At 39.2% G+C, this 57,671-nt stretch carries 51 protein-coding genes, 5 tRNA genes and 1 other annotated feature (1 of these 57 running past the window's edge); of the genes, 42 read left to right on the top strand and 14 right to left on the bottom strand.

What is annotated here, in order from left to right; all coding sequences use genetic code 11:
- Nucleotides 1-179, bottom strand: partial view of a LysR family transcriptional regulator gene (locus tag HMPREF0693_RS08405; RefSeq protein ID WP_004244812.1) — the start only. The gene continues 748 nt to the left of window position 1, outside the view; only the first 179 of its 927 coding nucleotides appear in the window; it begins with the start codon at nt 177-179; its stop codon lies beyond the left edge, outside the window.
- Between the two features lie 109 nt (nt 180-288).
- Between HMPREF0693_RS08405 and lysA the strand changes: the two genes are divergently transcribed.
- On the top strand, nt 289-1,533 hold the full coding sequence (gene lysA / locus HMPREF0693_RS08400) for a diaminopimelate decarboxylase (protein WP_004244810.1): 1,245 nt from the start codon (nt 289-291) through the stop codon (nt 1,531-1,533).
- A 133-nt stretch (nt 1,534-1,666) separates the two neighbouring features.
- Here the strand turns inward: lysA and fadE are convergent, their stop codons facing one another.
- A complete protein-coding gene (gene fadE, locus HMPREF0693_RS08395) occupies nt 1,667-4,114 on the bottom strand; it encodes an acyl-CoA dehydrogenase FadE (RefSeq protein WP_004244809.1) in 2,448 nt (815 codons plus the stop codon).
- Between the two features lie 238 nt (nt 4,115-4,352).
- Between fadE and lpcA the strand changes: the two genes are divergently transcribed.
- Nucleotides 4,353-4,931 carry a D-sedoheptulose 7-phosphate isomerase gene (lpcA, locus tag HMPREF0693_RS08390; protein WP_004244807.1) on the top strand — a complete coding sequence of 193 codons (579 nt, stop codon included), beginning with the start codon at nt 4,353-4,355 and terminating at the stop codon, nt 4,929-4,931.
- Between the two features lie 58 nt (nt 4,932-4,989).
- Entirely contained in the window at nt 4,990-5,757 is a 768-nt protein-coding gene (locus HMPREF0693_RS08385) for a class II glutamine amidotransferase (RefSeq protein ID WP_004244806.1), read from the top strand.
- Here HMPREF0693_RS08385 and HMPREF0693_RS08380 read toward each other — a convergent pair.
- Nucleotides 5,728-6,480, bottom strand: coding sequence for a L,D-transpeptidase family protein (locus HMPREF0693_RS08380; protein ID WP_004244805.1), 753 nt, complete (start codon nt 6,478-6,480; stop codon nt 5,728-5,730). The two genes, HMPREF0693_RS08385 and HMPREF0693_RS08380, sit on opposite strands and share 30 nt — an antisense overlap.
- Before the next feature lie 415 nt (nt 6,481-6,895).
- Here HMPREF0693_RS08380 and HMPREF0693_RS08375 point away from each other — a divergent pair, with 415 nt between their 5' ends.
- The 8 genes from HMPREF0693_RS08375 (at nt 6,896) to nqrM (ending at nt 14,078) form a co-directional block, all read left to right on the top strand.
- Entirely contained in the window at nt 6,896-8,236 is a 1,341-nt protein-coding gene (locus HMPREF0693_RS08375) for a Na(+)-translocating NADH-quinone reductase subunit A (RefSeq protein ID WP_004244804.1), read from the top strand.
- Nucleotides 8,237-8,239: 3 nt separating this feature from the next.
- On the top strand, nt 8,240-9,478 hold the full coding sequence (locus HMPREF0693_RS08370) for an NADH:ubiquinone reductase (Na(+)-transporting) subunit B (protein WP_004244803.1): 1,239 nt from the start codon (nt 8,240-8,242) through the stop codon (nt 9,476-9,478).
- A complete protein-coding gene (locus HMPREF0693_RS08365) occupies nt 9,471-10,256 on the top strand; it encodes a Na(+)-translocating NADH-quinone reductase subunit C (protein ID WP_004244802.1) in 786 nt (261 codons plus the stop codon). Before HMPREF0693_RS08370 ends, HMPREF0693_RS08365 begins: the two co-directional genes overlap by 8 nt.
- Nucleotides 10,249-10,878 carry an NADH:ubiquinone reductase (Na(+)-transporting) subunit D gene (locus tag HMPREF0693_RS08360; protein WP_004244801.1) on the top strand — a complete coding sequence of 210 codons (630 nt, stop codon included), beginning with the start codon at nt 10,249-10,251 and terminating at the stop codon, nt 10,876-10,878. The genes HMPREF0693_RS08365 and HMPREF0693_RS08360 overlap by 8 nt, the downstream gene beginning before the upstream one ends.
- A 5-nt stretch (nt 10,879-10,883) precedes the next feature.
- Nucleotides 10,884-11,480: an NADH:ubiquinone reductase (Na(+)-transporting) subunit E gene (gene nqrE / locus HMPREF0693_RS08355; protein ID WP_004244800.1), complete on the top strand. Its 597-nt coding sequence runs from the start codon at nt 10,884-10,886 to the stop codon at nt 11,478-11,480.
- Nucleotides 11,481-11,496: 16 nt separating this feature from the next.
- Nucleotides 11,497-12,723, top strand: coding sequence for an NADH:ubiquinone reductase (Na(+)-transporting) subunit F (gene nqrF / locus HMPREF0693_RS08350; protein WP_004244799.1), 1,227 nt, complete (start codon nt 11,497-11,499; stop codon nt 12,721-12,723).
- Between the two features lie 85 nt (nt 12,724-12,808).
- Nucleotides 12,809-13,831, top strand: a complete 1,023-nt coding sequence (locus HMPREF0693_RS08345) for an FAD:protein FMN transferase (RefSeq protein WP_004244798.1) — start codon at nt 12,809-12,811, stop codon at nt 13,829-13,831.
- A gap of 19 nt (nt 13,832-13,850) precedes the next feature.
- On the top strand, nt 13,851-14,078 hold the full coding sequence (nqrM, locus tag HMPREF0693_RS08340) for a (Na+)-NQR maturation NqrM (protein WP_004244797.1): 228 nt from the start codon (nt 13,851-13,853) through the stop codon (nt 14,076-14,078).
- Between the two features lie 156 nt (nt 14,079-14,234).
- On the opposite strand, the gene HMPREF0693_RS08335 is transcribed toward nqrM, so the two are convergent.
- Both HMPREF0693_RS08335 and HMPREF0693_RS08330 read right to left on the bottom strand, forming a co-directional pair.
- A complete protein-coding gene (locus HMPREF0693_RS08335) occupies nt 14,235-14,447 on the bottom strand; it encodes a CsbD family protein (RefSeq protein WP_004244796.1) in 213 nt (70 codons plus the stop codon).
- A gap of 93 nt (nt 14,448-14,540) precedes the next feature.
- Complete coding sequence (locus HMPREF0693_RS08330) at nt 14,541-15,413, bottom strand: glycerophosphodiester phosphodiesterase family protein (RefSeq protein WP_004244795.1); 873 nt, start codon at nt 15,411-15,413, stop codon at nt 14,541-14,543.
- 235 nt (nt 15,414-15,648) lie between these two features.
- Here HMPREF0693_RS08330 and dinB point away from each other — a divergent pair, with 235 nt between their 5' ends.
- On the top strand, nt 15,649-16,704 hold the full coding sequence (gene dinB / locus HMPREF0693_RS08325; protein WP_004244794.1) for a DNA polymerase IV: 1,056 nt from the start codon (nt 15,649-15,651) through the stop codon (nt 16,702-16,704).
- Nucleotides 16,705-16,780: 76 nt separating this feature from the next.
- On the opposite strand, the gene HMPREF0693_RS08320 is transcribed toward dinB, so the two are convergent.
- Both HMPREF0693_RS08320 and HMPREF0693_RS08315 read right to left on the bottom strand, forming a co-directional pair.
- Nucleotides 16,781-18,943 (bottom strand): TonB-dependent siderophore receptor, encoded by a 2,163-nt coding sequence (locus HMPREF0693_RS08320; RefSeq protein ID WP_004244793.1) that lies wholly within the window; start codon nt 18,941-18,943, stop codon nt 16,781-16,783.
- Nucleotides 18,944-19,191: 248 nt separating this feature from the next.
- A complete protein-coding gene (locus tag HMPREF0693_RS08315) occupies nt 19,192-20,649 on the bottom strand; it encodes an aminoacyl-histidine dipeptidase (RefSeq protein ID WP_004252266.1) in 1,458 nt (485 codons plus the stop codon).
- Between the two features lie 353 nt (nt 20,650-21,002).
- On the opposite strand from HMPREF0693_RS08315, the gene gpt reads away from it, so the two are divergent.
- From gpt to luxS, 19 genes are all read left to right on the top strand, one after another.
- Nucleotides 21,003-21,464, top strand: a complete 462-nt coding sequence (gene gpt / locus HMPREF0693_RS08310) for a xanthine phosphoribosyltransferase (protein WP_004244790.1) — start codon at nt 21,003-21,005, stop codon at nt 21,462-21,464.
- A gap of 232 nt (nt 21,465-21,696) precedes the next feature.
- On the top strand, nt 21,697-22,947 hold the full coding sequence (gene frsA / locus HMPREF0693_RS08305; RefSeq protein WP_004244789.1) for an esterase FrsA: 1,251 nt from the start codon (nt 21,697-21,699) through the stop codon (nt 22,945-22,947).
- Between the two features lie 71 nt (nt 22,948-23,018).
- Nucleotides 23,019-23,420: a sigma factor-binding protein Crl gene (gene crl, locus HMPREF0693_RS08300; protein WP_004244788.1), complete on the top strand. Its 402-nt coding sequence runs from the start codon at nt 23,019-23,021 to the stop codon at nt 23,418-23,420.
- A 112-nt stretch (nt 23,421-23,532) separates the two neighbouring features.
- Nucleotides 23,533-24,636 (top strand): glutamate 5-kinase, encoded by a 1,104-nt coding sequence (gene proB / locus HMPREF0693_RS08295; RefSeq protein ID WP_004247396.1) that lies wholly within the window; start codon nt 23,533-23,535, stop codon nt 24,634-24,636.
- An 11-nt stretch (nt 24,637-24,647) separates the two neighbouring features.
- Nucleotides 24,648-25,901 carry a glutamate-5-semialdehyde dehydrogenase gene (gene proA, locus HMPREF0693_RS08290; protein ID WP_004244786.1) on the top strand — a complete coding sequence of 418 codons (1,254 nt, stop codon included), beginning with the start codon at nt 24,648-24,650 and terminating at the stop codon, nt 25,899-25,901.
- Between the two features lie 144 nt (nt 25,902-26,045).
- Nucleotides 26,046-26,558, top strand: coding sequence for a shikimate kinase AroL (aroL, locus tag HMPREF0693_RS08285; protein WP_004244785.1), 513 nt, complete (start codon nt 26,046-26,048; stop codon nt 26,556-26,558).
- A gap of 103 nt (nt 26,559-26,661) precedes the next feature.
- Nucleotides 26,662-28,821, top strand: a complete 2,160-nt coding sequence (aas, locus tag HMPREF0693_RS08280; protein WP_080544257.1) for a bifunctional acyl-ACP--phospholipid O-acyltransferase/long-chain-fatty-acid--ACP ligase — start codon at nt 26,662-26,664, stop codon at nt 28,819-28,821.
- Nucleotides 28,821-30,023, top strand: a complete 1,203-nt coding sequence (lplT, locus tag HMPREF0693_RS08275; RefSeq protein WP_004244783.1) for a lysophospholipid transporter LplT — start codon at nt 28,821-28,823, stop codon at nt 30,021-30,023. The genes aas and lplT overlap by 1 nt, the downstream gene beginning before the upstream one ends.
- Nucleotides 30,024-30,055: 32 nt before the next feature.
- The gene (pncC, locus tag HMPREF0693_RS08270; RefSeq protein WP_004244782.1) at nt 30,056-30,562 is read left to right on the top strand and encodes a nicotinamide-nucleotide amidase; all 507 of its coding nucleotides are present in this window, start codon (nt 30,056-30,058) and stop codon (nt 30,560-30,562) included.
- 107 nt (nt 30,563-30,669) lie between these two features.
- Nucleotides 30,670-31,737: a recombinase RecA gene (gene recA / locus HMPREF0693_RS08265; protein ID WP_004247401.1), complete on the top strand. Its 1,068-nt coding sequence runs from the start codon at nt 30,670-30,672 to the stop codon at nt 31,735-31,737.
- A gap of 901 nt (nt 31,738-32,638) precedes the next feature.
- Complete coding sequence (alaS, locus tag HMPREF0693_RS08260) at nt 32,639-35,266, top strand: alanine--tRNA ligase (protein WP_004244779.1); 2,628 nt, start codon at nt 32,639-32,641, stop codon at nt 35,264-35,266.
- Between the two features lie 217 nt (nt 35,267-35,483).
- The gene (csrA, locus tag HMPREF0693_RS08255) at nt 35,484-35,672 is read left to right on the top strand and encodes a carbon storage regulator CsrA (protein WP_004244778.1); all 189 of its coding nucleotides are present in this window, start codon (nt 35,484-35,486) and stop codon (nt 35,670-35,672) included.
- Between the two features lie 465 nt (nt 35,673-36,137).
- Nucleotides 36,138-36,230, top strand: a tRNA-Ser gene (locus HMPREF0693_RS08250).
- A 9-nt stretch (nt 36,231-36,239) separates the two neighbouring features.
- Nucleotides 36,240-36,316, top strand: a tRNA-Arg gene (locus HMPREF0693_RS08245).
- Between the two features lie 89 nt (nt 36,317-36,405).
- Nucleotides 36,406-36,482: transfer RNA gene (locus HMPREF0693_RS08240), tRNA-Arg, on the top strand.
- Nucleotides 36,483-36,533: 51 nt separating this feature from the next.
- Nucleotides 36,534-36,610, top strand: a tRNA-Arg gene (locus HMPREF0693_RS08235).
- A 43-nt stretch (nt 36,611-36,653) separates the two neighbouring features.
- Nucleotides 36,654-36,730, top strand: a tRNA-Arg gene (locus HMPREF0693_RS08230).
- Nucleotides 36,731-36,914: 184 nt separating this feature from the next.
- A complete protein-coding gene (gene gshA / locus HMPREF0693_RS08225) occupies nt 36,915-38,495 on the top strand; it encodes a glutamate--cysteine ligase (protein ID WP_004244777.1) in 1,581 nt (526 codons plus the stop codon).
- Nucleotides 38,496-38,660: 165 nt separating this feature from the next.
- Nucleotides 38,661-39,176, top strand: a complete 516-nt coding sequence (gene luxS / locus HMPREF0693_RS08220; RefSeq protein ID WP_004244776.1) for an S-ribosylhomocysteine lyase — start codon at nt 38,661-38,663, stop codon at nt 39,174-39,176.
- 130 nt (nt 39,177-39,306) lie between these two features.
- Here luxS and HMPREF0693_RS08215 read toward each other — a convergent pair whose 3' ends face one another.
- Together HMPREF0693_RS08215 and HMPREF0693_RS08210 are read right to left on the bottom strand one after the other, a co-directional pair.
- A complete protein-coding gene (locus tag HMPREF0693_RS08215; RefSeq protein ID WP_004247404.1) occupies nt 39,307-40,581 on the bottom strand; it encodes an HlyC/CorC family transporter in 1,275 nt (424 codons plus the stop codon).
- A 35-nt stretch (nt 40,582-40,616) separates the two neighbouring features.
- A complete protein-coding gene (locus HMPREF0693_RS08210; RefSeq protein WP_004244774.1) occupies nt 40,617-41,417 on the bottom strand; it encodes a cytochrome C assembly family protein in 801 nt (266 codons plus the stop codon).
- Between the two features lie 172 nt (nt 41,418-41,589).
- On the opposite strand from HMPREF0693_RS08210, the gene ffh reads away from it, so the two are divergent.
- From ffh to tyrA, 7 genes are all read left to right on the top strand, one after another.
- Complete coding sequence (gene ffh, locus HMPREF0693_RS08205; protein ID WP_004244773.1) at nt 41,590-42,951, top strand: signal recognition particle protein; 1,362 nt, start codon at nt 41,590-41,592, stop codon at nt 42,949-42,951.
- A gap of 137 nt (nt 42,952-43,088) precedes the next feature.
- The gene (gene rpsP / locus HMPREF0693_RS08200) at nt 43,089-43,337 is read left to right on the top strand and encodes a 30S ribosomal protein S16 (RefSeq protein WP_004244772.1); all 249 of its coding nucleotides are present in this window, start codon (nt 43,089-43,091) and stop codon (nt 43,335-43,337) included.
- A gap of 18 nt (nt 43,338-43,355) precedes the next feature.
- The gene (rimM, locus tag HMPREF0693_RS08195; RefSeq protein ID WP_004244771.1) at nt 43,356-43,901 is read left to right on the top strand and encodes a ribosome maturation factor RimM; all 546 of its coding nucleotides are present in this window, start codon (nt 43,356-43,358) and stop codon (nt 43,899-43,901) included.
- 39 nt (nt 43,902-43,940) lie between these two features.
- A complete protein-coding gene (gene trmD / locus HMPREF0693_RS08190) occupies nt 43,941-44,693 on the top strand; it encodes a tRNA (guanosine(37)-N1)-methyltransferase TrmD (protein ID WP_004244770.1) in 753 nt (250 codons plus the stop codon).
- A 52-nt stretch (nt 44,694-44,745) separates the two neighbouring features.
- Nucleotides 44,746-45,099 carry a 50S ribosomal protein L19 gene (gene rplS, locus HMPREF0693_RS08185; protein ID WP_004244769.1) on the top strand — a complete coding sequence of 118 codons (354 nt, stop codon included), beginning with the start codon at nt 44,746-44,748 and terminating at the stop codon, nt 45,097-45,099.
- Between the two features lie 450 nt (nt 45,100-45,549).
- Entirely contained in the window at nt 45,550-46,644 is a 1,095-nt protein-coding gene (locus HMPREF0693_RS08180) for a 3-deoxy-7-phosphoheptulonate synthase (protein WP_036894394.1), read from the top strand.
- 35 nt (nt 46,645-46,679) lie between these two features.
- Nucleotides 46,680-47,804 (top strand): bifunctional chorismate mutase/prephenate dehydrogenase, encoded by a 1,125-nt coding sequence (gene tyrA / locus HMPREF0693_RS08175; protein WP_004244767.1) that lies wholly within the window; start codon nt 46,680-46,682, stop codon nt 47,802-47,804.
- Between the two features lie 104 nt (nt 47,805-47,908).
- Here the strand turns inward: tyrA and HMPREF0693_RS19140 are convergent, their stop codons facing one another.
- Nucleotides 47,909-48,082, bottom strand: coding sequence for a hypothetical protein (locus HMPREF0693_RS19140; protein ID WP_004244766.1), 174 nt, complete (start codon nt 48,080-48,082; stop codon nt 47,909-47,911).
- A gap of 29 nt (nt 48,083-48,111) precedes the next feature.
- Nucleotides 48,112-48,267: a hypothetical protein gene (locus HMPREF0693_RS19135; RefSeq protein WP_162837600.1), complete on the bottom strand. Its 156-nt coding sequence runs from the start codon at nt 48,265-48,267 to the stop codon at nt 48,112-48,114.
- A 388-nt stretch (nt 48,268-48,655) separates the two neighbouring features.
- Here HMPREF0693_RS19135 and HMPREF0693_RS08170 point away from each other — a divergent pair, with 388 nt between their 5' ends.
- On the top strand, nt 48,656-49,996 hold the full coding sequence (locus HMPREF0693_RS08170) for an anaerobic C4-dicarboxylate transporter (RefSeq protein WP_026090474.1): 1,341 nt from the start codon (nt 48,656-48,658) through the stop codon (nt 49,994-49,996).
- Between the two features lie 93 nt (nt 49,997-50,089).
- On the opposite strand, the gene pheA is transcribed toward HMPREF0693_RS08170, so the two are convergent.
- The 3 genes from pheA to bamD form a co-directional block, all read right to left on the bottom strand.
- Nucleotides 50,090-51,247 carry a bifunctional chorismate mutase/prephenate dehydratase gene (pheA, locus tag HMPREF0693_RS08165; protein ID WP_004244764.1) on the bottom strand — a complete coding sequence of 386 codons (1,158 nt, stop codon included), beginning with the start codon at nt 51,245-51,247 and terminating at the stop codon, nt 50,090-50,092.
- 35 nt (nt 51,248-51,282) lie between these two features.
- Nucleotides 51,283-51,401, bottom strand: a sequence feature (Phe leader region).
- A 155-nt stretch (nt 51,402-51,556) separates the two neighbouring features.
- Nucleotides 51,557-51,892 carry a ribosome-associated translation inhibitor RaiA gene (gene raiA / locus HMPREF0693_RS08160; protein WP_004244763.1) on the bottom strand — a complete coding sequence of 112 codons (336 nt, stop codon included), beginning with the start codon at nt 51,890-51,892 and terminating at the stop codon, nt 51,557-51,559.
- Between the two features lie 269 nt (nt 51,893-52,161).
- Nucleotides 52,162-52,896: an outer membrane protein assembly factor BamD gene (bamD, locus tag HMPREF0693_RS08155; RefSeq protein ID WP_012367573.1), complete on the bottom strand. Its 735-nt coding sequence runs from the start codon at nt 52,894-52,896 to the stop codon at nt 52,162-52,164.
- 130 nt (nt 52,897-53,026) lie between these two features.
- On the opposite strand from bamD, the gene rluD reads away from it, so the two are divergent.
- The 3 genes from rluD (at nt 53,027) to clpB (ending at nt 57,458) form a co-directional block, all read left to right on the top strand.
- A complete protein-coding gene (gene rluD, locus HMPREF0693_RS08150; RefSeq protein WP_004244761.1) occupies nt 53,027-54,004 on the top strand; it encodes a 23S rRNA pseudouridine(1911/1915/1917) synthase RluD in 978 nt (325 codons plus the stop codon).
- The gene (gene yfiH, locus HMPREF0693_RS08145) at nt 54,005-54,736 is read left to right on the top strand and encodes a purine nucleoside phosphorylase YfiH (protein ID WP_004244759.1); all 732 of its coding nucleotides are present in this window, start codon (nt 54,005-54,007) and stop codon (nt 54,734-54,736) included.
- 145 nt (nt 54,737-54,881) lie between these two features.
- Nucleotides 54,882-57,458: an ATP-dependent chaperone ClpB gene (clpB, locus tag HMPREF0693_RS08140; protein WP_004244758.1), complete on the top strand. Its 2,577-nt coding sequence runs from the start codon at nt 54,882-54,884 to the stop codon at nt 57,456-57,458.
- The last annotated feature ends 213 nt before the right edge of the window (nt 57,459-57,671 follow it).

The following is a 57,671-nucleotide window of genomic DNA, read 5'->3' as shown; positions in this document are numbered from 1 at the left end:
TGTAGGCGACCTTTAATTCTATCAAATAGCTTAAATGACAATAGTTGTTCAAGACGTGATAGTTCGCGACTGACTGTGGGTTGAGACGTTTTCAGTAAATCTGCCGCTTCGGTTAGGTTTTGTGTGGTCATCACTGCATGAAAAATTTCAATATGTCGCCAACTAAATGGAGTTTTCATAAATTTTATCCTATATCACAAGTGAATAGACTATAGCTAATTTGATATTTTTATTCCCGCTTTAATTGCTTAATAATATTTTTATTCACCCTACATTGCTGAGTAAAAAATGATGACAACATCCAACAATGCGATCCTATCTCAATTAGCACAAACTTATGGCACGCCATTATGGATCTATCAAGGTGAGACTATTTCTGAACATATTGAGCAATTAAAAGCCTTTGATGTGGTTCGTTTTGCACAAAAAGCCTGCTCTAACATTCATATTTTACGGTTAATGAAACAGCAGGGCGTTAAAGTTGATTCTGTCTCACTAGGTGAAATTGAGCGGGCGTTGGTTGCCGGTTTCCAAGGTGGTCGAGAGCGTAGTGAAATTGTCTTTACCGCCGATTTACTCGATGAAAAAACGATTGAACGTGTGGTTGAATTAGATATTCCGGTTAATGCAGGTTCTATTGATATGCTTCGCCAACTTGGAGAACGTCATCAAGGGCACGCGGTGTGGATAAGAATAAATCCTGGGTTTGGTCATGGACATAGCCAAAAGACCAATACAGGTGGGGAAAATAGCAAACATGGTATTTGGTATGAAGATGTGCCAGAAGCATTAGCGGTGATTAATCAATACAATTTGAGTTTGGTTGGTTTCCATATGCATATTGGCTCAGGGGTTGATTATCAGCATTTAGCGAGTGTCTGTGATGCAATGGTTGAGCAAGTACTCACCTCTAATGTTGATATTAAAGCCATCTCGGCCGGTGGGGGATTGTCAACACCTTATCAGCAAGGAGATAAAAGAGTCGATTTAAACCACTATTTCTCTTTATGGGATAGTGCTCGTCAACGTATAGCGCAACACCTTGGGCATGATATTGAACTGGAAATTGAACCAGGACGCTTTTTAGTGGCTGAGTCTGGCGTGTTAGTGTCACAAGTAAGGGCGGTTAAGTCGATGGGAAATCGTCATTATGTGCTGGTGGATGCAGGGTTTAGTGATTTAATGCGCCCAGCTATGTATGGTAGTTACCATCAAATCACATTATTAGATAAATACGGCCAATTAAAATCTAGCGAGTTTCAACAAGAAACCATAGTTGCAGGGCCTCTTTGTGAATCTGGTGATGTGTTTACCCAGCAAGAAGGAGGAATGGTTGCTCCTCGTTTATTACCTCCGGCAGAAGTTGGTGATTACTTAGTTATTCATGATACGGGGGCTTATGGTGCATCAATGTCATCTAACTATAATAGTCGTCCCCTTATTCCTGAAGTGTTAATTTCACAGGGCATACCTCAATTAATTAGACGTCGTCAAACCATTGAAGAGCTATTAGCGCTAGAAATTAACCTGTAACTTTTACTATTCCTCCCATTGTGATCATCTCCCAATAAAAAACACCTCATTATTAAATTAAAATAATGAGGTGTTGTATCCGTGTTTCAGTCGTTAAATGGCAGACTATTTATTGACGATCATAACGGCATAATTAGGCTGCTTTATCTGTTTTTATTGTATCAGTTGACGACTTTTTTGCCGGCACCGCCAAGGCATCAAAGTCAAATTCATCCACATTAATACTACGTAAACGGCTTTGCTCCGCTTTGCGTAAGATATCTGCTTCTTCGGGAGTCACTCGTTTATCAGCTAAAGCCTTATCCGCTAATTTATCTAATTGAGTGAAGCTAAATTTCTTTTCATAGAGTCGACAGATACGTTCAAACAGTGGCTCTGCGGCTAAAATATCGAGCAGAGCTTCTTCCATTAAGCCATGAGGATTGTGCTCACTGGGTGTGAGGAATTGCCCTTTACCAATACGATCACGGGTTTCAGAAGGTTGTTGGATAATTTGAGCCACTTTACTATCTAACTTATCTGAAGGCAGTTTCTGCACTTTACCCAGAGGGAAAATAATGGCGCGCAGGGCTCCTGCAATAAAACGATTTGGGAAATTGCGTAATAGCTCATCAATGGCATTTTCTGCTTGGTATAAACACTCTTTAATACTCCAGTGTACCAGTGGTAAATCAGCGGTATTACGACCTTCATCCTCATAACGTTTTAGTACCGCAGAGGCGAGGAAAATATGACTTAAAATGTCGCCAAGCCTTGCAGAAATACGTTCACGACGTTTTAAACTACCACCTAAAACCCCCATGGCAACATCAGAAAGTAACGCCATGTTGGCACTGAGCCGGTTAATTTGTTGGTAATAACGACGAGTTTCATCTTTTGTTGGCGCGGTACTTAAGCGACCATTAGTGATACCTAACCAAAGGCTACGTAATGTATTACTGGCAACATGGCCTAAGTGACCAAATAAGGCATGATCAAAGTCGTGTAAGTTGTTATCTCTAGCCGCTGCAATTTCATCTAAAACATAAGGGTGGCAACGAATAGCCCCTTGTCCATAAATGATCATGCTACGAGTGAGAATATTAGCGCCTTCCACCGTAATGGCGATGGGGGAGCCTTGATAAGAGCGAGCCACAAAGTTAGAAGGGCCAAGACAAATCCCTTTTCCACCAACAATATCCATTGCATCAATAATCCCGCGTTGCGCTCTATGGGTACAATGATATTTTACGATAGCAGAAAGTACGGCAGGCTTTTCTCCTAACATAATACCTGTGGTAATTAAGGTTGAAGCTGCATCCAAGAGATAAGCATTACCAGCAAGGCGCGCTAATGGCTCTTCAATTCCTTCCATCTTACCGATAGGAAGCTTAAACTGACGACGAATTCGAGAGTAAGCACCTGTTGCCATTGCTGCACTTTTTAAGCCTCCAGTGGAGTTAGATGGCAGTGTGATACCACGACCGACTGAAAGACATTCCACCAGCATTCTCCAACCTTGGCCTGCCATTTTTGGACCACCGATAATAAAATCGATAGGAACGAAAACATCTTTACCACGAGTGGGACCATTCATAAAAGGAACATTGAGTGGGAAATGGCGATGACCAATTTCTACCCCTTTTACGTCGGTTGGAATTAAAGCACAAGTAATACCGGGATTTTCATTATCACTCAGTAGATGGTCTGGATCGCGAAGTTTAAAAGCGAGTCCTAATACTGTGGCTATAGGTGCTAAAGTAATATAGCGTTTATTCCATGTGAGACGAATACCAAGGACTTGCTCACCTTGCCATTCCCCCATACAAACCACACCACTATCAGGGATAGCGCCAGCATCAGAGCCTGCTTCAGGGCTGGTTAATGCAAAGCATGGAATTTCATCACCTTTGGCTAAACCAGGTAAGTAACGTTTTTTCTGCTCATCAGTACCATAATGTTGCAATAACTCACCTGGACCTAATGAATTAGGTACACCTACAGTGATGGCGAGAATACCTGAAACACCCGCGAGCTTTTGCAGTACACGAGATTGTGCATAGGCAGAAAACTCTAATCCGCCATACTCTTTTTTGATAATCATCGCAAAGAAACGATGGTCTTTTAAATATTGCCAAATCTCAGGAGGTAAATCAGCTAGTTCATGTGTGATTTGGAAATCATTGGTCATGCGACAAACTTCTTCAACTGGACCATCCAGAAAAGCTTGTTCTTCAGCGGTAAGTTGTGGCTTAGGATAATTGTGAAGTTGTTTCCAATCTGGTGCTCCACGGAATAATTCACCTTCCCACCATGTTGTTCCCGCATCAATGGCCTCTTGCTCTGTCTTAGACATAGATGGCATCACTTTTTGGAAAGCCTTTAGTGCAGGGGCTGAGATATATGCTTTGCGAATAGAAGGAAGAGTGAATGGTAATAATATCAATGCAACGGGCAGTAATAGCCAGTAGCTCCAGATATTGGCTAAACCCATCACGAAAGTATAAGCAATAAGTAAGATACTGCTTACTACAAGGCTGTATTTTCGGTAACTAAGTATACCGATGAGAACTAAGAAAAGCACAATACTGAGTAGGGTCATAATAAAACTCCTGTATTTGCAAGACATCAGAGGTCAGACCTGTTGTGTGTTATTTAGATCTAATGCAGTCACCAAGTTTTAGCAATATTTTTACATTCTAATTACAATGTAGCTCACAAATTATTCGTAAATGAGAGAAGTTAGCATTTGTAGGTAAAGAGGTGCTTCTTTCGTATCATTGGATCCGTTACACTGAGAAATAGATATTTTTTGATCCCTTTTCTGGAGTAAAAATCCTATGTACCAAGATCTTATTCGTGGCGAATTAACTGAAGCGGCAGATACACTCTCTCGTTTTTTACAAGATGATGCGAATATTGAAGCCATTCAAAAAGCAGCTGTATTATTAGCAGACTCATTTAAAGCAGGCGGCAAAGTTTTATCCTGTGGTAATGGGGGATCACACTGTGATGCTATGCATTTTGCAGAAGAATTAACGGGGCGCTATCGTGAAAATAGACCCGGTTATCCTGCTATCGCAATTTCTGATGTGAGCCATATTTCTTGTGTGAGTAACGACTTTGGTTATGAATATGTTTTTTCACGTTATGTGGAAGCGGTAGGTAAAGAGGGTGACGTATTACTGGGGATCTCAACTTCCGGTAATTCAGGCAATATTATTAAAGCCATTAGTGCCGCTCGTGAAAAAGGTATGAAAGTTATTACTCTAACAGGTAAAGATGGCGGAAAAATGGCAGGGAGTGCAGATATTGAAATTCGTGTCCCTCATTTTGGTTATGCCGACCGTATTCAAGAAATCCATATCAAAGTTATTCATATTCTGATCCAGCTGATTGAAAAAGAAATGGAAAAATAACGATATAGTAATATTGCCTTATATGAATAATTAAAGCGTGAGTAAGTAGGAGCGGGCGATGTGTGAATTGTTGGGCATGAGTGCAAATGTACCCACTGATATCAATTTTAGTTTAAGTGGCCTCATTCCTCGTGGTGGTAAAACTGGCCCTCATAAAGACGGCTGGGGTATCACCTTTTATGAAGGATTAGGATGTCGTACATTTAAAGATCCACAAGCTAGTGCCGTTTCACCCGTCGCTCGTTTTGTACAAGAATACCCCATTAAATCACATGCTGTCATTGCGCATATTCGCCAAGCTAATCGAGGTAATGTCAGTTTAGAAAATACGCATCCTTTTACCCGTGAACTGTGGGGTAAAAATTGGACTTATGCTCATAATGGACAACTTAAAGGTTATCAATCACTGGATACAGGGCGTTTTAGAGCGGTAGGACAGACTGATAGTGAAAAAGCCTTTTGCTGGATATTAAATCAGCTTGAAAAGCGTTACCAGAGAACACCATCTAATTGGCCGGCGGTCTTTCGTTTCATTGCTATTTTAGCTGATCAATTGCGGCAAAAAGGTGTGTTTAATATGTTGTTATCCGATGGCCGATTTGTTATGGCATATTGTTCAACTAATTTACACTGGATAACCCGTAAAGCTCCTTTTGGTAAGGCCAAATTGCTGGATCAAGATATTGAAATTGATTTTCAGCAACACACTAAAGCGGATGATATTGTGTCGGTAATATCGACATTACCCTTAACAGGTAATGAATCTTGGCAAAAAATTCCTGTTGGTGAGTTTGTTTTATTTGATCGTGGGTTGCGAATTTTGTAACCATTTACTATCGATACTTTTAGCTAAATTTAATGTGGAAATAGCCTCACGATTATTCACCAAATAGCGACCGTTTTTTACACTAATTACTGGGATTTTTTGGTATTCTTCCACATATTGGTAAGCAGGTGCTAACTGTTGCCAAAAATCCATATTGGCAGAGTATTGGAATTTTTTCATATTTTCGGCTGTCATTTTAAAAGGGAAAATATGAATATTAATGTTCTGTTGGCCATTTTTCAGCGCAAGTTCGGCATATTGGTAGATTTCATCCATCACAGTATCGGTCATTGCATAGCAACCCACTGATTTACAAGCACCGTGGATCATCAAAAAATCACCGGTATAACCTTGCTCTTGATCGTATTGATTAGGAAATCCTAGGTTAATTGCTCGATAAAACCGACTATTTGGGTTAAGCTGAGTTTGATTAACTTGATAAAAGCCTTCGGGACTTTTTAAATCACCTTGATATTTCTTCGGACCTAATCCTCCCGAATAGCTACAAATGGGATAAGTACGTATTTTCTCTAATTGTCCATCCTGTTTTTCTATATACAGTTCTAGTAAGTTTTCTTCTTTAAATATTTGAATATAGATGGGCTCCCCTGTACTTTTTTTAACAGGTTTGATAAGAAATTTTGAACTATTTTCAGCATTAACAAATAATGAGGTTAATATTATTGTTAAAAATATGATTAATTGTTTTGCGTGACTGGTCATGGTTTTATCAAAAAAAAGGCTTAAAATTTGTTGATAAACTAGATTGTAGATTGCAATGAAGCAATCAATTTGTAAATTTAAATCTACTATGGTTTCTTTTCTATTACAAAATATTCTGTATAAAACTTAATCGTTGGTCGAGAAATGTGATATTTTAATTCGGTTTATGCGAATTGTTAACGTTTCAGTCAAAATAATATTCCCATTTGCTTGAGCTAAATCACTCGAATAGTCAGACAGGCTGAAACTGAGATGATAAAATTCAGATCGGCAGAATAAGAGAAAATAGTAACAATTATCGGAGATAAATAACTTAGGGTATCAAACTACCTTAAGGTGTTTTTATTACAGAGTCGCTACATTTTCGGGGTGAATTTGTAGCTTAGGGTTTAACTGATAAACTTGTGCAAATCTTATGATTAAAATTAAAAAAGGACTCGACCTCCCAATTGCAGGAGCGCCTGCCCAAGTGATAGAAGACGGACCCGCGATTCGACACGTAGCTTTGCTAGGTGAAGAATATGTCGGAATGCGTCCTTCTATGATGGTTTCGGAAGGTGAGCATGTTAAAAAAGGGCAGGTTCTTTTTGAAGATAAAAAGAACCCCGGTGTAATATTCACAAGCCCTGCGTGTGGTAAAGTTGTTGCCATTAACCGCGGTGAGCGCCGTGTACTTCAATCCGTTGTTATTGAAGTTGACGGCGATGAAGAAGTCACTTTCGACAGTTATGATAGCTCATCACTTTCAGAATTGACCCGTGAACAGGTAGAAACAAACCTAGTAAATTCAGGTTTATGGACAGCGTTAAGAACACGTCCATACAGTCGTTCCCCTAAATTAGGAACCACGCCAGTGGCAATTTTTGTCACTGCGATGGATACTAATCCATTAGCGGCAGATCCTACTGTGATCATTGAACAAAACGAGCAGGCTTTTAACGATGGTCTGATTGTTTTAAGTAAATTAACAGAGGGTAAGGTGCATGTTTGTCATGGTGAAAAAGCACCGGCTAAACTCAATGATGGACAAATTAGCTATAACCAATTTGTTGGCCCTCATCCTGCGGGATTAGTGGGTACTCATATCCATTTTTTAGAGCCAGTCAGCGCGAAAAAAATGGTATGGCATCTTAACTACCAAGATGTTATTGCGATGGGGTATCTCTTTACTACCGGCTCTTTATATACCGAGCGTGTTGTTGCATTAGCGGGACCTCAAGTTAAAGCCCCTCGATTATTACGTACCTGTTTAGGTGCTGATCTTTATGAATTAACGAAAGATCAATTAGTCGATGGTGATAATCGTATTATTTCTGGCTCTATTTTATGGGGTTGGAAATCGGACGAAGCGCATCACTATTTAGGCCGTTTTCATAACCAAGTCTCTGTATTACGCGAAGGTCGTGAAAAAGAGTTATTTGGTTGGGGTTATCCAGGTACTAATAAATTCTCCATTACACGTACCACAATTGGTCACTTCTTAAAGAACAAACGTTTTGCATTTACAACCACAATGAATGGTGGTGAACGTTCAATGGTGCCAATTGGTAACTATGAGCGTGTTATGCCATTAGACATTATGGCAACACATTTGTTACGTGATTTGATTGTCGGTGATACTGACAGTGCTCAAGCATTAGGTTGTTTGGAATTGGACGAAGAAGATTTGGGACTATGTACTTATGTTTGTCCAAGCAAATATGAGTATGGCCCAGCACTGCGCCAAGTATTGACCAAAATTGAGCAGGAAGGGTAACTCATGGGGTTGAAAAATTTATTTGAAAAAGTAGAGCACCATTTTGAGCCCGGTGGTAAATACGCCAAGTGGTATGTACTCTATGAAGCGGTCACAACGGTTTTTTATACGCCGGGTACGGTGACACGTAATGGTTCGCATGTACGCGATACCATCGATCTAAAACGTATGATGATCCTTGTTTGGTTATCTGTTTTCCCAGCGATGTTCTGGGGAATGTATAACGTTGGTCAACAAGCGATCCCTGCTCTTAATCAGTTGTATAGTGGTGCTGAGTTACAGCAAGTGATTGCTTCTGATTGGCACTATGCACTTGCACAGTATTTAGGTGCATCATTGACACCAGATGCTGGGTGGGGAAGTAAAATGCTCCTTGGGGCAACTTACTTTTTACCTATCTATCTTGTTGTATTTGCGGTAGGTGGTTTCTGGGAAGTGTTATTTTCCCTTATTCGCGGACATGAAATTAACGAAGGTTTCTTTGTTACTTCTATTCTGTTTGCGTTAATTGTGCCGCCCACATTACCATTATGGCAGGCTGCTTTAGGTATCACCTTTGGTGTCGTAATTGCAAAAGAGATTTTTGGTGGAACAGGACGTAACTTCTTAAACCCCGCATTAGCAGGGCGTGCTTTCCTCTTCTTTGCTTATCCGGCACAAATTTCAGGTGATCTTGTTTGGACTGCCGCTGATGGTTTCTCTGGTGCAACCCCTCTCTCTCAATGGTCTGTTTCTGGTCAAAGTGCATTGTTAAATAATGTCACTCAGCAGCCTATTTCTTGGATGGATGCATTCCTTGGAAATATCCCTGGTTCTATTGGTGAAGTCTCAACACTGATGATCCTAATTGGCGGCGCAATCATTTTATTTGCTCGTATCGCATCATGGCGCATTGTTGCCGGTGTGATGGTGGGTATGATTGCAATGTCATATCTGTTTAACTTGATTGGTTCTGACTCTAATCCATTATTCTCAATGCCTTGGCACTGGCACCTCGTATTAGGTGGCTTTGCATTTGGTATGATGTTTATGGCAACCGATCCGGTATCAGCTTCATTCACTGATAAAGGCAAATGGGCTTACGGTATTTTAATTGGCGTAATGGCTGTGCTAATCCGTGTCGTCAATCCGGCTTACCCAGAAGGAATGATGCTAGCAATCTTATTCGCCAACTTATTTGCACCGCTGTTTGACTATGTGGTTGTTCAGGCGAATATTAAGCGGAGAAAAGCTCGTGGCTAAAGAAAAAAACAAAGATAGCGTCGGAAGAACGTTCCTCGTTGTATTTATTCTATGTCTTGTTTGTTCCGTGGTAGTGGCTGGCTCTGCTGTTGGACTTAAATCTAAGCAAGAAGAGCAAAAGCTACTGGATAAACAACGTAATATTCTAGATGTTGCTGGTTTATTGGTGCCTAAGATGAGCGCCAGTGAAGTACTCAAAGTTTACGATACACGCATTAAAGCTAAGATTGTAAACTTCAAAACTGGCGAATTGACAGACAGTAAAGGCGACTTTGATTTAAATAGCGAACTACGTAGCGATGAAACCTCTATCGCACTATCACCTGAAGAAGATATTGCAAAAATTCGTCGTCGTGCCAATACCGCAGAAGTTTACTTTGTTCTTGATGATCAAGGTAAAACCCAAGAAGTGGTACTGCCCGTCTATGGTTCAGGCCTATGGTCGGTCATGTATGCCTTTGTTGCGGTAGATATTGATGGTGTAACAGCGAAGGGGATTACCTATTATTCTCATGGTGAAACGCCGGGGCTAGGTGGAGAAGTTGATAATCCGCAATGGAAGGCACAGTGGAAAGGTAAACGCTTACTGAATGAAGAAGGTGTGCCTGCTATTAAAATCGTACGTGGCGGGGCATCAGATAGTCCTTATGGTATTGATGGCCTTTCAGGTGCAACCTTAACCTCTAACGGCGTTCAACATATGTTCGATTTTTGGTTAGGTGATAAAGGTTTCGGCCCATTCCTGAAAAAAGTTCGTGAAGGAGAGATCAATGGCTGATACAAAAGAGATCAAACGCGTTTTACTCGGGCCGTTGTTAGATAATAACCCGATTGCCTTACAGGTATTAGGGGTCTGTTCTGCATTAGCAGTAACAACCAAGCTTGAGACGGCATTAGTAATGACCATTGCGGTAACATTAGTGACGGCATTCTCAAACTTCTTTATTTCACTGATCCGCAACTATATCCCCAGCAGTGTACGTATTATTGTGCAAATGGCGATCATTGCTTCATTAGTAATTGTGGTAGACCAAGTTTTACAAGCGTACGCTTATGAAATATCTAAACAGCTTTCTGTTTTCGTTGGTCTTATCATTACTAACTGTATCGTGATGGGACGCGCTGAAGCCTATGCGATGAAGTCACCACCTATCGAAAGCTTTATGGATGGTATCGGTAATGGCCTAGGATATGGGGTTATCTTGATCCTTGTTGGATTTTTACGTGAGCTATTTGGTTCAGGTAAATTATTTGGCATTACGGTGATGGAATCTATCCAAAACGGCGGTTGGTATCAACCTAATGGCTTATTCCTATTAGCGCCAAGTGCTTTCTTTATTATTGGCTTGCTAATTTGGGGATTACGTACATTAAAACCTGCACAGGTTGAAGAGGACTAATTGCCATGGAACATTATATAAGCTTATTTGTTCGTGCTGTTTTTATTGAAAATATGGCACTGGCGTTCTTCTTAGGGATGTGTACTTTCCTTGCGGTATCTAAAAATGTAAAAACAGCATTTGGATTAGGTATTGCGGTAACCGTTGTTCTGGGGCTTTCTGTACCTTTGAATAACTTGGTTTACAACTATGTACTACGCGCAAATGCATTAATGGAAGGTGTTGATTTAAGTTTCTTAAACTTTATCACTTTCATTGGTGTGATTGCGGCTCTGGTACAGATCCTCGAGATGATTTTAGATCGCTACTTCCCTTCGCTATATAACGCATTGGGGATCTTCTTGCCACTGATCACTGTTAACTGCGCTATTTTTGGTGGTGTGTCCTTTATGGCACAACGTGACTATAACTTTAGTGAATCTATTGTATATGGTTTCGGCTCTGGAATTGGCTGGATGTTAGCTATCGTATTACTGGCTTCTATTCGCGAAAAAATGAAATACGCGGATGTACCGTCAGGTATGAAGGGATTAGGAGTTACTTTTGTCACCACAGGGTTGATGGCATTAGGTTTCATGTCCTTCTCTGGTGTTCAGCTATAAAGGGTGAGAAGAACTCATGGATATAATTATTCTAGGTGTTGCGATGTTTACCCTGATTGTATTGGTGCTAACTGCATTGATTTTGTTTGCAAAATCAAAGTTAGTCAATACAGGGGATATTGAAGTTGAGGTGAATGGAGATCCTGAAAAAAGTTTCCATGCGCCAGCCGGTGATAAATTACTCAATGTATTATCAAACGAAGGTATTTTTATCTCATCTGCATGTGGTGGTGGTGGCTCTTGTGGTCAATGCCGCGTAAAAGTACTTGAAGGTGGTGGAGATATTCTTCCTACTGAGCTTTCTCATATTAATAAGCGTGAAGCTAAAGAAGGTTGCCGTTTAGCTTGTCAGGTTAACGTTAAAAATAATCTGAAATTAGAGCTACCCGAAGAGATCTTCGGGATTAAAAAATGGGAATGTGAAGTTATCTCAAATGATAACAAAGCCACGTTTATTAAAGAGTTGGTATTAAAAATTCCTGAAGGTGAAGTGGTACCTTTCCGTGCTGGGGGCTTTATTCAGATTGAATGTCCTCCTCACACAGTGCGCTATGAAGATTTTGATGTTCCTGAAGAGTATCGTGAAGATTGGGATAAATTTAATTTATTCCGCTATGTTTCTGAAGTTAAAGAGACCACAGTGCGTGCATACTCCATGGCGAACTACCCTGAAGAGCATGGCATTATCATGTTAAACGTGCGTATTGCGACACCGCCACCACGTAATCCTGATGTGCCACCGGGAATTATGTCATCTTATATCTGGTCATTAAAACCGGGTGATAAAGTGACAATTTCAGGACCATTTGGTGAATTCTTCGCAAAAGAAACTGATGCGGAAATGATCTTCATTGGTGGTGGTGCTGGTATGGCACCGATGCGTTCACATATTTTTGATCAGCTAAAACGCTTACATTCTAAACGTAAAATTAGCTTCTGGTATGGTGCTCGTTCTGTGCGTGAAATGTTCTATACAGAAGATTTTGATATGCTGGCTAAAGAGAATGAAAACTTTACTTGGCATGTTGCGTTGTCAGATGCATTACCGGAAGATAATTGGACGGGTTACACCGGCTTTATTCACAATGTGCTCTATGAAAACTACCTCAAAGATCATCCAGCACCAGAAGATTGTGAATTCTATATGTGTGGACCACCAGTGATGAATGCTGCGGTGATCAAAATGCTTAAAGATTTAGGCGTAGAAGATGAAAATATTATGCTGGATGACTTTGGTGGTTGATTTTTCTCATAAAGTAGATAAAGCATAACAGTATGAAATGACAAGCGCCCACTAATGTGGGCGCTCATGATCAGAAGAGAGATATATGTTAAAAAGAAAGATGATGCATGGGATCTTGATGCTATGTGCACTGGTTTTCTTATCAGCCTGTGGTGAAAAACAGCAGGTGTTAGAAGGCGAAACGATGGGAACTTACTATTCAATTAAATATGTTCCTAGTAGTGATTCACCTTCACAAAGCGTCTTACAAACAGAAATCGATCGTATTCTTGAAGAAGTGAACGATCAAATGTCAACGTATCGTCCTCAATCTGAATTAAGTCGTTTCAATCAAAGTCGTGAAATTAATACGCCATTCCCAGTTTCACCCGCTACTGCTAAAGTCGTTAGTGAAGCGATTCGTATTAATAAAATTACGGATGGGGCTTTAGATGTTACTGTTGGGCCTTTAGTCAATTTATGGGGGTTTGGCCCTGAAGGACGTTTTACTCATCAACCTTCAGCCGATGAACTAGCTAAACGTAAAAAATGGACGGGAATTGATTACCTTGCAGTGGAAGGTAATACATTAATTAAAAAAATACCTGAGCTTTATGTTGATCTCTCTTCTATTGCTAAAGGTTACGGTGTTGATGCTGTTGCCGAATATTTGATTTCTCAAAATATTACCAACTATATGGTTGATATTGGTGGTGAGGTGAGAACACAAGGTGTTAATGGTAATGATAAACCTTGGCGCATTGCGATTGAAAAACCTGCTAATGATGGCACCACACAGAGTGTACAATTAATTATTGAACCGGGTGATAATTCGATTGCGACATCGGGGGATTATCGTAACTATTTTGAAGAAGATGGCGTCCGTTTTTCTCATACGATTGATCCTACAACAGGTCGCCCAATCAAACATAACCTTGCCTCTATTACCGTAATTGTACCTACTTGTATGAGTGCTGATGGTTTATCAACAGGGTTAAATGTTCTGGGGCCTGAAAAGGGCTTAGAGGTAGCAAATAAATTAAATATTCCTGTTTTTATGATAGTTAAAACTGAAAATGGGTTTGAAGAGCGTTATAGTAAGGCATTCGCCCCATTCTTGAAAAAGTAGAATTTAAGGAGAGAAGGTTATGTTAAAAATATTTCTTTTTGCCTTCATCTTGTTCTTACTGGCATTCTTTGGAATGGCTTTAGGATATATTGTTAAACGTAAAAGTATTCAGGGCAGTTGTGGTGGTTTAGGCTCTATTGGTATTGAGAAAGAGTGTGATTGTCCTGAACCTTGTGATGCTCGTAAAAAAAGAATGGCGAAAGAAGCTGCTCGCCAAGAGCTATTGCAAAAAAACCGCATCTTATAGTTTGGTTATCGATGCATTTTTTTGCTAACGATAGATTTATCAAGTAATAGCTAAAATAAAAGAGTGACGTATATTTTATACGCCACTCTTTTTTGTTTAGAAAAATCGCTTTCAGATAAGGATATTAAGCTTTTTAATACTGTGATTAAGTCGCTGCTACTTCCAAGGATAAGGGTTACTGCCTTCCCACTCTAATACTTCTTTTTTTGCCTCATCATAAGAATAGCCATAATGCTCTTGGAGTTTCCCTATCAGTTGCTCTCTGGTTCCTTCAATAATATCCAGTTCATCATGGGTGAGTTTTCCCCATTTTTCTTTCACTTTTCCTTTAAATAAATTCCAGTCACCAGAAGCTTTATTATTTAACATCTTATTCCACCTAACTTATTTCTGTTTATTGACACTATTAAGTGTAGAAGAGAAATGTATTAAGGTAAAAAAGCGCCAATGTCGCAACGATGTTTACTCTTTTCTGAATGCTTTTATTTTAGCTGGAGAATCAACCATAACTGCATCAGCACCTAATTCTACTGCTTGCAAATAATCTTTCTCAGTATTGATACCGAATAAAACGATATGCGCATTACCCCCCGCACGAAAACAAGACATCGCATCTTTGTCCCAACTTAATACAGCCGCTGAACGAGCTTCACCTAAGGTATATTTTTCAACCACCTCAACTTTTCTGTGCAGTTCAAGGCCATACCAACGTGTGATATCAAGATTTTCTGGCAGTAAACAGATATGCCCCATAGTAATATTGGCTAAGATATCGCGGGTAACATCACGACTTTCAAAGCGTTGTACGTTATCAGGTAACGCATCTAAAAAAGCACTATTGGTAGAATAAACACGCGTTCTCTCTAACGCATTATGTTTGCTTAATACCGAAGCTAATGCTTTGCCTTGTATAACGGGATCGGCATCAGGTGATTTTAAGTCAATATAGAATTGTGTTTTAGGAAATTGAGTCAGAATATACTCCAATGTCGGGATAGTAACCCCTTTATTGCGATATGGAAATTGTTGTGCTTCCCCATATTTATATCCTGCATCCCATTGCGCCAATTCTTTGGCAGTAAAGGTTGAAATTGCCCCTTGCCCATTAGTGAGGCTTTTTAGATCACTTGGACGATAAAGAACAGGGACATTATCTTTAGACAGTTGAACGGTTATCCAAATTGCATCAGCTTGATTGCTTAGTGCTGTTTTGATAGCAATTTCGGTATTTTCAGGTGCATCCGCTGTGCCACCTCTGTGTGCAATAATTTTAGGAGAAGCCATAACAAATACTGAGTAAAAGAGGAATGAAATTGCAATAAATATTTTGATCATATAACTCTATTTCCTTGTTTTATATTTGATTTTCAAATAATTACGATAAAAATAAAAAGAGCAGAATAAGTTAAAAGTAATCTATCATTACTGTGTGACATTTCTATAAACAAACGTACTTAATTAAAATAATAATCACTAATATCACTTAAAATAGGTATAGATCAGGGAATAAAAATTGTAGTTAATGGTTATTTACTGTATATTTAAACAGTAAATAGCGTGAGGTGATTGTATGCGGAAAATTATTCATGTCGATATGGATTGTTTCTATGCTGCGATTGAAATGAGAGATAACCCTACATTAAAAGAGATCCCTATCGCAGTCGGTGGTAATGCTTCTCGTCGAGGTGTTATCTGTACTGCTAATTATCCTGCTCGCCGTTTTGGTGTCCGTAGTGCCATGTCAACGGCTACGGCATTAAAATTATGCCCTCATTTAAAAGTATTGCCCGGTCGCATGGCATTATATAAAGAGACTTCAGCTAAAATTCGTCAAATATTTGCCCGTTATACAGATTTAATAGAGCCGCTTTCATTAGATGAAGCTTATCTTGATGTCTCTGATAGTAAACACTGTCACGGCTCTGCCACATTGATAGCGCAACAGATCCGCCAGCAAATTTTTGCTGAACTTAACCTCACGGCTTCCGCCGGTATTGCACCGATTAAGTTTCTCGCCAAAATAGCATCTGATTTAAATAAACCAAATGGACAATATGTGATCACCCCTGAACAGATGGATGACTTTATTTTAAAATTACCATTAAATAAAATTCCGGGAGTAGGAAAAGTCACCTTTGCTCGATTACAAGAGATGGGATTAGAAACCTGTGCTGATGTTCGTGGTACGGATGTTATTTCCTTAGTGAGAAATCTAGGTAAATTTGGGCAAAGCTTATGGGAGCGTAGCCATGGTATTGATGAGCGATTAATCAATCCTGAACGTTTAAGAAAATCTGTTGGTGTTGAGCGCACACTGGCTGAAGATATTGATTCATGGGATGAGTGTTTAGCATTGCTTGATGGATTATATGATGAATTAGAAAAACGATTAAGCCGAGTGAAACCTGATCTTAGAATTGCGAGACAAGGGGTTAAATTAAAATTTGATGATTTCCAGTTAACCACCCAAGAGCATTCTCATCCTATTTTAGAAAAAACGGATTTAATTGATATTGCTTATCAGGCATGGCATGAACGTCGAAATGGCAGGGGAGTAAGATTAGTCGGTTTTCATGTTACGTTGCAAGATCCACAAATGGAACGACAACTTCTTTTAGCATTATAAGTATTAAAAAACCATAGCGAGCATCAAGGCGCACTATGGTTAATGTATTTAAATATACTTTTTAATTAATAGATGATCACCAGCGGTAATTTATCGTTGCTGTCATGGTTCTGCCAATGCCATAAAAACAGGCAGTTTCACCCGCACAAGAGGCAACATAGTGTTTGTTGGCAATATTATTCATATTTAGTTGAACTTCAGCCCCTTTTAAAGAGGAGGATAACTCGCCTAAAGAATAACCTACCATGGCATCATACAAAGTGACTGCAGGTACACTAATCGTATTTTTAGTGTCACCTTGAGATACACCGATATATCTCACACCAAAGCCCGCTTTAGCACCATTAAATAGCCCTGATGTTTCATCATACTGCCCCCAAAATGATGCCATATGTTTAGGAACCCGTGGTAATTCTTTTCCTTGTGTACCTGCGGTGATGGTTTTTCTCACTTCAGTATCGGTATAAGCATAGCTACTAATAAATGATATATTTTCAGTTAATTGGCTATTAATTTGCGCTTCAATACCACGGCTTCTAATTTCACCTACTGGCTCAAAATAGGCTTTTTCAGCGTTATAGTTAGTCACATTACGTTGTTGTAATTGGTAAATAGAGAGTGTTGCTAATGTCTGTTCATTTGGGGTGAGGTATTTTATTCCTGCTTCTAATTGACGTCCTTCACTTGGCTCAAATGGTGCACTACCCGGAGCTCTTCGTGTCTGTAAATTAGGTTCAAAAGAGGTGCTATAACTAATATAAGGTGAAATACCATTATCAAAGGCATAGAGTAGACCCACTCGACCGGTTAGCTTCTGGTCGTCTTGTTGGTCTTTGCTGCTTTTGATGTGATCATAGGTACGAACTTGCGCCCAATCTTGGCGTAATCCCCCTAATAAGATCCAGTTTTTCCATTGGATCTGATCTTGCAAATAGATCCCTAACTGGTCGTGTTTTTGTAATTGATTTGTCACCGGTTTTTGTAAACTGATATCAATAGGATAATGATAATTAGGATTTCGCCAATCCAAATCATATTCTGGGCCCATCGCTTGCAATAAATTGTCTTTATTTTTACTCCATTGATAATCAATACCTATAATTACTGTATGCGCTAATTTTTCAGTATCAAAATCAGCTTGTAGTCGAGTATCAATACCAAATGTATCTGTTTCTCGTTTTTCCTGTTGAGCTCGGCGCTCAAGAATATAAGGGTTATCTTTTCTTAATGAACCAAAAACAAGATATTTATATTTTTGTTTGATATGGCTATAACGGGCATTTTGGATCAATTTTAATCTATCATTAAATTCATGTTCAAATTCATAACCAACGCCATATTGTTGGCGCCATGATTGGTGATAATCAGCATTATTTACATTGAAATCAAATGGAATGGTGCCTTCGGGTGTTGTTTTGACCGTACCATAAGCTGGCAAAAAATTACGGTATCCCGCTTCGGGCTCTTGTTGAATAAAACTTAATAACGTTAAACGTGTCTGCTCATTTGGCAAAAAAGTGATGGCAGGGGCAAGGGCAAATCGTTCTTCTTTATAGTCTTTAATTTGAGTATGTTGTGTTTTTGCTAATCCATTAAGGCGATAGAGAATACGATTATCATCACTTAATGAGCCTGCAAAATCAAAAGCTGTCTCTGCTAATTTATCATTTCCTACACGTGCTTGAATATGATTAATGGTTGTTGAAGTGGGTCTTTTGCTGGTCATTGCCACAAGACCACCTGGATTTAATTGACCATATAGAACAGAAGACGGGCCACGGATCAGCTCAACTCTCTCTAATAGCCAAGGGTCAATAGCTCCTGTAGAAGATGAGGCTCCCATACCATAACTAAGTCCATCAAGAAAACGGGGGGCATAGCTATATCCACGAATAAAGATTTCATCATTTCGGTTTGAACTGCCGCGATATTCAGTGAAAACGCCAGGTGTGTACCGCAATGCTTGAGAGACTGAACTGACATCTTGCGCATCCATCTGGTCGCGTGTAATGACACTGATTGATTGTGGTGTCTTATCTATATCACTAAGTATTTTATTTGTTGATAGTGTTTTTGTTGCCACTAAACCTGAAATTGGTCCTTGCGGATCTTGTGAGGGGGATGCGGTAACAATGATTTTATCAGGTGAATTTTGTGTCATTGCGGCATGAATTTGTAACGATAACAGACTGAAGGGGAGAGCAAGTAATAGGTTGGTAGCAATAATTTTTTTAGACACTGTTGATCCCTTTAAATTTTTAATTTTTCTTTACCTAAAATGCGGTAATGGTGAAAATACCATTATGTAAATATTAATACTAATGATAATTATTATTATTCTATAAATTATTTTTATTAGTATTAATTTTTATTACAAAATAGTATAAGAATTGGCTTTTATAAGGTGGGTTGGGAATAAGTTATAGGGAGATAAAATAACAAAAAACCCGCTTATTAAGCGGGTTTGATAACTGTTTTTAAGTAAAATTATTTAGCTGGGATCGCTTTTAAAATGGCAGTCAGTAATTGCCAGTATTGGCCTACACTCTTAATGTGTACTCGCTCGTCCGGTGAATGTGCACCGCGAATGGTTGGCCCAATAGAAACCATATCCATATCTGGATAAGGTTTTTTGAATAGACCGCACTCAAGACCTGCATGGATCACCATAATATTTGGCACTTTATCAAATAGTTGTTGATAAGTGTCGCGTACTAAGTGCATAACCGGTGAATCCGCATCAGGTTTCCAGCCAGGATAACCACCTTTGGTTTCGATATCTGCTTGAGCAAGTTTGGCTAATGCTGTCAGCATGCTAACAACATAAGTTTTACCGCTATCAATCAGAGAGCGAATTAAACATAGGATTTCTACTTTATCGTCAACAATACTCACTACACCGACGTTTAATGAGGTTTCAACCACACCTTCCACATCATCACTCATGCGGATAACACCATTTGGCATGGCATTAAGTAAATTGATAGTGCGAGATTGACAATCAGCAGTAAATACTGGTTTTTCGGTGCTAGTATCTGTTAATTCGATAGCTAGATTTTTTTCAGCAATGGCTAATTCACTTTTTAATAGCGCTTCAAATTCTGTGGTAATGCTATTTAATTGAGTCGCTTTATCCGCAGGAATAGCAAAAATAATATGCGCTTCACGAGGGATAGCATTACGCAGTGTACCACCATGGAAATCAATTAATTTTAGTGCTAATTCATCCGCATGTTCAGCAAGGAAACGCGCTAATAATTTGTTTGCATTACCTAAACCTAAATGAATATCACCACCAGAGTGGCCGCCATTTAGGCCTTTTAGTACCAGTTTTTTGACGATATGGTTTGCAGGAATAGCTTCATAAGTGAGGTCTACCGTGGTTTTAACATCAATACCACCGGCACAACCCATATAGATTTCGCCTTCTTCTTCTGAGTCTGTATTAATCAGAATATCTGCTTGTAACCAACCAGGCTGTAGTCCAAAAGCACCATCCATTCCAGTTTCTTCTGTCATGGTTAACAATACTTCTAAGGGGCCATGTTTAACAGTATCGTCAGCTAATACAGCAAGTGCAGAAGCCATACCAACACCATTATCTGCACCTAATGTGGTGCCTTTCGCTTTTACCCATTCACCATCAATATAAGGTTGGATAGGATCTTTGGTAAAGTCGTGTTCGGTATCGTTATTTTTTTGTGGCACCATATCTAAGTGCGCTTGTAAAACGACTGTTTTACGATCTTCCATACCTTTGGTGGCAGGTTTACGGATTAAAATATTTCCTACCGCATCGCGCTCTACAGATAAACCTTTTTCTGTCGCCCAAGCCATAATGTGGGACGCTAAGGCTTCTTCATGGTATGAAGGGTGTGGAATTGAACAAATTTTTGCAAAAATATCCCATAATGGTTGTGGGGATAGAGTAGATAGTTCAGACACGATGGATCTCCTCTAACAGCATCTGTGTTATGAATAGCCTACCGCTTTCTTAAGGGTTAGCTTTATTATTCTGAGCGTTATTCGCCAAATATAATTGAGAATATCACTTTCTTTTGATGAATGCGTCATTCTCTTACGTATCTATCTAATAATTTGGATTTCTGTGTTGGTGTTCGCTTTTTTATTGCGTATTTTTTAGACAAAAAAAACACATATCAGGAAAAATGAGGATTATCTCGACCATTTTTATGTTTTCTCTGGTTTTTGAACGCTCAAATCACTATAATCTCGCGCAACCTTTTTTTCCGCAAAAAAGCTTCTCTCGAATTTCAAGTAGCTAGGATCACAATATTATGAGCGAAAAATATGTTGTAACGTGGGATATGTTGCAAATACATGCCCGTCAATTGGCACAACGTTTGTTACCAGTCGAACAATGGACAGGCATTATTGCCGTCAGTCGTGGTGGATTAGTTCCTGCCGCATTACTTGCTCGTGAATTGGGTATCCGCCATGTGGATACTGTCTGTATTTCTAGCTATGATCATGACCATCAACGTGACCTCAAAATCTTAAAAAAAGCAGAAGGTGATGGTGAAGGTTTTATCGTTGTTGACGATTTAGTTGATACAGGTGGCACCGCAAAAGTTATCCGTGAAATGTATCCGAAAGCACATTTTGTCACTATCTTTGCTAAGCCAGAAGGGCGTCCGTTAGTTGATGATTTTGTGGTTGATATTCCACAAAATACCTGGATTGAACAACCTTGGGATATGGGCGTTATGTTTGTTCCCCCTGTTTGTGATAAAAAATAATTTATCTTAATCAATTAATTCAAATATATTGATAAAATCCTCGTTTATTGAACTGACCCCAGTTCCTATGCGAGGATTTTTTATATCGGCTTTATTTTTGATGACCTTACGCTTTTCCTATCTCTTCGTGCTGATGTTGATCTGCTATTCCACTGTAGAAGTGAAATCCATGTTATGATATGAGCAGAATTTTGAGCCTCATTATACGATACACACTGATTTGAAGAGTGATATGGCAAATAATACAAATCTTTCTGAAACGTTATTTAAACCTCGTGCTAAACATGCGGAAACCTCAACGTTAATACAGTACACACACCCTAAATCTAATATTGATTCGTACTCTGTACTTAATGGGATGAGCCAGCAAAATTGGTATCGCACAATTCAACGTCTACAGTGGATCTGGCGAGGTATTTCCCCCATAGAGATCGAAGAAGTATTAAGTCGCATTGCTATTTTTGATGCGCCACGCAGTGATGATAAATTTATTGATACAGTCGTTGGCTATCGACGTGGCAACTGGTCATTTGAATGGTCTCATCAAGCAATGATTTGGCAACAAAAAGCGTTACGAGAGACCTCAGAGGAAGCAGCCGCTAATTGTTGGTTACGGGCGGCAAACCTTTATAGTATTGCTGCTTATCCATTTATTAATGGCGATTTTCTTGCTGATCAAGCGGTAGTATTGGCGATGAAAGCTTTTGAAAATGCCATGAAATTCTCTTCATTTGAAGTAAAAAAACTGACATTTAAATTAACAGGTAAAGGAACTACCAGTGGATTTTTACATCTACCTAAAGGGTGTAAAGGACCTTATCCAACAGTCATTTTTTGTGGTGGGTTAGATAGTTTACAAAGTGATTATGTTAACTTTTTTAGGCGCTACTTATCACCAAAAGGTATCGCGATGTTAACCGTAGATATGCCATCTATCGGTTATTCTGTTAAGCAGAAACTCAGCGAAAATACCTGTCAATTGCATGGCGATATTTTACAGCAGTTGGGAGATATTCCATGGATTGATCACACTCGAGTGGGCGTAATGGGATTTCGGTTTGGTGCCAATATTGCGGTGCGTTTAGCCTATCTTTATCCAAAATTGATTAAAGGTGTTGTGGCATTAGGGCCATTAATTCATGCCTTTTTTACTCAAGCGGAATTACAGAAGAAAATCCCCATTATGTATCTTGATGTACTGGCGAGCCGCTTAGGATTATTAAATATAGATGAAAACAATCTCAGACTATCGTTAAGTAGTTATTCACTGAAAAACCAAGGGTTGATTGGTCGTCGTATGCCAGTGCCGATGATGAGTGTTTATTGGAAAGGGGATGAAATTAGTCCTAAAGAGGATTCGCAGCTCATTGCTCGCTCTTCTATGGATGGCGATATAGTAGAAATAAAAGAAAAACCACTTTATAAAGGGCTTGAACAGGCATTAACTAAAAGTGCAGATTGGATCTATGCTAAATTAATATAAATAATTTCAAACAATAACTTGCTAATTATAATAGATTATATAACAGTAGAGGTGATAAGGAGACTGAATTTATGACTTCATCTTTGCACCCTACCCGAGGTAAGTTATTAAAACGTTTTGCTCAAATAGGACCTTATATCCGTGAGCAACAATGCCAAGAAAGCCAGTTTTTTTTTGATTGTTTAGCTGTTTGTGTAAATAAGAAAGTCACACCAGAAAAACGAGAGTTTTGGGGCTGGTGGATGGAACTTGAACGTAATGGTGAACAGTTAATTTATTATTACCAAGTTGGCCTATTCGATAAAAATGGCGATTGGGTTAATCAAGTAATAAGTAAAAAAGATGTGATTGAATCAATACATGAAACACTTATTCGTTTTCATGATTTTCTACAAGTGGCGGTAAGTGAATTAGAGATGACGCTAGTTCCAGATGAAAAAATGAGCAATTTTCCTCTTCCCCTTAAGCCCTAATTTTGTGTTAGGGCAACTTTTCATAGATTTTGCGTTATGTCAGTTGGCATAACGCTTCTCTCCTGATAAAACAGTGTATGATCTTTTAAATCAACAAAAAATGGTAAATGTTATGAGTAGCAGCCAAACGCTGGTTGTTAAATTAGGGACAAGTGTACTGACTGGTGGTTCACGACGTCTGGATCAGTCTCATATTGTAGAGCTGGTTCGCCAATGTGCAAAACAACACGAAAAAGGGCACCGGATAATTATTGTCACGTCGGGAGCAATAGCGGCAGGGCGTGAATATTTAAACTACCCCGATTTGCCCGCAACAATAGCATCTAAACAACTATTAGCCGCTGTGGGGCAAAGTGCTTTAATTCAGGTATGGAAACAGCTATTTGCTATTTATGGTATTCATATTGGGCAAATGTTATTAACTCGCGCGGATATAGAAGATAGAGAACGTTTTTTGAATGCGCGTGATACACTGCATGCATTATTAGATAACAAGATTATTCCTGTTATCAATGAAAACGATGCCGTTGCTACTGCAGAAATAAAAGTAGGGGATAACGACAATCTTTCGGCATTAGCTGCCATTTTAGGTGGCGCTGATAAACTCCTATTACTTACTGATATCGAAGGTCTATATACGGCCGATCCTCGTAGCAATCCGGATGCGAAGCTTATTCCAGAAGTTTTTGATATCAACGATGAATTACGTCAAATGGCCGGTGATAGTGTCTCTGGTTTAGGTACTGGAGGTATGGCAACTAAGTTACAAGCGGCCACTGTTGCAGGGCGTGCTGGTATTGACGTTGTTATTGCCGCCGGTGTTAAGCCTGATGTTATCAGTAAAGTTATTGATAATGAACCTGTCGGAACACTCTTTCATGGTTTAAAAAGCCCCCTTGAAACGCGTAAACGATGGATTTTTGGTGCTCCAGTCGCAGGGGTTATCATTGTTGATAATGGGGCTGAAAAGGCGATTAAAGAGCAGGGGAGTTCTCTTTTACCTAAAGGTATTAAAGAAATTAAAGGTGACTTTTCTCGAGGGTGTGTTATCCGCATTCAAAGTTTGCAAGGAAAAGATCTTGCTCATGGTGTCGCGCATTATAATAGTGATGCGCTACGCTTAATTGCGGGGCACCATTCGCAAGAGATTAGTCAAATTTTAGGTTATGAGTATGGCAGTGTTGCGGTTCACCGTGATGATATGATTGTGAGCTAGGGAGTATAAATATGTTAGAACAAATGGGAAAAGCGGCGCGAGAAGCTTCTTGGCACTTAGCTCAGCTATCAACCGAACAAAAAAATCAGGCACTGTTAGTCATCGCTGATTTATTAGAACAGCAAGAAGCCATTATTCTTGCTGCTAATGAAAAAGATATGGTGGCGGCACGAGAGTCTAATATTAATGCTGCAATGCTTGATCGTTTATTACTCACATCAGAACGTTTAAAAGCGATCGCTGATGATGTTCGCCAAGTTTGTCATCTAGAAGATCCTGTAGGTCAAGTGATAGATGGTCGTTTGTTAGACAGTGGCTTACGTTTAGAACGCCGCCGAGTCCCTTTAGGGGTTGTTGGCGTTATTTACGAAGCTCGTCCAAATGTGACTATAGATGTAGCATCTTTATGCCTAAAAACAGGGAATGCGGCTATTCTCCGTGGCGGAAAAGAGACTCACCATACTAACCAAGCCGTTGTCGCGGTGATCCAGCAAGCACTAGAAACATGCGCTATTCCTGCGGCTGCTATTCAAGCTATCGATAAGCCAGATCGTGAATTAGTCGCAAAAATGCTAAAAATGGATGAGTATATTGATATGCTTATTCCTCGAGGTGGTGCAGGATTACATAAGTTATGTCGTGAACAATCCACTATTCCTGTGATCACGGGGGGGATTGGTGTTTGTCACACCTTTGTTGACGAAAGTGCTGATTTAGACCAAGCATTAAATGTTATTATTAATGCTAAAGTTCAGCGTCCAAGCGCATGTAATTCGTTAGAAACGCTATTGGTACATGAAGCTATTGCGGAGAGTTTCTTGCCTCAATTAAGTGATGCGATGGCAGCACAAAAGGTTACTTTGCATGCCAGTCAACGCGCTATAACTGCATTGAAAAAGGGACGTGCGACGGTCGTCGATGTGACTGAAGCAGATTATTGTGATGAATGGCTATCACTGGATCTGAATGTTGAAGTCGTTAATGATTTAACGGCGGCAATTGCTCATATTCGCCAATATGGTACCGCGCACTCAGATGCTATTTTAACGCAATCTATCAGTCATGCTGATCGCTTTGTACGCCAAGTTGATTCTGCTGCGGTATATGTGAATGCTAGCACACGTTTTACAGATGGTGGACAGTTTGGCTTAGGTGCTGAAGTAGCGGTGAGTACACAAAAGCTACATGCACGAGGCCCTATGGGATTAGATGCTCTAACCACCTATAAATGGATTGGTTACGGCGACAATACATTACGTCGCTAATAATCCCTTAAATAGCTAAGCCATACTTTCATAAAGTGTGGCTTTATTTTTTTGTATTGTGAGGTATGATACTTAATACTTTACACATTGTAAATTTTAGATTACACCCATTTAGCAGGTTAACACAGCGGAGAGAGTGCATTTATGGAAAGTACAATTTACCTTATAGGACCTAGAGGTGCAGGAAAAACAACAGTAGGTAAAGCGCTTTCTCTATCTTTAGATTATCAATTTATTGATACAGATAATTGGATAACAGATAAATATCAACAAACTATTTCTTCTATGGTTGAAGCGGAAGGTTGGGATGTCTTTCGCCAACTTGAATCAGATGCGCTTATTCAAGTTAGCCAACCTAACCAAGTTATTTCAACGGGGGGAGGGATAGTGTTGGCAGAAAAAAATCGTGTTTATATGAAAAATTCAGGTGTAATTGTTTATTTACAAGCTTCACTTGAAACTTTAGTTGAGCGTTTATCTCAAGATCCTAATGAGGCACAAAGACCTAGCTTGACGGGAAAAACATTAGTTTCAGAAATACATGATGTTTTAATTAAGCGTGAGCCTTTATATATGCAATGCGCAGATATTATTGTTGATGCTGGATTATCTATTAATGATATTATTGAGGTCATTCTCGCAAAACTCGCTAAATAATTAGGAAGTTGTCCTATATAAAGACGAAAACAAAAGACAACTATTTTATTTTCATCATATCCTATTTATAGTAAGGCTAATTATAGCAAAATGAGATATGGATATGATGTTGATAGCGTTTTTTAAAACACTATTTAAATTCTTATTTCGAGTAAGAATTGAAGGACTAATTAATCAGTTTTCACAATATGAAAAATGCATTATTACGCCAAATCATACATCGTTTATTGATGGTATATTATTGCGTTTATTTTTACCGATTAACCCTGTCTTTGCTGTTTACACCTCAGTGGCTAATGCCAAACATACCAAATGGCTCAGTCGTTATGCGGATATTGTTCCTTTAGATCCCGCTAATCCAATGGCGGTTCGCCAATTAGTTAAAGAAGTCGATAAAGGCCGTCCTGTTGTTATTTTCCCTGAAGGGAGAATTACGGTAACTATTGGTTTGATGAAGATTTATGAAGGTGCTGCGTTTATTGCTGCTAAATCAGGGGCAAAAGTTATCCCTGTTAGAATAGAAGGTGCTGAATTTAGCTACTTTTCTCGAGTGCATAAAACGTTAAATATAAAAGCAAAGCTCTTTCCTAAAATCACAATAAAAGTGCTACCTGCGGTTGATTTACCTATGCCTACAGCGGAAAAATCAGCAGAGCGCCGTCGCTTATCGGGAGAAAAGCTCCGTGATATTATGATGGATGCTATTATGCAAGCACGTCCTAATATCACGCTCTATGAGGCATTTTTACAAGGAATGTCTCAGTTTGGTCGTTTCAGTCCTCTTATTTCAGATATTAATATGAAAGAGGATAGTTATCAGGGCCTATTGAAAAAAATATTAGGTGTTAGTCGTATTATTGAACGCTATACCGAACCTAATGAACGAATTGGCCTTTTACTTCCTAATACTACCGTTACGGTTGCGGCTTTATTTGGGGCAACGATGCGCCAACGGGTTGTGGCGATGCTTAACTATACTGCGGGTAGCTTAGGTGTACAAAATGCCATGAAAGCGGCCTCCATTAAAACGATTTTTACCTCACGCCAATTTTTAGAGAAAGGAAATTTATTACATATTCCAGAACAGACTCCGGATGCAAACTGGGTTTATCTTGAAGATCTCAAAGATAGCATTACTAGAGAAGATAAACGCTGGATTGCACAGCACTTACTCACTCCTCATAAAGCGATGTTAGCGCAAAAATCGACGGATGCAGCAGTTATCTTATTTACTTCTGGATCTGAAGGCACACCGAAAGGTGTTGTTCATAGCCACTCCAGTTTATTGGCGAATGTAGAGCAAATTCGCGCTATTGCTGACTTTTCACCCAGAGATAAATTTATGGCTGCATTACCGTTATTCCATGCTTTCGGTTTAACGGTAAGTGTATTAGCACCTATCTGCTTAGGGGCACGAGTATTCCTCTACCCAAGCCCACTACATTATCGTGTAGTACCTGAATTAGTGTATGACCAAAATTGTACAGTATTGTTTGGTACTTCAACTTTCTTAGGCAATTATGGCAAATTTGCTCATCCTTATGATTTTGCTCGACTAAGATATGTGGTTGCAGGGGCGGAAAAACTGTCCGAATCGACACGAGTATTATGGCAGGATAAATTTGGTATTCGTATTTTAGAAGGTTATGGGGTCACTGAATGCGCTCCTGTTGTCTCCATTAATGTACCAATGAGTGCTAAGCCATATACCGTGGGGCGTTTATTACCAGGCATGGAAGGGCGTTTAATTCCCATAAGCGGCATTACGGATGGTGGAAGATTACAACTGCGTGGCCCTAATATCATGCTTGGCTATTTGCGCGTTGAGTCCCCTTATAAATTAGAACAGCCTACAGCAATAAATGCCGAAGGCATCGAAGAAGCGGGTTGGTATGATACGGGAGATATCGTTGCTATTGATAGCGAAGGTTTTTGCACTATTAAAGGGCGTGTAAAACGTTTTGCAAAAATAGCAGGAGAAATGGTTTCTCTTGAAAGTGTAGAGCAATTAGCGGCTAAAGCCTCGGAAGGCAACCATGCTGTGGTGGCGGTAAATGATCCACGTCGAGGTGAGTCATTAGTGCTTTTTACCACCGATAAGCAACTTGATCGCAGTATGTTATCGGCATTAGCTAAATCCACTGGTGTGGCAGAAATTGCGGTACCAAAAGATATTCGTTTTCTCAAAGAAATTCCTGTTTTAGGAAGTGGCAAAACGGATTTTGTCTCGTTAAAGCAACTCGCTGAACAGGAAAATAATTAATGTCAGAGAATATAAGTCAGCCCCCATTACTGAGTAAGGGCATGAAAGCAGTATTATTATCACAGTTTCTTTCTGCATTTGCGGATAATGCTTTGTTATTTGCCATACTCGCTCAATTTAAATCAGCACTTTATCCAGAATGGAGCCAGCCTATTTTACAAATGGTGTTTGTGCTGGCTTATATTCTCTTAGCTCCTTTTGTTGGACAAGTTGCCGATCGCCAGCCTAAAGGTAGGGTGATGCTTACTGGTAATGCGTTAAAATTTGCCGGTGCTTTTCTTATTTGTATTGGAACCGATCCATTCTTAGGTTACGCCTTAGTGGGGATCGGCGCCGCCATTTATTCGCCTGCTAAATATGGTATTTTAGGTGAGTTAACCGATGGCGAGCGTTTAGTCAAAGCAAATGGCTTAATGGAAGCATCAACTATTGCGGCAATTTTATTAGGCTCTGTGATTGGTGGGCTTCTTTCCGATTGGAGCATTATCTTAGCATTAGCTGTCTGTGCGACAATGTATGCTTTGGCTGTATTGGTTAACTTTAGCATTCCCAAGTTATCACCTGCTCAAATAGGTCGAGGCTGGAATATTAAAAAAATATTCAATCAATTCTTAGCTGCTTGTGGCTCTTTATGGCGAGATAAAGAGAGCCGTTTTTCTCTGGTAGGAACAAGTATGTTTTGGGGGGCCGGCGTAACATTGCGTTTTCTATTAGTGCAATGGGTGCCTATTGCTTTGGGAATGACTGATAATACAACACCAACAATATTAAATGCGATGGTGGCGATTGGTATCGTGATTGGCGCTGGTTTAGCCGCTAAGTTTGTCACATTAAAAACGGTCCGTCGTTGTATGCCTGCCGGGGTTTTAATTGGCTTAGGTGTTGTTTACTTCTCATTACAAACCACCATTATTCCAGCCTATTTTATCTTAGTTGTTATTGGCATTTTTGGTGGCTTCTTTGTTGTACCATTAAATGCTTTGCTACAAGATAAAGGAAAGCATAGTGTGGGAGCGGGTAATGCCATTGCTGTACAAAATTTAGGTGAGAATACCGCAATGTTACTGATGCTAGGTTTGTTCTCACTAGTCACCAGTATGGGTGTTTCCGTTATTACAATTGGTATTGGCTTTGGTGCTATCTTTGCGCTAGCAATTGGTGGATTATGGTTATGGGATTGCACCAGAAAGAGAGCTGAATAACGTTAATTGAGAGTCGAGGTGAAACAACCTTCATGATAAATAATGATGAAATGACCCATCTGAGCATTGAAGTCGGTCAGGCACTGCTAGAGCGAAAAAAAACGTTAACTACTGCAGAATCATGTACTGGAGGATGGATTGCAAAAGTCATTACTGATATAGCAGGTAGCTCGGATTATTATCATCGAGGTTTTGTGACTTACAGTAATCAAGCTAAACATGACATGATTGGTGTAGATGAGCAAACATTGTCTGATTTTGGTGCCGTGAGTGAACAAGTTGTCTGTGAGATGGCAAAAGGGGCACTGCTAACAGCAAATGCAGACTATGCTGTATCGGTTAGTGGTATTGCAGGTCCCGGCGGCGGTAGTGAAGAGAAGCCCGTTGGTTTAGTTTGGTTTGGCTTTGCAATAAAAACCCCAGAGGGGCTTCGAGTGGTTGCTAAACACTGTATTTTTAGTGGATCACGAGAGGAGGTGAGAGCCAAATCTGTGATTTTCTCTTTAAAATCAATTCTTAAAGAAATTATTAATAATTAACTTGATACTGTATGATTATACAGTATAATGAGTTTCAACAAGCAAAATCATATACGTTTTAATGGTAGTGACCCATCTTTATGCTTCACTGCCCAGAGGGAGATAACATGGCTATTGATGAAAACAAACAAAAAGCATTGGCCGCAGCACTTGGTCAAATTGAAAAGCAATTTGGTAAAGGTTCTATCATGCGTCTGGGCGAAGACCGTTCCATGAACGTAGAAACTATCTCTACAGGATCTTTATCATTAGACGTTGCTTTAGGTGCAGGTGGATTGCCACGTGGCCGTATTGTTGAAATCTATGGCCCTGAATCTTCTGGTAAAACAACCTTGACTCTACAAGTTATTGCCTCTGCTCAGCGTGAAGGAAAAATTTGTGCATTTATTGATGCTGAACATGCATTAGACCCAATTTATGCTCAAAAGCTAGGTGTCGATATCGATAATCTACTCTGCTCTCAACCTGACACAGGTGAACAAGCTCTGGAAATTTGTGATGCATTATCTCGCTCTGGTGCGGTCGATGTTATTGTCGTGGACTCCGTGGCAGCATTAACACCAAAAGCTGAAATTGAAGGTGAAATTGGTGATTCACACGTTGGTTTAGCCGCACGTATGATGAGCCAAGCTATGCGTAAACTAGCGGGTAACCTTAAAAACTCTAATACACTGCTGATTTTCATTAACCAAATTCGTATGAAAATCGGTGTTATGTTTGGTAACCCAGAAACCACGACCGGTGGTAATGCGCTTAAATTCTATGCTTCTGTTCGTTTAGACATTCGTCGCATTGGCTCTGTCAAAAATGGTGATGAAGTCATTGGTAGTGAGACTCGCGTTAAAGTTGTTAAAAATAAAGTGGCTGCACCGTTTAAACAAGCTGAATTCCAAATTATGTACGGTGAAGGTATTAATACCTATGGCGAACTGATTGATTTAGGTGTTAAACATAAGTTAGTAGAGAAAGCAGGTGCTTGGTATAGCTACAATGGCGAAAAAATTGGTCAAGGTAAAGCTAACGCAACCAATTACTTAAAAGAACATCCTGAAATGTACAATGAGTTAAACACTAAATTGCGTGAAATGTTGTTAAATCATGCTGGTGAATTCACAAGTGCTGCGGATTTTGCAGGTGAAGAGTCAGACAGTGATGCTGACGACACAAAAGAGTAATTAGCTGGTTGTCATGCTGTTTGTGTGAAAATAGACCTTAAATCATTGGCTATTATCACGACAGCATCCCATAGAATAACTTGTTTGTATAAATTTTATTCAGATATCAAAGGAAGCCTTAAAAAAGCTTCCTTTTTGTTTTATGTAAAAATTAACCACTCAGTGGTAGTGAAAAATTAGTTTATTTTTCACTGTTTTTCTTTTTTTTTGCAATTTATTACTATTTTATCAGCAATAACAATATTTTTATCTTTGGGTGGTTTTACACTATGTAAGTGTTTATATAGTGAAGATTTGGTGATGTATTCTATTGGTTATTTATAACATCATATTTCTTTTACATGTTTGAAAAAACAGCATTAAAATAACTTGTTAGCATCTATCTATATAGATAATCAATCTCTTTGACTACGAGAGAAATGGATTTTTGCTACTTTATTATTTTAAATTTATCAGTAAATATATTTAGTTAAATGATTCTGGCGGGATTTTTATTCAGAAAAATTAAATGTGTAATGGGAATATTGGCTTTTTTTGATAATACAGATTTAGGATAGCTGTTGCGAGCAAATGAGCAAAATGCTATTGATAATAAACTAAAAATGACGAAAAAATTATTTAATAGTTTTATTATGAAATTATCGTCATTACCTTCTCATATCTTACAAAATTCGCCTCGATTTGGTTAAAACGACCTATCTTGAAGTATGTTGCTACTTTCAGAAAACTACTAGACGATTTACAATGTCAACTCGAATAAGTTTATCGGGGGTTTTACTTCTGAGCGAAGAAATTCTATCTTATCCCTACTTATGTATTCGTTGGCTAAGTAGAGGTAAAACTAAACCTCCTCTAACTAGATTTCTAATTTCTGTTTTTCCAGCTTGATTTCGGGATAATTATGAGCAAAAGCACCGCTGAGATCCGTCAGGCGTTTCTCGACTTTTTTCATACTAAAGGACATCAAATAGTACCAAGCAGTTCTTTGGTTCCAAATAATGATCCAACATTGCTGTTTACAAACGCAGGGATGAACCAATTTAAAGATGTATTTCTTGGATTGGACAACCGACCTTATTCCCGAGCGACAACCGCGCAACGTTGTGTGCGCGCGGGTGGTAAACATAATGATTTAGAAAATGTGGGTTATACAGCACGTCACCATACATTTTTTGAAATGTTAGGTAACTTTAGTTTTGGTGACTATTTCAAACATGATGCAATTAACTTTGCCTGGGAATTATTAACTGGCAAAGAGTGGTTTAACTTACCTAAAGAGAGACTTTGGGTAACCGTTTATGCCACTGATGATGAAGCTTATGATATCTGGAATAAAGAAGTTGGTGTTCCAGCTGAGCGCATTATTCGTATTGGTGATAATAAAGGCGCACCATTTGCTTCAGATAACTTCTGGCAAATGGGAGATACGGGGCCTTGTGGTCCATGTACTGAGATATTTTACGATCATGGTGATCATATTTGGGGGGGACCGCCAGGGACACCTGAAGAAGACGGTGATCGCTATATTGAGATCTGGAATATCGTCTTTATGCAGTTCAACCGTAAATCAGATGGTACAATGGATCCATTGCCGAAGCCTTCTGTTGATACGGGAATGGGATTAGAGCGTATTACTGCTGTACTACAGCATGTTAACTCTAACTATGATATTGATTTATTCCGCGCACTCATTAAATCCGTTGCTGAAGTGACTAATGCGACAGACTTAGCAAATAAATCATTACGTGTGATTGCCGACCATATCCGTTCTTGTTCTTTCCTTGTTTGTGATGGTGTCATTCCTTCTAATGAAGGTCGAGGCTATGTGCTACGTCGTATTATCCGTCGTGCTGTACGCCATGGTTATATGTTAGGTGCGAAAGATACTTTCTTCTATAAACTCGTTGCACCGCTTATTGATGTAATGGCTGAAGCCGGTAAAGAACTTAAGAATCAACAAGAAATCGTTGAAAAAGTACTTAAAACGGAAGAAGAGCAGTTTGCACGTACTTTAGAGCGCGGTTTACAATTATTAGATGAAGAGCTAGAAAAATTAACCGGTGATACTTTAGCGGGTGAAACGGCTTTCCGTCTTTATGATACATATGGTTTCCCATTAGATTTAACTGCGGATGTTTGCCGTGAAAGAAATATCAAAGTTGATGAAGAAGGCTTTGAACTGGCAATGGAAGAGCAACGTAAACGTGCTCGTGAATCTAGCGGTTTTGGTACTGACTATAACGAACTGATTAAAGTCGATAGTCGCAGTGATTTCTCAGGTTATGACCATAATGAGCAACAAGGTACTATTAATGCGATTTTCCATAATGGTCAAACAGTCACTGAGCTTAAAGCAGGTGAAGAAGGGATTATCTTCTTAGATAAAACGGCTTTTTATGCTGAGTCTGGTGGCCAAGTAGGTGATAAAGGTCTTCTGATTGGCAAAGATAGCCAGTTTGAAGTTACCGACACGCAAAAATATGGCAAGGCTATTGGTCATATTGGTAAAGTCATTTCTGGATCTTTTATTGTTAATCATAAGATCAATGCAGTCATTGATGTGGCTCGTCGTGATGCTATTCGCTTAAATCACTCAGCAACGCATTTATTGCATGCGGCATTACGCCAAGTATTAGGCACTCATGTTACCCAGAAAGGCTCTTTAGTTAACGATAAATATCTGCGTTTTGACTTCTCTCACTTTGAAGCAGTAAAACCAGAACAGTTACGTGAAATTGAAGACATTGTTAACGCGCAAATCCGCCTTAACTCGCCGGTTGTCACCGAGTTAATGGATCTTGAAGATGCGAAGCAAAAAGGTGCGATGGCACTCTTTGGTGAGAAATATGAAGAACGTGTTCGTGTTTTAACCATGGGGGATTTCTCAACTGAACTTTGTGGTGGTACTCACGCAGCCAGAACGGGTGATATTGGTCTATTCCGCATTATGAGTGAATCAGGGACTGCGGCCGGTATTCGCCGAATTGAAGCGATTACGGGGGCTACAGCGATTGAAAGTGTTCATGAGCAATCGGATCTGATTTCTCTTGTGGCACATGCACTTAAAAGTGATGGTAGTAATTTAGTTGAGAAAATTAAAACGGTTCAAGAAAAATACCGTTCATTAGAAAAAGAACTTCAACAACTGAAAGATCAGCAAGCAGCTCAAGAAAGCTCCTCGTTAGGAAGCCAAGCTAAGAATGTGAAAGGTATCAAACTTTTAGTTCGTGAACTGAATAATGTTGAACCAAAAATGTTAAGAACAATGGTTGATGATTTAAAAAATCAATTAGGTTCAGCAATAATTGTACTTTCTACTATTTCTGATGGTAAAGTGAGCTTAATTGTCGGTGTGACTAAGGATTTGACTGCTAAAATAAAAGCAGGTGAGCTAATTAGTTTTGTCGCTCAGCAAATCGGTGGTAAAGGTGGTGGTCGCCCTGATATGGCACAAGCTGGTGGTACAGATGTTGAAGCGTTACCCGCTGCTTTAGCGAGTGTTGACGAGTGGGTAGAATCGCATCTTTAAGCGATAGCTACCTGAAAAAGCGTTATCCCTAGTTTTTAGGGGTAACGCTTTATGTAATATTGACAATCCGTTAAATAATCAATCACAAAATTTATATTTTGTTATGAAGTATGGGCTATATGTGATAAATAATGATTATACGAATTGACAATGTATGATGGATAATGGCCGGGAAATTCTAGAGACCCGACTCTTGTAAATTTTCAAGGAGCAAAGAATGCTTATTCTAACTCGTCGAGTTGGTGAAACGCTTATGATAGGCGATGATGTAACCGTAACCGTTTTAGGGGTTAAAGGTAATCAGGTACGTATTGGCGTAAATGCCCCCAAAGAAGTATCTGTCCATCGTGAAGAGATCTATCAACGAATTCAGGCCGAGAAAACTCAGCCCACAGATAACTACTAAGCAATCTCTTATTTTTAGCTAGTTACCCTTTCTTCGTAAGCGTCCACACTTTTGCCGGGTCTGGGCGCTTTTCTTTTCTATAGAACTTTCCATTTTCTTTCTCGTTCTTCACCTCGCTCTTTTGAACTGTATTTATTATTACACTATCCGCTTATTCTGATTGACAGAATTGAAAGTCTTTTTACTGCTTATCATTCGATTCATAATTATTAGTAGGGGGAATAAAATTATTCGTCGATGAGATAAAATGCTTGAATGATTTTTCATCAGCGATATCATGGTATTCAGTTCTTTTTTAGCCTTTCTTGCTGATAAACGCATCAGTTTGTTTGTGAAGTGTTCAAACGAACCTATATTCGTAAAAAGTTGAGAAAAATTGTTTGACTTCTCAGGCTGAGAAAGTAATATGTGCGCCACACAGAGACGAGATGTTCACAAAGAACTTCTTCGAGTGGTTCTAAATATGGTGAGATGGCCGAGAGGCTGAAGGCGCTCCCCTGCTAAGGGAGTATGCGGTCAAAAGCTGCATCGAGGGTTCGAATCCCTCTCTCACCGCCATTTAGATTTGCATCCTTAGCTCAGCTGGATAGAGTACTCGGCTACGAACCGAGCGGTCGGAGGTTCGAATCCTCCAGGATGCACCATATTCCAACCCCATGATTAAATGTATGGGGTTTTTATTTTGGTGCAAATAGTGAATAATTTGCATTAAAAGAGTAAAATTAAACAACGTGCATCCTTAGCTCAGCTGGATAGAGTACTCGGCTACGAACCGAGCGGTCGGAGGTTCGAATCCTCCAGGATGCACCACTTATTTCTCGACATTGCACAATGTAATGTGAGAGGCAAAAAGATAACGACGCATCCTTAGCTCAGCTGGATAGAGTACTCGGCTACGAACCGAGCGGTCGGAGGTTCGAATCCTCCAGGATGCACCATCTTTTTATAAAGTTAGCTTATCTTAGTTAAATTAGTACGACTGCATCCTTAGCTCAGCTGGATAGAGTACTCGGCTACGAACCGAGCGGTCGGAGGTTCGAATCCTCCAGGATGCACCATCTTTAAAGCCTCGCTTATCGCGGGGCTTTTTGCTTTTTCTCTTTCCTGCATTGTTTATATATTATCGATTTGTTTCGCATCAACTAATAACGCCGATATCATCTAATCAGCGACAATTTGGTGACTTTGCGATAAAGTAACTGTTATCTACTTATTAACATTAACCAACGCGGGAGGTCACCTTTGATCCCGGACGTATCTAAAGCGCTTTCTTGGTTGGAAGCCCATCCTAAAGTTTTATGTGGTATCCACCGTGGTATAGAGCGAGAAACCTTAAGAGTTACTCCTGATGGTCATTTAGCGGCTACAGGACACCCTGTCGAGCTAGGTAAGTCACTCACTCACAAGTGGATCACGACAGATTTTGCTGAGTCTCTGTTAGAGTTTATTACTCCTGTTGACGATAATATTGATCACACCTTACATTTTTTAAGTGATTTGCATCGCTATACGGCACGTCATTTAACCAATGAGCGTATGTGGCCGATGAGTATGCCTTGCTTTATTGAAGCCGAAGATAAAATAACATTAGCGCAATTTGGTACCTCTAATGTTGGGCGTTTTAAGACGTTATATCGAGAAGGGCTGAAAAATCGTTATGGTGCGTTAATGCAAACTATTTCTGGTGTGCATTACAATTTTTCGTTACCTATCGAATTTTGGCAAGCGTGGGCAAATATCACCGATGAAGAAACAGGTAAAGAGGCGATTTCAGACGGTTATTTACGTTTGATCCGTAATTACTACCGTTTTGGTTGGATAATTCCTTTTTTCTTTGGTGCTTCGCCAGCTATTTGTGGTTCATTCTTAAAAGGTCGAAAAACCAATTTACCCTTTGAAAATACCCCTAAAGGCGCCAAATACTTACCTTATGCAACTTCGTTGCGCTTAAGTGATTTAGGCTATACCAATAAGTCACAGAGTGATTTAGATATTACTTTTAATCATCTAGAGACTTATGTGAAAGGTTTGAAAAAGGCTATTCATAAACCGTCAGAAGAATTTGCTAAATTAGGTGTAAAGAAAGACGGTAAGTATATTCAATTAAATACTAACGTATTACAAATTGAAAATGAATTATATGCGCCTATTCGTCCTAAACGCGTAGTCAAAGGGGATGAATCACCTTCTGATGCATTATTACGTGGTGGTATCGAATATATCGAGGTTCGCTCATTAGATATCAATCCATTTACGCCTATCGGCGTTGATGAAACACAAATCCGTTTCTTAGATTTATTCTTGATTTGGTGTGTATTAGCGGATGCACCAGAAATGAATGCAGAAGAATTGGCCTGCTGTCGTGCAAATTGGAATAACGTTATTCTAGAAGGGCGTAAGCCAGGTCAAGTTATTGGCATGGGTTGTGGTGAAAGAAAAGAGCCATTAGCACAAGTGGGGAAAGCGCTTTTTGCTGACTTACAGCGCGTAGCTAAGGTATTAGATAGCTGTTCTGGAACTAAATATCTAGAAGTTTGCCTTAAGTTAGAGGAAATGTTTGATAATCCGCAATTAACCTTCTCTGGCAGATTATTAGAAAAAATTAAAGCACAGGGTATTGGCGGTTATGGTCTATCTTTAGCTGAAGAATATCATCAACAATTAGTCAATACCGCTTATGAAGTGTTAACAGATGATGCTTTTGAACATGAGAGAATTTCATCTATTAAACGTCAGGCAGACTTAGAAAAGAGTGATACCATTTCTTTCGATGAATATTTGAAGCTCCATGCTGGGCCAAATAATGATGGTGTGGCTTCTTAAAACTCAGATAGAAAAAAGCCACACTAAAATTTGTGTGGCTGAATAAATTCTATAGAGAAATAGGGATGATAACATTTTGCGCGTATTCATTACTAAGACCGAGGCGCTCGCAGAAAGTTTCATGTTCTCTTAAAAATATTTAAAAATTTTCTTAGGAGGTTTTTTATGCCGTTATTGGATAGCTTTACTGTTGACCATACACGTATGTCTGCACCTGCGGTACGCGTTGCTAAAACGATGAAAACACCCTCTGGTGATACTATTACCGTTTTTGACTTACGCTTTACTGTCCCAAATAAAAAAGCCATGCCTGAGAAAGGAATTCATACGTTAGAGCACTTATTTGCAGGTTTCATGCGTAATCACTTAAATGGTGAAGGTGTTGAGATCATCGATATTTCGCCAATGGGATGTCGTACAGGCTTTTATATGAGCTTAATTGGTCAGCCTGATGAGCAACGTGTTGCTAATGCATGGAAGGCAGCTATGGAAGATGTATTGAAGGTTAAAGATCAAAACCATATTCCTGAGCTTAATGTCTACCAATGCGGAACTTATGAAATGCACTCGTTAGCTGAAGCTCAAGATATTGCACGAGACATTTTATCTCACACTATTGGCATTAATCATAATGATGAATTAGCACTACCAGAAGACAAACTCAAAGAGTTACAAATCTAGTTACAGTTGCTTTATAGATAAAGAGACAATAACTCAAGCTATTTGCTCTTGATTTGTTGTCTCTTTTAATTTGATGGGTGATTTATCATAACGGCCAACGCCAATTGCATTGAACCGCTATTAATAATCGCTAGTGACGAGAGGGCGTAAGATGGCGGATCAAGGCTTTCTTAATCACATTGTCTTGCACTTCCAACACTTCAAATTCATAACCATCAATCGTTATTTTGGCACCTACTACGGGTAAATCACCCAACTCTTCAATAATAACCCCATTAATTGTTCGTGCTTCATTTTCTGGTAAATGGCAAGCAAAGGCTTTATTGATATCTCGGATATTGGTTGTGCCATCCACTAATAGTGAACCATCCTTTTGTGGGATCACTTCTTCTGCTAAAGAAGGAGACATTGAGGTAGTAAAATCACCGACAATCTCTTCTAGGATATCTTCAACAGTGACTAATCCTTGAATTTCACCATATTCATCGACGACAATACCGGCTTTTTCATTATTACGTTGAAAATTAACTAGTTGTAAGCTAAGTGGTGTACTTTCTGGGATAAAATAGATTTTATCAGCCGCTTTAATCAAAATTTGTTTAGTAAATTCTTTCTTCTCTGTCATAAGACGGTAAGCTTCGCGTACTCGTAGCATACCAATGACGTCATCGAGGGTATCACGATAAAGGACAATACGCCCATGAGGGGAGTGAGTTAACTGTCTGACAATGGATTTCCACTCATCATTGACATCAATACCAAAAATTTCATTTCTCGGCACCATAATATCGCCAATAGTCACTTTTTCTAAATCCAAAATAGAAATCAGCATATTTTGGTTACGCTGTGACAGTTTCGATTTTGATTCATTCACAATGGTGCGTAGTTCTTCTTTTGATACCGCATTACCCTGTATTACGGGGGATTTAATACCGAAAATGCGCATAAACACTAAGGTAATTTGGTTAAAAAACCACACAACGGGCAACATGATTTTCTGTAAAGGTGACAAAAGAACGCTACTTGGATAAGCGAAACGTTCTGGATAAAGCGCTGCGATAGATTTTGGTAGTACCTCAGCAAAAATAAGAATGACAAAGGTTAATACACCTGTTGCAATAGCTACTCCTGCATCACCATATAAACGCATTCCTACAATAGTGGCGAGAGCGGAGGCGACAATATTAATCAGGTTATTACCAATTAATACTAAGCTAATCAATCTATCGGGACGCTGTAATAGTTTTTCTACTCTTTTGGCAGAGCGATTACCTTGCTTGGCTGCGTGGCGTAGCCGATAACGATTGATAGTCATCATGCTAGTTTCAGTGCCTGAAAAATAGGCTGAGGCAAAGATCATACCGATAAGTATGATAATGAGCGTTGTTGTCGACACATGCTCCAAAATTGAGTTCCTTTTGCTACCTTAAAATGAAAAGATTAATTAAGCATTAACTCTTGCAATAAACGATTACCAAAAAAAGCTAATGTCAAAATAATGGCACCGATCAGGTTAAAAATAACCACTTTTTTCCCACGCCAACCCTCACGGAAGTGTCCCCATAATAAAATGATGTAGACAAACCACGCAATAATAGAAAATATTGATTTATGGATATTTTCTTTACCAAAGATATTATCCATATATAACAGGCCGGTACACAAGGTTAATGTCAGTAATACTACCCCCACTTGGGTAATATGAAACATTTTACGTTCAATTGACATTAATGGTGGCATTTGTGGTGAAAATTTTAGTTTCTTATTTTTTAGTTGATAGTCGAGCCAGCTGAGTTGTAAGGCATATAAAGCAGCAATTAACAAAGTGGCGTAACTTAATAAAGCAAGCCCAATATGAATAAAGAGCGATGTGCTACTTTCAAGGTGGGTGACAAACTCACCTGGCATCAAGGCGGCAATAATGAGATTGACTATGGAAAAGCAATAAACAATAGGCAGCAAAAACCAAGCTCTACCACGGGAAGCAACAATGGTCATGATAACGCAGACCATTAAACTGACCACCGCCCCTAAATTGGTGAGTGACAGATTTTGCCCGCTATGTGGACGGAAAATCAAAAATTTTAATGAGATAGCATGGGTCACAAGGGCGACCACCGCAAAAAGCAGCGCTAATCCACGGTATCCATTTTGCTCTTTTCTCAGCAAACTGGGGAGAATAAACACCAGACTGAGTAAATAAGCGCAGACAGCAACGATAGAGATTGATATAACGGGCATAGTTTCGCTTACATAATAGGGTACATAATTGCTTAGTATAGCGCTAGGTGAATTCCGCTCCAACTATTGAAGTCATTAAGCGTAAATCTCTATGCAGAGATCTGCGCGTCATCGTGATATAATCGATGAAATAGACGACAGACAAGCCCAACTTTAACACTGAGCTAAGATAATGTTTGAGAATTTAAGTGACAGATTATCGCGCACATTGCGCAATATCAGCGGCAGAGGCCGACTGACCGAAGAAAACATTAAAGACACACTGCGCGAAGTGCGTATGGCTTTATTAGAAGCTGATGTGGCTTTGCCCGTGGTTCGTGAGTTTATTGCACGTGTCAAAGAGAGTGCAGTAGGTCATGAAGTTAACAAAAGTCTGACCCCAGGTCAGGAATTTGTCAAAATTGTACAAAATGAGCTGGTAAATGCGATGGGAGAGGTCAATAACGATCTTGACCTTTCAGCTCAGCCTCCTGCCGTGGTATTAATGGCTGGTTTACAGGGTGCGGGTAAAACGACAAGTGTTGCTAAACTCGGTAAATTTTTAAAAGAGAAAAAGAAGAAAAAAGTATTAGTAGTTTCTGCTGACGTCTATCGTCCCGCAGCGATTAAACAACTGGAAACCTTAGCCGAAACGGTTGGTGTTGACTTTTTCCCTTCAACGGTACAAGAAAATCCCGTCACCATTGCTAGCAATGCGTTAAAACATGCTCAGCTCCAATTTTATGATGTATTGCTGGTGGATACTGCGGGTCGTTTACATGTTGATGAAGGCATGATGGAGGAGATCCAACTTCTTCATAAAGCAATCAATCCAGTAGAAACCCTATTCGTTGTTGATGCAATGACAGGGCAAGATGCTGCTAACACCGCAAAAGCCTTTAATGAAGCACTCCCTTTAACAGGGGTGGTATTAACTAAAGTTGATGGTGATGCTCGTGGTGGTGCCGCATTATCTATTCGTCATATCACAGGGAAACCAATTAAATTCCTCGGTGTTGGTGAAAAAACAGAAGCATTAGAACCTTTCCATCCCGATCGTATTGCCTCACGTATTTTAGGCATGGGCGATGTTCTTTCATTAATTGAAGATATCGAAAGTAAAGTTGACCGAGCGCAAGCTGAAAAGCTGGCAACTAAACTAAAAAAAGGGGACGGTTTTGATTTAAATGATTTCTTAGATCAGTTAAAGCAAATGAAAAACATGGGGGGCATGGCGAGTATGCTAAGTAAAATGCCCGGCATGTCTCAGGTGCCTGATGCGGTGAAATCACAAATGGACGACTCAATTTTAGTCAAAATGGAAGCTATTATTAGCTCAATGACGAAAAAAGAGCGCCAAAAACCTGAAATCATCAAAGGTTCTCGTAAACGTCGTATTGCGATGGGATCGGGAACACAAGTGCAAGACGTCAACCGCTTATTAAAGCAGTTTGATGATATGCAACGTATGATGAAAAAGATGAAGAAGGGCGGCTTGGCTAAGATGATGCGTGGCATGAAAGGTATGATGCCACCAGGCTTTCCAGGTCGCTAAAAGCAAAAAGTCCGAAAAAAACGTCGCTTTGGATTGCTTTTTTCGCCAAAGTGAGTAAACTTTTCGGGCTTTTTATATGACAACCGGACGCCATTCCTCGATGGGGTCTGGTTGTTTTGTTAACTAATGAGGATGTTATGGTAACAATTCGTTTAGCTCGTGGCGGCGCAAAAAAGCGTCCGTTTTACCAAGTAGTCGTGACCGATAGCCGCAATGCGCGTGATGGTCGTTTTATTGAACGTGTAGGTTTTTATAACCCACTGGCAACCGGTAATGCAGAAGAATTACGTTTAGACGTAGACCGTGTTGAACATTGGGTTGCTCAAGGCGCAACTGTTTCAGAACGTGTTGCTGGCCTGATCAAATCAGCGAAGAAAAGCGCTTAATCTGTCGCGGTGGTAACAATGAGCGAACAAAAAACCTTTAAAGAGCCTGTAGAACCTATTGTTATGGGTAAGTTGGGCTCACCTTACGGGATCCGTGGTTGGCTCAGAGTTTTTTCTTCCACCGAACATGCCGAAAACATTTTTGAATATCAACCGTGGTTTATTCAACGACATGGTCAATGGGAATCCATTGAGATAGAAACTTGGAAACACCACAATCAAGATATTATCGTCAAGCTAAAAGGTATTGACGACAGAGATGCTGCAAATATTTTGACTAATTTTGAAATTGTCGTAAGTGCTACACAACTTCCTGATCTAGACGGTGAGTATTACTGGAAAGATCTGATGGGTTGTCAGGTAGAAACTGACAAGGGCTACGATTTAGGTGTCGTTAACGACATGATGGAAACGGGCTCAAATGATGTCATGGTAATCAAAGCAAATCTGAAAGATGCATTCGGTGTCAGGGAGCGGTTAGTTCCGTTTCTTGATGGGCAGGTTATCAAGAAAGTCGATCTCTCAGCGAAAAAAATTATCGTTGATTGGGATCCTGGTTTTTAGATTCTCCGGTTAACGGTTCTCAACAGTGGGACAGTGCAAATGTGGATTGGGGTAATTAGCCTATTTCCTGAAATGTTCCGCGCTATAACCGAGTACGGGGTGACTGGTCGGGCAGTGAAGCATGGTCTGCTGAATGTGGAATGTTGGGATCCCCGAGATTTCACTTATGACAGACATCATACAGTAGATGATCGCCCTTATGGCGGTGGTCCCGGTATGTTGATGATGGTACAACCGTTAAGGGAAGCTATTCATCAAGCAAAAGCTGCGGCAGGTGATGGTGCAAAGGTGATTTATTTATCACCTCAAGGGCGCAAACTCGATCAACAAGGTGTTTGCGAATTGGCCACAAATGAGAAATTAATTCTGGTTTGCGGTCGATACGAAGGAATAGATGAGCGTGTCATTCAGACCGAAATCGATGAAGAGTGGTCTGTTGGTGATTACGTATTAAGTGGTGGGGAACTCCCTGCCATGATAATGATAGATGCAGTAGCACGTTTTGTTCCCGGTGTTCTTGGACATGCGGCTTCGGCGAAAGAAGACTCTTTTGCAGAAGGATTACTGGATCATCCTCACTATACTCGTCCAGAGGTGTTAGATGGTATGGCGGTTCCGGCAGTGTTACTGTCTGGTAATCACGCTCATATTAATCGCTGGCGTATGAAACAATCGCTGGGCCGGACCTGGCTAAGAAGACCTGAGCTTCTGGAAAGCCTAGCTCTGACTGACGAGCAAAGAGTGCTGTTAGCAGAATTCCAGCAGGAACATTTGCAAAGAACAGCAGAGTAAGTCTGACACAAAGTGTCATTAATATCAGTTTACCTAGGGTAAGAGAGTTATTATGAGCAATATTATTAAACAAATCGAACAAGAACAAATGAAGCAAGATGTACCTTCATTTCGTCCAGGCGATAATGTAGAAGTTAAGGTATGGGTCGTTGAAGGTTCTAAAAAACGTCTGCAGGCATTCGAGGGCGTGGTTATCGCTATTCGTAACCGCGGTCTGCACTCTGCATTTACTGTTCGTAAAATTTCTAATGGCGAAGGTGTTGAGCGTGTATTCCAAACTCACTCCCCAGTCGTAGATAGCATCACAGTTAAACGTCGTGGTGCGGTTCGTAAAGCTAAACTGTACTACCTGCGTGAGCGTTCAGGTAAGGCTGCACGTATTAAAGAGCGTCTTAACGCTAAATAATACGCTTTCGCACATCCGAAAGTTATGGTTAAAAGGCCAGCATCAGCTGGCCTTTTTTTGACTATAACCTGCTCTATTTCCTCTAATGTCTTCTATCTTTTTATAAGCACTCGACAATAACTCACCTCCTTGCCTATTTTTCTCATCATTAAATAACATCTCTTATAAAGTCGTTTCATCTGCTAGGTGAAGGCCAATTTCTTGCGTGTGTAAAATTAAAATTACAGTCTGCTATTTTTATTTTATCTTAGTCACATTTTTTGTGTTATTTTGATATTTACAATTTATTGATTTATAAAAATAAATCTAACAATATCTCTATTATGTAAACATATAATTACGATTATACCTTTTTTATTGAAAATATGGATTGATTTCTTTACATTGCATGTTATCTTATCGTTTAGACACACAAAAATCACAATGACAGACATAAAAAAGGTAACGATTATGATCATGCAAAAAGACGCACTCAATAATGTCAACATCAGCGAAGAGCTGGTGTTAATTACGCCGGAAGAGTTAAAACAAAAATACCCGTTGAGTCGTAATGATCTGCATGCCATTACTCAATCACGTCAAACTATTTCTGAAATTGTTCAACGTCGTGATCCGCGTTTATTAGTGGTATGTGGCCCTTGTTCTATTCATGATGTCGATGTTGCGTTAGATTACGCAAAACGTCTAAAAGTCTTAGCGTCTGAGTTAAGTGATAGTCTGTATATTGTGATGCGTGTCTATTTTGAAAAACCTCGTACAACAGTTGGTTGGAAAGGTTTAATTAGTGATCCGTTTATGGATGGTAGCTTTGAGATGGAAAAAGGCTTACATATTGCCCGTAAACTATTAACAGAGTTGGTTCAGTTAGGTTTACCTTTAGCTACGGAAGCCTTAGATCCTAACAATCCTCAATACTTAGGTGATTTATTTAGTTGGTCAGCTATTGGGGCAAGAACGACCGAGTCTCAAACCCATCGTGAAATGGCATCAGGTTTATCAATGCCTGTCGGTTTTAAAAATGGTACAGATGGTAATTTAGATACGGCTATTAATGCGATGAAAGCGGCTTCTATGCCACATCGTTTTATGGGCATTAATCAATCAGGACAAGTCTGTTTATTACAAACACAAGGCAATCCTGATGGACATGTTATTTTGCGTGGGGGTAAGAAACCTAATTACCATGAAGAAGATGTCGCGTTATGTGAAGCTCATATGATAAAAGCGGGATTAACACCATCATTGATGATTGATTGCAGTCATGGTAATTCAAATAAAGATTTTCGTCGTCAATCTGTCGTGGTTGATTCAGTGATTGAGCAAATTAAAAAAGGCAATCAATCAATAACAGGAATTATGTTAGAAAGCCATATTAATGAAGGCAATCAGTCATCAGAGCAGCCCCGTAGTGAGATGAAGTACGGTGTTTCTGTTACTGATGCATGTATTAGCTGGGAAACCACTGAATCGGTGTTAAGAAATCTGCATCAGCAAATTTTGCCAGTTTTAGCACAGCGTGCAGCGCAACTAAGAAAAGTTAGCTAACCCAATAACACTTTAATAAGAAGAGGCAAGCATAGATGGCTGAAGAATTACAAAATTTGCGAGAGCAAATTGATCAGGTGGATAAAACATTGCTTTCTTTACTCGCCAAAAGAATGCAATTGGTAGCAGAAGTGGGAGAAGTTAAAAATCGCCACGGGTTACCTATCTATGCACCAGATAGAGAAGCCGCAATGCTTGCTTCTCGACGTAATGAAGCAGAAAAAATGGGTATTTCTGCTGATTTAATTGAAGATGTTTTACGTCGAGTAATGAGAGAGTCATATAGCAAAGAAAATGATAAAGGCTTTAAAACACTTAATCCCCAATTAGGCAAAATTGTCATTGTGGGGGGGAACGGAAAAATGGGGAGACTTTTTTCTCGTCTCTTTACACTTTCTGGCTATCAAGTGGAAAGTCTTGAAGCGGATGAGTGGCAAAGTAAATCTCCGGCTATTTTTGCGGATGCTGGTATGGTGATAATCAGTGTCCCAATCCATTTAACGGTTGATGTTATTGAGCAATTACCGCCCTTGCCAGAAAATTGTTTATTGGTAGATTTAGCCTCAATCAAGCAAGCGCCTTTAGAGGCGATGTTAAAAGCACATAATGGCCCTGTTTTAGGACTACATCCAATGTTTGGTCCAGATGTGCCAAGTTTAGCAAAACAAGTTATCGCTTATTGTGAAGGGCGAGATTTATCACATTTTGAGTGGTTGCTTGAGCAACTTATGGTGTGGGGAGCAAGAATAGAGGCTATTACTGCACAAGAGCACGATAAAAATATGAGTTTTATCCAAGCATTGCGACATTTTACTACTTTTGCATATGGGCAACATTTGGTGAAAGAGAATGTCGATTTAGCCAGTTTATTAAGATTATCTTCTCCCATCTATCGTTTAGAGCTAGCGATGATTGGTAGGCTCTTTGCTCAAGATCCACAATTATATGCCGATATTATTTTATCTTCACAAGAAAACATTAACTTGATCCGTAGATATCATCATTCATTAGGTGAAGCTATAGCCTTATTAGATATAAACACAAAAGATGAATTTATTGGCTCATTTAATAATGTAAGTGATTGGTTCGGTGATTATGCTTCACAATTTATGAAAGAGAGTGGTGCGTTATTACAAAAAGCCAATGATAGCCGGATTTAGTATAAATATACATAAACGCTATACCTAATACTTATAGTAAGAAAAACGAATGACAGGTTATGTTATTCGTTTTTTATTTTATATGTTATATCTTGCGATAAATATTACCACTCATCATCACAAGGGGGCCAAACACAGCGAGTAGATTGTTGGGTATTGCTATTATGTTGACAATACTGATTAACAGTGCTGGTATCTTTGATTTTATTATCCCAAGTATAAGCGCTAGCATAAAAAGCGAATAAACTTGATAGTATAAAAATAATTAATTTCTTCATTTTCTTCTCCTAACGTTGATAGTTATAACTTAATAATCTTTCGGAACGGGGCATGGGCTTACGGTACAGCGAGTTGAACTTATATGGTGATCTAATGAATAGGAGTAATAGCCTTTTCCTTTATGAGCACTATCAACGAAATTCAAATAGCTCAAACCTAGCAGTAACATGATAATTGTATGCATATCTATTCCTTACTTATTCAATATTCACAATGAATAAAACCAATATACATTTAGAAAAAATGAATGAAATTTCTATTTTTAGTAATCACCTAATAATGACAACATTATATTATTTTTAATTTATTTGTTATGTAATTGTTGTCTATGGGTTTAATTAGTTAATGATAAATGTTCAAGAATGTCTTTTCTTTTTAAGCTATTTGTTGGTGAGATCTTAAATTTGCATAAAATAATTAACGGATATTAAAACTATAACAACGATCAAAAAAATACCTATAACAGATGCCGTAAATTATATTGGTCGACGTTGTTTTTTTGCAAAAAGTGCTAACGATTTAATTGTATTATTTTTTATTTCTATTCCGATGCGTTTTTTAAGGGGTTAATGATGGATTTTATAATACAACTAGCCATTATATTAGTTTGTTTATTTTATGGAGCAAGGAAAGGGGGAATTGCATTAGGTCTATTAGGCGGAGTGGGGCTGGTTATTTTAGTCTTTATTTTTAATTTACCTCCGGGTAAACCGCCTGTCGATGTGATGTTAGTGATTATTGCTGTCGTCTCTGCATCTGCAACGTTACAAGCATCGGGTGGTTTAGATGTTATGTTGCAAATAGCTGAAAAATTATTAAGAAAAAATCCGAAGTATATTTCTATTGTTGCACCTCTCGTTACCTGTACCCTGACTATATTATGTGGTACTGGACATGTGGTTTATACCATTTTGCCTATTATCTATGATGTATCGATTAAAAATAATATTCGTCCAGAAAGACCGATGGCAGCCAGTACCATTGGTTCACAAATGGGAATTATCGCAAGTCCTGTATCTGTTGCGGTCGTCACCTTAGTGGCAATGTTAGGTAATGTCACTTTTAATGGTAAGCATCTTGAGTTTTTAGATTTATTAGCGATTACCATTCCATCAACCTTTATTGGTATTTTAGCCATTGGGATTTTTAGCTGGTTTAGAGGTAAAGAGTTAGATAAAGATCAGCGCTTCCAAGATTTTATTTCCATACCAGAGAATCATGATTACGTTTATGGTGATACTGCAACATTGTTAGATAAAAAATTACCAATGAAAAATTGGGTAGCAATGTGGATATTCTTAGGTGCGATTGCGGTTGTTGCTGTATTAGGTGCATTTTCTGAATTACGTCCCGTATTTAATAATAAACCATTATCTATGGTATTAGTTATTCAAATGTTTATGTTATTAGCGGGCGCTTCTATTATTATTATTTGTAAAACTAATCCCTCACTTATTTCTAAAAATGAAGTTTTTCGCTCCGGTATGATAGCCATTGTGGCGGTCTATGGTATTGCTTGGATGGCAGAAACCATGTTCTCTGCACATATGAAAGAAATAGAAGCTGCATTAGGACAATTAGTTCGTGAGTATCCTTGGGCTTATGCCGTTGTCTTATTACTTGTTTCTAAGTTTGTTAATTCACAAGCCGCCGCATTAGCCGCAATAGTTCCCTTGGCTTTAGGTATTGGTATTGATCCTGCCTATATTGTTGCTTCAGCACCGGCGTGTTATGGCTATTATATTCTTCCTACTTACCCCAGTGATTTAGCCGCTATCCAATTTGACCGTTCAGGAACAACACGTATAGGTCGTTTTGTTATTAATCATAGCTTTATTTTACCGGGATTAATTGGTGTTACTGTTTCTTGTATTTTTGGCTGGGTATTTGCTGCTATGTATGGTTTTTTATAATTAGCTAAATTATCCTGGGAATAGAGTCATAAAAGTAGAAAAGCCAGATAACAATAAGCTATCTGGCTTTTGGTTATAAAGTAGGGTAATAAGCTATTGTATTTCAACGGGTACAATATTTTCTGAAGGATAGCATCCTAATACTTTGAGTGAACGAGATGTTTTTGATAAGTCATGTAATGCTTTTTGCATATTGATATCCCGTAAATTAGCTTGTACATCAATATAAAACATCTCTTCCCAAGGTGTACCATTTATTGGGCGAGACTCTAATTTAGTCATAATAATGCTGTATTGTTTTAAGGTAATTAAAGCATCAACTAATGCCCCTGCTTGTTGCCCCGTTGCCATTAAAAAGGTGGTTTTTGCAGGTACTTGTTCTGATACATCAATAGGTTTACGGGCAATCACAATAAAACGAGTAACATTAATTTGTTGATTAGCTAAATTACTAGCAAGTGGTGTTAAATTATAAAGCGATCCGCCAGCTTCACTGCCAATAGCGGCTACATGGGGAGATTGTGCTAATGCAACTTTTTCCATTGCCGCAGCTGTGCTTTCACAATATTCAATTTTCCAGTGAGGGTATTGATTTAAATAGTGACTGCACTGTTGGAATGGTTGTGGATGGCTATAAATAGTGTGTAATTCTTCTAGGCTACTCTTAACTGCTGTTAATAAAGCATGGTTTATCGGAATACGAATTTCGCCAACAATCGACAACGAGGTCGTTTGTAGTAAATCATAAACATCATTAATTGCACCAGAACTGGTGTTTTCAATAGGTAGTAAACCGTAATCTGCTTGTCCTGTTTCTACCAGTGTAAAAATATCTTCAAATTTATGGCAAGTGCAATCAACAAAAGTATCAAAATGGCGGGCTGCATATTGGCGAGCGGCAATATGAGAATAAGAACCTTTAGGGCCTAAATAAGCAATTCTTGCAGATTCATTTGCAGTCGCATTAAGGTGTTGCTGTAAAATGGCTTGCTGCGTGAGCACCGAATCTTCGATGATCATTTGAAAAATACGGCTGATATAAAAGCCATCTAATCCAACGTTTTTCCCTTTTTCGATTAATAGCTCAAGCAGTTCACGCTCACGGTTTTTATCTCGAATAGGGCGGTGGGTATTTAATTTAAATTGAGCAACTTCAGTCGATAATTGGCGTCTTTGAGCTAATAGTGAAAGTAGTTCAGAATCTAGCGCAGTGATTTTATCTCTGATTGCTAATAAATCGAGTTTTTCCATGTTAGTGCCCTATACTTTTGTCTCGTACCATTTTAAATAAAAAAGCCTCCATTTTTGGAGGCTATTGTCGTTCTTACTTTTCTTTCTGAAATAAACAAAGCCTCTTTAAGAATAGAGTAAAAAGAAAAAGAAGAATGGCAAAAAAGAGTGAGTCATCATTATATGGATTGATTAACTATTTAACATATAGCTATCAAACATGATGATGGGTGAGGAGTCAAGAAAAATACAATAAAAAGCGCATCACGAGGATGCGCAGAGGCGTTTTGAGTCAGTGAATTATTCTAATTTTTAATCAAGCTTCACTACTTATATTTCATTTACGAGTAAATTTTCTTCTTTTAAGCTATTGGCCGCACGTCGAGACTCATTTTTATGCTGAACTTTATTTAATTGACGTTCCAATTTTGCCAAGAGATCATTAATTGCCGCATACATATCAACATGTTGTGCGTTTGCTACAAGTTGTCCATTCGGAGTATGAATACTTGCATCAACACTAAAACCTTTTGGATCCTTAGTGAGAATAATATGAGGGTTGATTAAATTTACCTGCCATTTGTTAAGTTTAGTTAAACGGCTTTCAATGTGTTCACGTAGTGCTGGGGTAATGTCCATTTGTTTGCTAGTGATATTTATAATCATATAGTTACCTCTTTATTACTCCATCTTGGATAGGTTCAGAATATCGTGATACACAATTTAAAACATGATCAAGATCACTTTTTGTTAGAAGTTTATATAACAAGTAATAGAAACGTGACAAATGATAAATAGCTGAAAAAGAGTGCTTGTAGAGTCGTGTTTATTCGTTCATATTAAGAGGGTTGGTCTGATGAAAAGTAAGTTTTTAGCCTTTGAATTAGCATAAAAAAACAGCAGCGCTAGGCTGCTGTTTTTGATAGTAAAAATGTTTAAGCAGGGTTGGCTGCAATCAGTGAGGCAACTTTATCTGCTTCTTGAGTTAAGCCTAGTTTTTTGTAGGCATTTTCCATATACACAAGCGCTTCACGTGTAGCTTCGGTATCTGGATAATCACGCATCATTTGTTCAACTCGATTAATAACCGCGACATAAGCCCCTCGTTTGGTATAGAATTTCGCAACAGAGAGTTCATATTTCGCTAAACGGTTTTTAAGAAAAACAAGACGCTTTGTGGCATCTGCTGTGTAGAGGCTATCAGGATAGTAGCGAACTAACTGGCTAAAGTCTTTGAAAGCCACTCTTGCATGCTGAGGATCACGGTCTGAGCGATCAATACCAAAGAATCCTTGTAATGCACTATCATCTAATGCCTGAGCGGTTAACCCACGCATATATAGAACATAGTCAATATTCGGATGGGTTGGGTTTAATCGCATAAAGCGGTCAATAGCGGAAATCGCCATTGGTAACTCAGCTGATTTATAATAAGCATAAATCAGATCAAGCTGAACTTGTTGTGAGTAAGGACCAAAAGGATAGCGATTATCGAGAGACTCCAGTTGTTTGATAGCCGCTCCATAATTGCCATCTAGCAATTTTTCTTGGCTTGTTGCATAAAGCTCAGAAGGAGACATATCAGCAGTTGCGTCTTTGTCTGAACTAGAACAGCCAGAAAGTAACAGGCTTACAGTGGCCGCTGCCACTAGGTATTTCATGCGTCTCATCACGTATTGATTATCCTCTGAATAGGTTTGGGAGTCTCTCCGTGAAGCTCCCTGAAATCGGTTATACTATAACTCATTTTAAATGAAACGGCTGTGCCGTCAAAATACTAACTTAATATAGAAACTATTTATGTCTCAACAAATACGACTTAATGCTACAGTCGCAGATTCACAGCTGGGTCAACGCTTAGATCAGGCTTTGGCCGAATTGTTCCCTGATTATTCAAGATCACGCATAAAAGAGTGGATCTTAGACAATAGAGTGCAGGTTAACGATAAAATCATCAATAAGCCAAAAGAAAAAATGCTTGGCGGTGAAAAAATTGAAGTCGATGCCTTAATCGAAGAGGATGTTCGTTGGGAGCCTCAGAATATTCCGTTAAATATCGTCTATGAAGATGATGATATTTTGGTGATTAATAAACCAAGAGATCTTGTTGTTCATCCCGGTGCAGGTAATCCTGATGGCACCGTATTAAATGCACTTCTTTATCGTTATCCAGAGATTGTTAATGTTCCCCGTGCTGGTATTGTTCATCGTTTAGATAAAGATACAACAGGTTTGATGGTTGTTGCAAAAACAGTTCCCGCTCAAACTCACTTGGTAGAAGCATTACAGCGTCGCGAAATCACCCGTGAATATGAAGCGGTTGCAACAGGAAGGATGACAGCAGGAGGGCTGGTTAATGAGCCAATTTCTCGACATCCCACCAAACGTACCCATATGGCAGTGCACCCAATGGGAAAACCTGCGGTGACGCATTATCGTGTTATGGAACATTTCCGTGCCCATACCCGCTTACGTTTGCGTCTAGAAACCGGTCGAACTCACCAAATTCGTGTCCATATGGCTCATATCCATCATCCATTAATTGGTGATCAACTGTATGGTGGTAGACCGCGTCCTTTGAAAGGGGCTAGTGAAGAATTTCGTGAGACGTTACGTCGCTTTGACCGACAAGCACTACATGCCACAATGTTACGCCTTTATCATCCTATTACCGGAATTGAAATGGAATGGCATGCACCGTTGCCTGATGATATGGTAGAACTTATTCGCGTACTAAAAGTGGACGCAGAACAGTTTAAAGATGAAATGGACTGGTAAATGACCTCATTGATTTATCCTGATTGGCCACAGCCTGACAATATTGGCGCATGTAGCACATTAAGAACTGGCGGTGTCAGTTTGCCACCTTATAACAGCCTTAATTTAGGAGCGCATGTGGGCGATGATGCGCTATTGGTAGAACAAAATAGACGTATCATTTGTCAACAAGCTCAATTACCTGAAATGCCATTATGGTTAACACAGGTTCATGGTATTGAGGTGGTCAATTTGGATAATCAAGACAATAATTCCGTTGAAGGCGATGCCCTTTACACCTCTAGTGCTAATAAGGTGTGCGCTATCATGACCGCAGATTGTTTACCTGTGCTATTTAGTACCATTGATGGAACGGAAGTTGGCGCTGCCCATGGTGGATGGCGCGGGCTTTGCCAAGGTGTATTACAACAGACACTCGCTCAATTTAAAGCCTCTAATGAGAAGATTATGGCGTGGTTAGGGCCAGCAATAGGCCCTAATGCTTTTGAAGTAGGAGCAGAAGTCCGTCTCGCTTTTGTAGAAAAAAATATTGCCTTTGATAGCGCATTTATTTCCCACAATGGCAAATACTTAGCTAATATTTATATGTTAGCGAGAATAATTCTGCAGGAAAGTGGGGTAAATCAGATTTATGGTGGGGACTTTTGTACTGTTAGCGATAAATCACGCTTTTTCTCCTATCGACGTGAACATACTACCGGACGTATGGCCTCATTAATCTGGATCAAATAGACGCTCTCCAACGTTTATTCTTCCTTATCCCAAATATAGGCAAATATTTTTGCTCAAAATTGTCATTTTGAGCTTGAATATTGTCTAAATGACCTCATCTATTCTCCAGTGATAAATTTTAAATCGAATTTTACTTGGAGGTGTTATGCGTCTGGATAAATTAACCAATAAATTCCAGCAAGCTCTCGCAGACGCCCAGTCATTGGCACTTGGGAACGATAATCAATTTATAGAACCCATACATTTACTGAGTGCGTTATTTAATCAACAAGGTGGCTCTATTCGCCCACTATTAACATCCACAGGTGTTAATGCCTCACAATTTAATGAAAGAATTAATGATGCATTATCTCGATTACCAAAAGTGGAAGGTGCTGGTGGAGAAGTTCACCCTTCAAACGATTTAATTAAACATCTTAATTTATGCGATAAGTTAGCTCAGAAAAAAGGTGATGAATTTATTTCATCAGAACTTTTTCTTTTAGCTGCCATGGAAAGCGGTGGTCAGGTTGCTGATATGCTAAAAGCCGCCGGAGCTAACAAAGCCAGTTTAGAATTAGCCATTGAAAAAATACGTGGTGGAGAAACAGTGAACGATCAAAATGCAGAAGACCAACGTCAAGCATTGAAAAAATATACTGTTGATTTAACAGAACGAGCAGAACAAGGCAAGCTTGACCCCGTTATTGGACGTGATGAAGAAATAAGAAGAACAATCCAGGTATTACAACGTCGTACTAAAAATAACCCAGTATTAATTGGTGAGCCTGGTGTAGGTAAAACCGCGATTGTTGAAGGTTTAGCTCAACGGATCGTTAATGGAGAAGTTCCTGAAGGTTTAAAAAATAAACGTGTGCTTTCACTTGATATGGGGTCTTTATTAGCAGGGGCTAAATATCGTGGTGAATTTGAAGAGCGTTTAAAAGCGGTATTAAATGATTTATCTAAACAGGAAGGTAGTGTCATTCTGTTTATTGATGAATTACATACTATGGTTGGTGCTGGTAAAGCTGATGGTGCGATGGATGCAGGAAACATGTTGAAACCTGCTTTGGCACGTGGTGAATTACACTGTGTCGGCGCCACTACATTAGATGAGTATCGTCAATACATTGAAAAAGATGCAGCTTTAGAGCGTCGTTTCCAAAAAGTTTATGTGGCGGAGCCTACGGTAGAAGATACCATCGCCATTTTGCGTGGTTTAAAAGAGCGTTATGAATTGCATCACCATGTACAAATTACGGATCCGGCGATTGTAGCAGCAGCTACTTTGTCTCATCGTTATATTTCTGATCGTATGTTGCCAGATAAAGCAATTGACTTAATCGATGAGGCTGGGGCAAGTCTACGTATGCAGATGGATTCAAAACCAGAAGCATTAGATAGACTGGATAGAAGAATTATTCAGCTAAAACTTGAACAGCAAGCACTGCAAAAAGAATCTGATGATGCAAGTAAAAAACGTTTAGCTATGTTAAATGAAGAACTTGCAGAAAAAGAGAAAGAGTATTCTAGCTTAGAAGAAGAGTGGAAAGCAGAAAAAGCAGAGCTTACTGGTACTCAGCATATAAAAGCAGAATTAGAGCAAGCGCGTATTGCACTAGAGCAGGCTCGCCGTAGTGGTGATTTGGCAAAAATGTCAGAGATCCAATATGGTCAAATTCCTACTTTAGAAAAACAACTTGCTGAAGCCAATAAAACTGAAGATAAGCATATGAAACTGTTACGTAACAAAGTAACAGATGCTGAAATCGCTGAAATCTTAGCACGTTGGACAGGTATCCCTGTGTCTAGAATGTTAGAAGGGGAGCGTGAAAAACTGTTAAGAATGGAACAGGAATTACATAGACGCGTTATCGGCCAAGATGAGGCGGTAAATGCAGTCTCTAACGCAATTCGTCGTAGCCGTGCTGGATTATCAGATCCAAATCGCCCAATTGGTTCGTTCTTATTCTTAGGGCCAACCGGGGTTGGTAAAACTGAATTGTGTAAAGCGCTCGCTGATTTCTTGTTTGATAGTGATGATGCGATGGTGCGTATCGATATGTCTGAGTTTATGGAGAAACACTCTGTTTCACGTTTAGTGGGGGCGCCTCCAGGATATGTGGGCTATGAAGAGGGGGGTTACCTAACAGAAGCTGTTCGTCGCCGTCCTTATTCTGTCATCTTATTAGATGAGGTAGAAAAAGCGCATCCTGATGTGTTTAATATTTTATTACAGGTATTAGACGATGGCCGCTTAACAGATGGACAAGGTAGAACCGTTGATTTCCGTAATACCGTAGTCATTATGACATCAAACTTAGGCTCGGATTTAATTCAAGAGCGCTTCGGTACTCTTGATTATCCGGCAATGAAAACTATTGTTATGGATGTTGTTGGTCACCACTTTAGACCTGAATTTATTAACCGTATTGATGAGGTAGTGGTATTCCATCCATTAGGTAAAGAGAATATTGCCGCTATTGCTCAAATTCAATTACGTCGTTTGTATCAGCGTTTAGAAGAGCGTGGTTATCACGTGACTATTACGGGAGCAGCATTAGAAAAACTGGGTGAAGTTGGATTCGACCCAATCTATGGTGCTCGTCCATTGAAACGTGCTATCCAACAAGAGGTTGAAAACCCATTAGCGCAAGATATCTTGTCGGGTAAATTAGTTCCGGGTAAAGAAATTATCTTGGACTTAGATGACAATCAGATCATTGCAAAACAGTCATAAAGTATCTTTATATATAGTAATGATATATAGAAGATGTCATTAAATTGAAAAAGAGGCCTGAATAGGCCTCTTTTTTATGCCTGCAGTTTTGTGTTTTTAAAGGTAAATGGACAGAACAAAGAGAAGAGTACCTATTTGATCTGTTTTTTGAGCAATAAATGTTTATAAATAGCGCTAAAATCGATACTCTGATTATTAAATATGCTGTTGAAC

Source organism: Proteus mirabilis ATCC 29906, assembly GCF_000160755.1.
GTDB classification, from domain to species: Bacteria; Pseudomonadota; Gammaproteobacteria; order Enterobacterales; family Enterobacteriaceae; genus Proteus; species Proteus mirabilis.
The sequence above is the reverse complement of the archived record's forward strand: the minus strand, read 5'-3'. Positions and strand labels throughout refer to the sequence as shown.

Coding starts and splice junctions, on each gene's coding strand:
- lysA (WP_004244810.1), top strand. CDS start 289: ATGATGACAACATCCAACAATGCGATCCTATCTCAATTAGCACAAACT.
- fadE (WP_004244809.1), bottom strand. CDS start 4,114: ATGACCCTACTCAGTATTGTGCTTTTCTTAGTTCTCATCGGTATACTT.
- lpcA (WP_004244807.1), top strand. CDS start 4,353: ATGTACCAAGATCTTATTCGTGGCGAATTAACTGAAGCGGCAGATACA.
- HMPREF0693_RS08385 (WP_004244806.1), top strand. CDS start 4,990: ATGTGTGAATTGTTGGGCATGAGTGCAAATGTACCCACTGATATCAAT.
- HMPREF0693_RS08380 (WP_004244805.1), bottom strand. CDS start 6,480: ATGACCAGTCACGCAAAACAATTAATCATATTTTTAACAATAATATTA.
- HMPREF0693_RS08375 (WP_004244804.1), top strand. CDS start 6,896: ATGATTAAAATTAAAAAAGGACTCGACCTCCCAATTGCAGGAGCGCCT.
- HMPREF0693_RS08370 (WP_004244803.1), top strand. CDS start 8,240: ATGGGGTTGAAAAATTTATTTGAAAAAGTAGAGCACCATTTTGAGCCC.
- HMPREF0693_RS08360 (WP_004244801.1), top strand. CDS start 10,249: ATGGCTGATACAAAAGAGATCAAACGCGTTTTACTCGGGCCGTTGTTA.
- nqrE (WP_004244800.1), top strand. CDS start 10,884: ATGGAACATTATATAAGCTTATTTGTTCGTGCTGTTTTTATTGAAAAT.
- nqrF (WP_004244799.1), top strand. CDS start 11,497: ATGGATATAATTATTCTAGGTGTTGCGATGTTTACCCTGATTGTATTG.
- HMPREF0693_RS08345 (WP_004244798.1), top strand. CDS start 12,809: ATGTTAAAAAGAAAGATGATGCATGGGATCTTGATGCTATGTGCACTG.
- nqrM (WP_004244797.1), top strand. CDS start 13,851: ATGTTAAAAATATTTCTTTTTGCCTTCATCTTGTTCTTACTGGCATTC.
- HMPREF0693_RS08335 (WP_004244796.1), bottom strand. CDS start 14,447: ATGTTAAATAATAAAGCTTCTGGTGACTGGAATTTATTTAAAGGAAAA.
- HMPREF0693_RS08330 (WP_004244795.1), bottom strand. CDS start 15,413: ATGATCAAAATATTTATTGCAATTTCATTCCTCTTTTACTCAGTATTT.
- dinB (WP_004244794.1), top strand. CDS start 15,649: ATGCGGAAAATTATTCATGTCGATATGGATTGTTTCTATGCTGCGATT.
- gpt (WP_004244790.1), top strand. CDS start 21,003: ATGAGCGAAAAATATGTTGTAACGTGGGATATGTTGCAAATACATGCC.
- frsA (WP_004244789.1), top strand. CDS start 21,697: ATGGCAAATAATACAAATCTTTCTGAAACGTTATTTAAACCTCGTGCT.
- crl (WP_004244788.1), top strand. CDS start 23,019: ATGACTTCATCTTTGCACCCTACCCGAGGTAAGTTATTAAAACGTTTT.
- proB (WP_004247396.1), top strand. CDS start 23,533: ATGAGTAGCAGCCAAACGCTGGTTGTTAAATTAGGGACAAGTGTACTG.
- proA (WP_004244786.1), top strand. CDS start 24,648: ATGTTAGAACAAATGGGAAAAGCGGCGCGAGAAGCTTCTTGGCACTTA.
- aroL (WP_004244785.1), top strand. CDS start 26,046: ATGGAAAGTACAATTTACCTTATAGGACCTAGAGGTGCAGGAAAAACA.
- aas (WP_080544257.1), top strand. CDS start 26,662: ATGATGTTGATAGCGTTTTTTAAAACACTATTTAAATTCTTATTTCGA.
- lplT (WP_004244783.1), top strand. CDS start 28,821: ATGTCAGAGAATATAAGTCAGCCCCCATTACTGAGTAAGGGCATGAAA.
- pncC (WP_004244782.1), top strand. CDS start 30,056: ATGATAAATAATGATGAAATGACCCATCTGAGCATTGAAGTCGGTCAG.
- recA (WP_004247401.1), top strand. CDS start 30,670: ATGGCTATTGATGAAAACAAACAAAAAGCATTGGCCGCAGCACTTGGT.
- alaS (WP_004244779.1), top strand. CDS start 32,639: ATGAGCAAAAGCACCGCTGAGATCCGTCAGGCGTTTCTCGACTTTTTT.
- csrA (WP_004244778.1), top strand. CDS start 35,484: ATGCTTATTCTAACTCGTCGAGTTGGTGAAACGCTTATGATAGGCGAT.
- luxS (WP_004244776.1), top strand. CDS start 38,661: ATGCCGTTATTGGATAGCTTTACTGTTGACCATACACGTATGTCTGCA.
- HMPREF0693_RS08210 (WP_004244774.1), bottom strand. CDS start 41,417: ATGCCCGTTATATCAATCTCTATCGTTGCTGTCTGCGCTTATTTACTC.
- ffh (WP_004244773.1), top strand. CDS start 41,590: ATGTTTGAGAATTTAAGTGACAGATTATCGCGCACATTGCGCAATATC.
- rpsP (WP_004244772.1), top strand. CDS start 43,089: ATGGTAACAATTCGTTTAGCTCGTGGCGGCGCAAAAAAGCGTCCGTTT.
- rimM (WP_004244771.1), top strand. CDS start 43,356: ATGAGCGAACAAAAAACCTTTAAAGAGCCTGTAGAACCTATTGTTATG.
- trmD (WP_004244770.1), top strand. CDS start 43,941: ATGTGGATTGGGGTAATTAGCCTATTTCCTGAAATGTTCCGCGCTATA.
- rplS (WP_004244769.1), top strand. CDS start 44,746: ATGAGCAATATTATTAAACAAATCGAACAAGAACAAATGAAGCAAGAT.
- HMPREF0693_RS08180 (WP_036894394.1), top strand. CDS start 45,550: ATGATCATGCAAAAAGACGCACTCAATAATGTCAACATCAGCGAAGAG.
- tyrA (WP_004244767.1), top strand. CDS start 46,680: ATGGCTGAAGAATTACAAAATTTGCGAGAGCAAATTGATCAGGTGGAT.
- HMPREF0693_RS19140 (WP_004244766.1), bottom strand. CDS start 48,082: ATGAAGAAATTAATTATTTTTATACTATCAAGTTTATTCGCTTTTTAT.
- HMPREF0693_RS19135 (WP_162837600.1), bottom strand. CDS start 48,267: ATGCATACAATTATCATGTTACTGCTAGGTTTGAGCTATTTGAATTTC.
- HMPREF0693_RS08170 (WP_026090474.1), top strand. CDS start 48,656: ATGGATTTTATAATACAACTAGCCATTATATTAGTTTGTTTATTTTAT.
- pheA (WP_004244764.1), bottom strand. CDS start 51,247: ATGGAAAAACTCGATTTATTAGCAATCAGAGATAAAATCACTGCGCTA.
- raiA (WP_004244763.1), bottom strand. CDS start 51,892: ATGATTATAAATATCACTAGCAAACAAATGGACATTACCCCAGCACTA.
- bamD (WP_012367573.1), bottom strand. CDS start 52,896: ATGAGACGCATGAAATACCTAGTGGCAGCGGCCACTGTAAGCCTGTTA.
- rluD (WP_004244761.1), top strand. CDS start 53,027: ATGTCTCAACAAATACGACTTAATGCTACAGTCGCAGATTCACAGCTG.
- yfiH (WP_004244759.1), top strand. CDS start 54,005: ATGACCTCATTGATTTATCCTGATTGGCCACAGCCTGACAATATTGGC.
- clpB (WP_004244758.1), top strand. CDS start 54,882: ATGCGTCTGGATAAATTAACCAATAAATTCCAGCAAGCTCTCGCAGAC.